This window comes from Vreelandella stevensii S18214, assembly GCF_000275725.1.
Taxonomy (GTDB): domain Bacteria; phylum Pseudomonadota; class Gammaproteobacteria; order Pseudomonadales; family Halomonadaceae; genus Vreelandella; species Vreelandella stevensii.
Map to the genome: position 1 here is coordinate 1 of NZ_AJTS01000020.1, position 55793 is coordinate 55793.

Genomic DNA, 55793 nt, shown 5'->3' on the forward strand with positions numbered 1-55793 from the left:
CGTTGGAAAAGTGCGTGCCCGATGAAGGAATCGTAACGCTGGACAGCGATACCATGATGAACCCGGAGAGCCTGAAAGCGGCCAGAGTGGCGGCCGGAGCGGTGATCCGTGGTGTCGATCAGGTTTACAAACGGCAGGCAGACAACGTGTTTTGTGCGGTACGCCCCCCTGGGCACCATGCGGAAGCTGCCGACGCCATGGGTTTCTGTTTCTACAACAACGTGGCGGTGGGCGCTGCCCATGCCCGCGCAAAATATGGCGCTCGGCGTATCGCCATACTCGATTTCGATGTCCATCAGTGCAACGGCACCATCGATATTTTCAAGAATGACCCCGATGTGCTGGTCTGTACCAGCTTCCAGTACCCCTTCTATCCATGGCGCTACCTGCGCAGCGAGTGGCAGAACGTGGTCAACACCCCGCTGGAGGCCGGTACCGACAGCGCGGCGTTTCGCACTGCCATCGAACGCCAGTGGCTACCAGCGCTGCATGCGTTCAAACCGGACCTGGTGATGCTATCGGCGGGGTTCGATGCTCACCGCGAGGATCCCATGGGCGACCTATGCCTGGAAGACGAGGACTTTTACTGGGTGACGCACCTGGCCATGGAGATAGCCGCCCTGTATGCCGACAACCGCGTGGTCTCCGTGCTGGAAGGCGGCTATAACCTGACCTCGCTGGCCAGCAGCAGTGAAGCGCATCTCAAGGCCTTGTTGGGGTTGCCTTTCACCGATACGCCCTAGGGCGCCACCGCGCCCCTTTCGCCTGTGGTACCATGCGGCTCTCGTTGACGTTCTCACTCATTGACGCTCTCACTACGTGACCTTTATGACCGCGACCTCCGAAGAGCATGCCGCGCTGCGCATTGCCTCAGGGCGAAAACCTTTTGTCGAGCCGCTGCGCCTGGGTGAGCGGCTGAAGCAGATCCGTCTGGCCAACCAATGGACGCTGGAAGACGTGAGCCAACGTACCGGCATTGCTCGTTCGACGCTGTCCAAGATCGAAAATGATCAGGTCTCGCCAACTTTTAGCGTGGTCCAGAAGCTGATCAGCGGTTTGAATATCGATCTGCCGCAGCTGTTTACGCCGCCCAAGCGTGAGCGCTACACCATGGGCCGTCGTGATCTTACCCGCAAAGGCAAAGGGCAGCTGCACCCCACCCCCACCTACGAACACGAGCTACTGGGGCATCAGTTGGCGCAAAAGCGCATGATCCCGTTCAAGACCATCGTGCGCGCCCGTAGCTTTGACGAATATCATCAGTGGGTGCGTCACGACGGCGAAGAGTTTTTGATGGTATTGCACGGCGATATCATGCTGTACACCGAGTTCTATGCCCCGTTGGTACTGGCAGAGGGTGACAGCATCTATTTCGATAGCGACATGGGCCACGCGCTGGTGTCGACCAGCCAGGACGATGCCGTGGTGCTCTCGGTCTGTACGCGTGGAGACCTGGTATAGCGCCTGCCATGGTCAGCAGGCGCATGCTCATAGGCAGTTGGTGGGCTTGGGCAAGCCGGCAATCCGCGCAATACGTTTCGGCGGGCTGCCAGGAAAGAGCGTCATCAGATAGATCGAGCGCCCTTTTTCTGCTCCCAGCGCCTGCGTGGTGGCCTTGACCAACGGGCGCATGGCAGGTGCCATCTCGTAACGGGCATAGAAGTCTCGTACCACATGGATGATTTCCCAGTGTTCCGCCGTCAACGACATGCCTTCGTCGTTCGCCAACCACTCTGCTACTTCTTCTGACCACTGGCTTTGTTCTACCAAAAAGCCTTCAGGGTCGAGTTGGATTGTTTTAGCCGAATCAAGATAACGGTATAAATCTTCATTGCTCATATCAATACCACGTCAAGATCTGCGGGTGCTGTTCGGTCAAGCTGACAAACATTGGCATATCCGCCAACGGCTTGTCAGATGCATATCCACTCAATCCACGGGCTACCACATCGTCATGCAGCGCCAGCACCTCCACGCTTTCCATGCGCCAGCCCTGCCAGGCATCGTGCAGCACGGCCTGAACGGCGTCTTCGATGAGCAGCACCGTGTCACCCGGGGAAACGACTGCCAGCATCTGGTGTGCGGCGCTGTGCTCAGGTGGTTTGTTGACTATATGCAGCATCGTATGTCGCCCATTAAAAGGTGAGTACCTGTTCATGACGTGCCAACAGCGCAGGCAGCTCCGCTGCTGGCAAGCACTTGACCCCTTCCAGCAGCTTATCGGGGGTCAGGCTCAGCTCGTCCAGCGCTTCTTGGGTCACCCACAGGTCGTTGATGTCGTACATTTCCAGCATGTTCATCGTCGGCAGCGTCGCTTTCTGGCCTGGCGCGCCAGCCCCCTGCTCCTTGAGCAGCGCAAACACCCCCTGCCCCATGAACAGCAGACCCACCTCTTCACCAAATGCCGCCGCCACCAGGGCCACATCCAGCCCTTCACGCAAGGCGTTGGACGCATGGGGCCCATGACGAATGATCACCAGACGTTGAGAAGTGCTCATCAATGGCTCCTAGGCAAAGGTGATCAGGCGATCACACTGCTGCTGTAACGTTAAAAGCTGGCCAAGCCCGGTCAGCGAGAACGGAGCCTCCAGGTTGGCCACGCTCTTGCCATGGCGTTTCGCCTCGGACTCATCGAGCAAACCCCGACGCAAGGCCGCTGCCACGCATACATCGAGCATCACGCCGTGGGTCTGGTGAAGGTCTATCCACGCCTCGCGCAGGTTAAGCTCATCCTGAGGCGGCGTCATCAACGACGACGCATTGTGAACCCCATCGCGGTAGAAGAACACACCGGCAACCCGATGCCCACACGCAATGACCTGATGGGCAAAGCGCAGCGCTGAATGAGGAGCGGCACTTGAATACGGAGCGCCCATCACTAACAGGCCATACTGCATGGCTCACCTCTCGTTTTAGCGAAGCCAAAAAAACAGACCCTACTGGGTAGGGTCTGTTGGTACTTACATGATGCTCTCATTCAGTGAGCATCCCTGCTACATCAATCGTTGCTCATGATGCCCAGAATGGACAGCAAGCTGATGAACAGGTTGTAGATCGAGACGTAGAGAGTGACGGTCGCCAGAATGTAGTTGGTTTCGCCCGCCCGGTGAACGATCTCACTGGTTTGGTAAAGGATTGCCGCCGAAGCGAACAGCACAAAGCCCGCGGACACCATCAAGGAAAGCGCCGGAATGTTGAAGATCAGCCCCGCTACCATGGCCAGCACCAGCACGATCGCGCCAGCCAGCAGGAAGTTGCCCAGGAAGCTGAAGTCTTTCTTGGTCGTCAACGCAACGGCCGACAGACCAATAAACGTCAGCCCCGTCATGGCCAGCGCGTTCATGATCAGCGCGCCACCGTTGGGCAGTGTCAGGTAGGCCGAGATGATGGGGCCCAGCGTAAAGCCCATGAAACCGGTGAACGCGAAGGTTGCCAACAGGCCTGCGGCTGAATTGGCAGTCTTGTACACCAGGAACATCAGGCCGTAGGCGCCGATGAAGAACACGAAAATGTTCAGCTGCTGAATGCCCATGGCCACAGACACCCCTGCCATGACGGCAGAGAACAGTAGCGTCATCGCCAGCAGCGCGTAGGTGTTTCGCAGAACCTTGTTGGCACTGGCACCACTGACCGTGGTGGTCTGTGCTCTTGCCAGGTTGGAATCGTTAAAAGACATTATCAGTGCTCCCTATATGGTCATACTCACAACGGACAAGAATGCCGTCCTCAGGTTCCATACGCAAGTTTTTGTCTTTAAACGCAACGAGTGTCTTGCGTTGTCGCCTCGAGTGGCGATTCAACTATGCTGATATTTCCCAACATACATTGGACACGACAATGCGCCACAAGATCCCTGTCATCATCTCTTCCGTAGGTTGTTTCGCCTTGGCGGCCACACGCTATGAGGTCGATGGTGTGGCCTTCAGCGTATTCGGCAGCGACCGCTATCACGAACGCGCCGACCAGCAGTCCTGGGCCACGTTTCAACAGTGGCTGGCAGAGATGCTTTGATCAGCACCCAAAAAAACGACGGCAGCTTTGAAAGCTGCCGTCGTTTTTTATCCAGCCACGGTCAACGAACAACGCTGCCCCTTACACGGACGATTCGCTATCGCCCTCTTCATCCCGATGCGGTGTCACCACGGTAGAAGCAGACTGGCGGGCATCCTGAGCGTTGTAGAGACGCGCATCGATCACGTTCAGTACCGCCAACTGGGCAAACAGTACAGCGAAGCAGATAATCAGACCTTTCAACATGGCGGTATTCCTTAGGAGGCTAACAGCCTGTTAGCATAATTTGGATGTTAGCCAAATGCTGAAAGAATGCAACGGCGCCGAAAAAATAAAGTGCCCCAGGCGCGTCAGAACTCTTCGGTATCGATATCCGCCTGCTGTGCATCGCTGTAACGGCTGCCTGCTACCGTCTCTGGGCGCATCATCTGACGGAGGCTGGCCAATACATCCGCATCGAGGCGAAGGTTCTCTGCCGCCAGGTTCTCACGCATGTGCTGGGTAGAACAGCTGCCCGGTATCGGTACGACGTTCTCCCCCTGTGCACAGACCCAGGCCAGCGCCAACTGGGCAGGCGTCCACCCTTGGCGTGCGGCCAGCGCCTTGACATCAGCCAGAGCTTGTACGTTCTGCACCAGGTTATCGCCCGTGAAGCGTGGCATGTTGGCCCGCATGTCGCCCTGAGGGAATGTCGTATGCGTGTCCATCGTGCCCGTCAGGAAGCCTCTGCCCAGGGGGCTGAAGGCTACCAATGCTACCCCAAGCGCTTCATAGGCCTGCTTGAGAGCAATTTCGGGGTTGCGGGTCCACAGCGAATACTCGGACTGAACGGCCGCAATGGGGTACTCGGCATGAGCCCTGCGTAACGTCGCTGCTGAAATCTCCGATAGCCCCACCGCGCCCAGCTTGCCCTCCTCTACCAGGCGCCCCAGCGCGCCCACGCTCTCTTCGATGGGCACCTGACGGTCAAGGCGATGCAAATAGTAGATATCGAGATGATCGGTTTTCAGACGCGCCAAGCTCTCTTCACACTGTCTGCGCAAGGTAGCGGGACGACCGTCGATCACCCGCTGGCCGCGCTCCATGTCCATGGCCATTCCGCCTTTACTGGCCAGCAGCAGCGCGTGACGTTTGTTGGCCAGGGCGCTCCCCAGCAGCCGCTCGTTGGCCGTGCCGCCATACAGCGTGGCGGTATCGAAATGGCGATACCCCATCTCAAAGGCTTCTTCCAGGGCACGGATGGCCTCAGCGTCCGATACGCGCTGGCCATACCCATGGGACAGGTTCATGCAGCCCAGGCCAATGCGGGGTGACCCGACCTCGTTCAACCGCTTCAGAAATGCAGACATGAATAACCTCGACTTGCCTATTCAGGTGATCAGGACACGGCGGCGTGTACGGCTATTTGTGCAGCGAGCCAGTGTGGCACGCGGTGTTCGAGATAATAGCGTGGCCGCCATGGCGTGCCTTCGATAAATCCCACATGGCCCCCCTGTGCATGCAGCTCCAGCGTGACGCAAGACGCCCACTCACCGCTCGGCGGCACGCTATGAGGATAAACGAAAGGGTCATCCGACGAATGAATCACCAGCGTGGGTCTTGCGATGCTGCCAATGAAGTAAGCACTGCTACAACGGCGATAATACTCGGCCGCACTGGCAAACCCATGCAAAGGTGCCGTCACGCGACCATCGAAGTCCCAGAAGGTGCGCATCCCCTCCAGACTTTGCAAAGCGCTCAAACGTGCCAACTCTTCCTCGCGGCCTTGGGCTTCGAACGCGTGACGCTTGTTCTCCACGTAGCGGCGCAGGTCACGCAGAAAGCGCGCCTGATACACCCTGGACGCCCCTTGGCTGATACGGTCGGCACAGTGGTCGAGCCGAAAGGGAACCGACACCGCCACGGCGGCCTGTAAAGGGCACTGCTCGCCGGTTTCTCCCAGGTACTTCAGCAACACATTGCCACCCAAGGAGTAACCGACGGCGGCCAGCGGTTTCTGCGGCGCCCTGGCCACCAGTTGGGCTACGATATCGCCCAGATCCTCGCTGGCCCCGGAGTGATACCCTCGGGCTCGGTGATTCGGCTCACCTGAGCAGCCACGCCAGTTCACCGCAACGCTTTGCCAGCCCATGGCCGCCAAGGCCTGCTGCTGGCCAACGATATAGTGGGAAGAAGCGCTGCCCGTCAGACCATGCAGCAACACAGCACAAGGCACCTGCGGCCCTTCAGGCCCATACCAATCCAGATCGATGAAATCCCCATCCAGCAGGGTCAGGCGTTCACGGTGGCGCGACAGGGCCGCACGGCGACGTAACAGCGGGCTATACACAGTTTGAAGATGGCCATTGACCAGCCAGCGGGACGGCTGAAACACAGGCAGGGCTCCTGTTACACGCTCAAGTAGCCGATAAGCTTAACAAACTTTCGGCAACCGCTGCCGATATGCGCTAGGGTTAACGTACCCATCATGACCAAGGAGAGGATTATGGAACGTTTTGCCGTCTACCGTGCAGTCAAGGAAGGTGCCGAAATCGACGACCAGCCCGAGTGGTGGGTGGTCGACACGAGGGATGAAAACGAACGCGATGGCGAGCTGGTTCGCCACCGAGGCGCCACCAAGCCCGAAGCCGACGATGTGGCCAATACTCTCAACGAGCAAACACACGACGAGCAGCCATAAGGCTACTCATCCACGTCGACCTTGCGCAGGTCTTCCACGGCCACGCCTTCCGGCAAATCGTCGGGCTGAGCAGCCAGCCACACGGGCGACAGGTCGCTATCCTCTCGTCCATCATCATGACGATGCCCCGGTATTCGATAAACCACCCGCTCTCGGCGATGGTCCCAGGCAAACACTTTATCCATGGTGCGCTCCTGCGCAAGTGATACCTCGATCAAAACCCGCCTTGGCGGGTGTTGATGCGTCATGTCAGGCGCTTTCTCAAGGCCTTTCCCACAGCATGTCACCGGTGGGGCCATCCAGGCGCAGAACCTCGATACTCAGCTGCGCATCGTCGCTGATCGACGGATTCCCCCATGCTCCGGTGCTATCCGGGGCCAGGCTCCACTCCAGCGTTTCACCGGGCTCGATGCCCCCGGAAATGGTATAGAAGAAGGTTTCATCCACCCAGGGCGTCGACCGCCCCGGGCTTTGCAGTACGCCTCGAAAATGGGCCTGTGCCACCGGTTCGCCCGTATTGTTGGTAACTCGAAGTTCGATCACCGGCGTGCTGCCAGAACCCCCTTCATCGCTTAACCGATACTCGGCACTTTCCACCACGAACCGGCTCAGCATTTCTTGAGCAATGGGCTCTTCCAGCTCATGGCCTTCCTTGTCTTTCTCGGGCAAGTCCCCTGCCAGGGCCAGCACTTGCGGCCCACTCAACCCGTGCAAACTGCGCCGGGCCTCGGTCGCGAGGGCTTCCAGCTCGTCATCACGCAGTTCACTGAGCTGAACGATGGTCAGCCCCTGCTGGGAACGGCGCATCAGCAACGTATTCACGGCCTCGTCGAAGCGTTCAGCCTCGCTGTCATCCAGTGAAGCACGAATTTCATCGAGGGATCGGTCAAAGTATCGGGGGTTGGAAGCGTCGATGGTCGGGTCTGCAAAAGCAACGCCCACCATGGCCATCGTCATCGCTACCGCTAATATCCGTTTCATAGAGTCACCATCCTGTTGGTCGATTTAACAACATAAGCTATCTGGTGGCGCTTTGGAAATAGCCTTCGAGGGCGGAGAGCGCTCCACCACCGTAATGATCTCGGCGATGAGTCAGGATTGGGAGGATAGCTTCGTTGGGTGGTTTTGGGCTTGGTCTTGTTAGAACCATTGGCCTATAATCGTACGGAGAACCCGTACATCAAGAGGTGGCTATGGATACTATCAGTGTCAACAAATTCAGAGATAATCTGAAAAGCGTCGTAGAGCAAGTGGTGAGCAGGCATGAGCCTCTCAAGGTAACGCGACGAGCCGGAGAAGCCTTTATTGTGATGAGCGCCGACGACTGGGAACAGGAACAGGAAACGCTTCACGTTCTCCAAAGCAAACATCTCATGCAGCAGATTGCCGACTCTCTTGAGACCCACACTCGTGGCAAAGGCTATCAACCGACTGTCGAGCAGATGAATGAGATCACTGGTCTTTGAGGGCAACACCTGGGAAGCGTATGAGGCCATGCGCGAAAAGGACAAACGATTACACAAGGCCTTGTGCAAACTACTCAAGGAGATGCTGCGATCTGAGGATCCGTCTTCCGGCTTTGGCAAGCCTGAACCACTGAAACACAACCTCGCTGGGCTATGGTCTAAGCGCATATCGCAAAAGGATCGTTTGATCTATCGGTTCGACGAACGGTCCATTTATATTTTTGCTATTGGTGGTCACTACGATCAGTTTTGATGCTGGACACAGTGAAAGACCGGTGCATTGTATTGAGGGCTTACCAGGGAGGAGGCGCAGGGCTTAAAACGAAAAAAGCCCCTGACGAATCAGGAGCTTTTTCAAATAAGTGGCGGAGGGACAGGGATTCGAACCCTGGATAGGCTATTAACCTATGCCGGTTTTCAAGACCGGTGCATTCAACCGCTCTGCCATCCCTCCGGCTTATGGGTGCGTATAATAACAGCTTTCCCTTGGAAGTCAACGCCTTTTGAATCAATTAGTAGAGTCTTAAGCCTACCCGGGTAATGTCGCCGCCTTCCATCTCGCTGACCACCCAGTGAATGCCGTGCCAGTCCACGTCGTCCCCCACCACCGGGTGGCCGCCTACCCGCAGGGAGACGAACTCGGCCAGGGTCATCTTCTGCTCGCCGGGGCTCAGGGTCAGGCCGTAGGCCTGGGCAATGTCTTGCATCTGAGCGGTACCGTCCAGGGTAAAGGTACCGAAGAACGCCCGCTCCTGCTTGAGCTTGGCATCGCCATTGAACAAGCGGTTCAGTGCCACCAGGTCTTCACTGCGACCAATCACGCAGATCACATCCCCCAGCTTCAGTCGGGTGCTGCCCTTGGGGTGGAGCATGACGTGGTTGCGGAACAGCGACGAGATCAATGCGCCCGAGGGAAACCGCAGTAGCCGGATAGGAACATCATCCAAGTCCTGGTTTTCCACCGTGTAGACGAACATTTCAAAATCGTTTTCCGGCAGGATGCCCAACGGGCCGCGCCGATTGGGCGTGGTGCCCACGGGCATCTGCACTTTCAACCAGCGGGCCACCAGGTTGAGCGAACCGCCTTGAATCAGTAGCGACATCAGCACCACGGCGAAGGCCACGTTGAAGTAGAGCGAGGCATTTTCGACGCCGCCAATAACCGGGAAAATGGCCAGCACGATGGGCACGGCACCCCGCAAGCCTACCCAGGCAATAAAGAAGGTCTCGCGCCAGCGGAACTTGAAGAACGGCTTGATGGTGATCAGTACCGCCAGCGGCCGCGCGACAAAGATCAGTGCCAATGCCACTAAACTGGCCGGCAGCGCGACTTCCCAGAGCTGGCTGGGTGTCACCAACAGGCCCAGCACCAGGAACAGGCCGATCTGGCTTAACCAGGCCAGCCCGTCATGCACCGGTAGAATGAAGTTGAGGTGCCTGCCTGGCTGATTGCCGATCATCAACCCGGCTAGGTAAATGGCCAGGAAGCCGCTGCCGCCCAGCACGCTGGTAAGGCCAAAGACACTGAACCCCAGGGCAAGCGCTAGCATGGAGTAGAGGCCTGGCGCCAGGTCCAGCCAGCGCAACAACTTGGCGCTACCCCAGCCGCCTGCCACGCCCACCAGCAGGCCGATGCCGAACTGAGAAACGAAGAACATCAACGTCTCGCTAATGCCGCCAATATCCCCCACCAGCATCTCGACCAGCATCAGCGTCAGGAAAATCGCCATCGGGTCGTTGGTGCCTGATTCGATCTCCAGCGTTGCCCCAACCCGCTCGTTCAGGTTCACCCCACGGCCACTGAGCATCGAGAACACGGCCGCCGCGTCGGTGGAGCCGACGATGGCCCCCACTAGCAGCCCCTGAATCAAGGTGAGGTCGAAGACCCACATGGCGATAACGCCCACGATGGCGCTGGTGATGAACACACCAAGCGTTGCCAGCGAAAGGGCTGGACGAAACCCCACGCGAAACGTCTTGAGTCGTGTACGTAACCCACCATCCAGCAGAATCATGGCCAGCGCCAGATGGCCGATGGTAAAGGCCATGGAGTAGTCATCGAACTCGAGACCCAATAAGCCCTCCTCTCCGGCCAGCATGCCCAGCCCCAGGAAGATCAGCAGCAGCGGCACGCCCATCATGGAGGACAAGCGGCTCGCCAGAATGCTGAGCGCCATGAGGGAACCGCCTACCAGAAAGAAGGTATAAATTGCGTCCATGAGTCTCCGTCTCTACATCAATGCCGTTCTATTATTGCATGCCCAAGCGGATTTTACTGGGCGAGTTGGCCAGATGGCCCCAGGGCTAGCCAGAGACTTCCCCAGACAGCTAAACTCCGCCGTCGTACCCTCTGGAGTTCAGGTTATGTTGAACGCATTATTGCGTGCCCGTTCCATCGTCACCCTGGTGCTAACGGTTTTTTTATTATTTTCAATTTCAGCCACTTACGCAAATGATACAGAAACACCCGACACTCGCCCCGCCCCCTTGCAGCTTGAAAGTGATCTGGTGCTGCCTGAAGGGCTGTGGCCAAGCACTCCACCCCCCGAGGTAGAAGCGGCGCCCATCGGAAGCAACGAGCCTGACACAGCTGCCCCGGAACAAGCGTCCAGTGAAGACGATGCGCCTAGCATGGCACTGGTGCCTCCCCCGCCTCTGGACCCACCGCCCATGAAGCACCTGAGCCTGATGCTCGATTGGTACTTGAGCCCCCAGCATGCCCCCCTGATCGTTGCCAAGGAGCGCGGGCTGTTTGCGCTGCAAGGGCTGGAGGTGGAACTACAGACGCCCGCCGACCCGGCTATCGCCATCAAGCTGCTGGCGGCCGGCGAGGTAGACCTGGCGCTCTCACGCCAGCCGCTGCTGCACCTGAATGTGCATGATGGCGCGCCCATCGTACGGATTGCCACGCTGGTCGAAACCCCGTTGAATGCCGTGATCGTGGCAGGCACCGCCACCTCGCCCGACCCACTTCAGGGATTGGGCAGAGTTCACTATGGCTTCTCGACCCGCGAAGGACGCGACCTGCTGGCGGAACCGCTGGTGCCCCTGTCGCTGCGGCAAATCGATGAGTTCTTGCCCGCCGAAAACGTCCACTTCGATGCGGCCGGCGCCCTACGCGAAGGGCGCGTCGACGCCATTGCCGACGGCTTTTATCTGACCCTGCCGGAAGAGCTGGCCTCAGACGGTATCGTCACCCACACGGTGCGTTATCAAGCGCTCGACATTCCCCGCCATGATGGCCTGATCCTGCTGGCCAACAGCGATTCTGTCGCGCGGCGGGCAGCCACCTGGTCGCGTCTGGTGACCGCACTGGAAGAGGCCAGCAACTGGATCGTCGACCACCCCGACGAGGCCTGGCAACTAGTGATCAACACTCAGCCAGTGCTCGACAACCCGGTCAACCAGGGCGCTTGGGCAAATATCGTGCGCCGCCTGGCGCTGAGCCCGGCCGCCCTGGATGAGCGTCGTTACAGCGCCTTCGAACGTTACCTGCTGGTCTCCGGCACGATAGAGGCCACGCTGCCTGCCTCGCGGCTGGCCATTAATCCGCATACCCTGGCCGAGCCATAAGCACGCCCAGGCGGGAGCCGCATGAACGATACGCCACTGATTTTCATCGACATAGAAACCACCGGCACACGCGCTACCCGTGACCGCATCACGGAAATTGCCGCCTTGAAAATGGTGGGCGGTCACGTCGTGGAGCGCTGGGTAAGCCTGATTCAGCCCACAACGGGAGTACCTGCCCATATCAGCCGACTGACAGGGATCGACGATGCAATGCTCAAGGATGCGCCCACCTTTGCTTGCATTGCCGAGGAGCTCAACGGATGGCTGGGGCGTGACACGCTGGTGGCGCACAACGCCCGCTTCGATGCAGGCTTCCTGCGCAACGAGTTCAAACGCGCCGGGATTGCTTACCGCCCCAGGGTAATCTGCACTCTACGCCTTGCCCGGCGACTGGCACCGCAGATGCCTAGGCACAATCTGACGGCATTGCTGGCCCATTACGACGTTCCCAGAACCAACGCCCACCGAGCCGAAGAGGATGCGCAAGCCCTGTGGGGCCTTTGGCAAACCTGGCAACAGCGGTTCGATACGCCCACCTGGCAGGCGGCGCTGGCTGACGAACAGCGTCACCGCAGCCTGCCCGCACACCTTCCCAGCGAGCAGCTGGCGGGGCTGCCGGAAGCACCGGGTGTCTACCTGTTTTATGGGCACAACCGCCTGCCACTCTATGTGGGAAAGAGCGTCAACCTGCGCTTGCGGGTGCTCGGCCACTTCCAGCGTGATCATCAGGATGACAAGGAGATGCGCCTGGCCCAGCAGATCCAGCACGTGGAATGGCAGGAAACGGCCGGTGACCTGAGCGCCCAACTGCGTGAAGCGCAGCTGGTCAAGCAGTTGATGCCCATCATGAACCGCCAGCTACGCCGCCAAGGCAAGCTACACACCTGGTACTGGCCAGACGATGCGGCGCAGCCCACGTTGGCCAATGGCAAGCTGCTAGGGCAACCGCAGCCGGGCAAGCTGTTTGGCCTGTTCCGCAGCGCCAGGGAAGCCAAGGAGGCACTGCGCCATTTGGCCGAAGCGCATCAGCTCTGCCCGCAGGTATTGGGGCTGGAAAAGGGCAAGGGCCGCTGTTTTGCCCACCAGTTGGGGCGATGCCGGGGGGCGTGTTGCGGCGAGGAAACACGCGTGGCGCACACGCTGCGTGCCCAGCAGGCGCTGGCGGGCCTGCAGATCAGCGCCTGGCCGTGGTCTGGCCGTATCATTCTGCGCGAACAGAGCCGCCCAACGGGTCCGGCGGCCTATCACTTGGTCGATCACTGGTGCTATCTGGGCAGCGCCCCATCGCGGCAGGCGGCGCTGGCGTTGAACACACCTGCCGGGCAGTTCGACATGGATACCTACCGCATTCTCAACCGCTTCATCCGCGATGCCGACCAACACGGGCTGTCGATAGAGCCGCTGGGTTGAGTGGCTGGATTGGTGGCTGGATGGAGTGGGCTAGCGTCAGGAGTGCGCCGCAATAAAAGCGTCGATCCCCTGTTGAAACGCTTCTGGCTGGTCAGCATGCAGCCAATGCCCAGCATTCTTCAGCGTCACCAGGCGGGCCCGTGGCAGCACTTCACGTAGCCTGGGCAGCATTTCATCCGTCACGTAGTGAGAGTTGGCCCCACGCAGCACCAGCGCTGGCCCCTCATAGGCAGCCTCTCCTTCCGGCTCACCGATGATGTGCTCATAGCCACGCTGAATCTCGTCCAGCCCCACGCGAATGCTCATCCCCCCCTGCTCGTCTCGTACCAGGTTAGTGGCCAGGAACAGTCGCGTGGGCCGCTCGCTGACATGCTCCGCCAATAGCGCATCGGCTTCTCGGCGGTTGGCAGGCTTGGCGTCTCTGACGCGATTCAGCGCCGCGAACACATCGTCATGACCATGCTGGTAGGCCACCGGGGCGATATCGGCCACCATCAGCGACAGGCAGCGCTCGGGGGCTTGCCGAGCTAGCGTCATGGCCACTTTTCCGCCCATGGAGTGGCCAAGAACATGCGCGTCCTCGATGGAGAGCTTGTCCATCACGGCCAGCACGTCATCACTCATGGCGGTGTAGCGCATGCCTTCGGCATGGGGCGAGCGGCCATGATTGCGCAGATCCACCGCCACCACCCGGCGCTTGCGCTGCCACACCTTGAGATGCGAGCGCCAGTTGTCGGCACTTCCCAACAATCCATGAATGACGATCAGCGGCGCTTGCTCAGGTACTTCCACCTCGGCGGGCAGATCGATCACGTGCAGGTCGACAGTGGCCTGTTCGGTCATGGGGGCTCCTTGATGATTAAGCGGTGCGTGGTTCGGCGTCTGTCTGGCCGGTCCATACCACCAGCCTGCGCGTCAGCCACGCCAGCAATAAGCCGTACAGCGGCAGGAAGAACAGCAGGCTGATCGCCAGTTTGATGACGTAATCCACCGTGGCAATTTCCACCCAGTGGGCGGCCATGAACGGGTCGGGACTGTTGTAAAAGGCGGTCGCAAAAAAGGCAAAGGTATCCGCCAGGTTACCCAGGATGGTGGAGCAGACCGGCGCTACCCACCAGGCCCATTGGCGCAGTCGGTCAAAGACCTGCACATCCAGCAGTTGGCCCAGCACGTAGGCCAGGAAGCTGGCCAGGGCAATCCGCGCCACGAACAGGTTCCACTCGCCCAACGCCTCCAGGCCCGCGAAACTGCCACGGGGAAACACCACTGACACTACATAGGATACCAGCAGCGCGGGAAACATGACCCGTAATACGATGGTGCGTGCCGGTCCTTTACCAAACAGGCGGACGGTCAGGTCGGTGGCCAGAAAGATGAACGGAAAGCTGAAGGCTCCCCAGGTGGTGTGAAAGCCGAACAGCGTAAAGGGAAGCTGCACCAGATAGTTGCTGGCGGCAATGATGGCAATATGGAAAAGGACCATTACCGTCAGGCAACGGCGATGCTGAAGATCGGTGAGCGCAAACATGGAGCGAGACCTTTTTTTGGTGGCAAGAGGGGTTAGGGAACCCTCGTGAACAGCGTAATGACGCTACTGGGGCGCGCATTATACGCCTTCTCGCTGGTAATGAAAGCCGCCCAGGCTATCCGGGCGGCCAACCTGGTTTCAGTCCTGCTGCGGCTTCGCTTGCTCAGCGGCACCGATCTGACGCTGGCACATGGCTTCATGCACGTCATCGAGACTGGTGGGGTCATCGATGGTCGATGGAATACCGTAGGACTTGCCATCGGCGATATTGCGCAGCAGCTTGCGCAATATTTTGCCCGAACGGGTTTTCGGTAGCCGATTGACCACCAGCACCTGCTTGAAGCAGGCAATCGGGCCGATATGTTCACGCACCCGTTCGATGAGTTCGGCTTCCAGCGTCGCTTCGTCGCCCTGGAAGCCATCCTTGGGAATGACCAGCCCTATCGGGAGCTGCCCTTTCAACTCGTCATGAATGCCAATCACCGCGCATTCGGCCACTGCGGGGTGTGCCCCCACCACTTCCTCCATTTCACCGGTAGAGAGGCGATGCCCCGCCACATTGATCACGTCATCGGTGCGTCCCATGATGAACAGGTAGCCCTCCTCATCGAAATAGCCGCCATCCCCGGTCAGGTAAAAACCCGGGAAAGCCGCCATGTAAGCGCTGTGGAAACGCTGCGGATCACGCCATACGCCGATCAGACAGCCTGGCGGCAGCGGCTGCTTGATCACCACGCTGCCCTGCTGCATGGCCTCAGCCTGTTCGCCGTCGCGATCCAGAATGCGTACGTCGAAACCGGGCACGGGATACGTGGCCGAACCGGCCTTGGTGGGCACGGCTTCGATGCCGGGCAAGTTGGCGGCAATCGGCCAGCCGGTTTCGGTTTGCCACCAGTGATCGATCACCGGTACGTCCAGCAGGTCATCCAGCCAATGAAACGTGGGAGGATCGAGCCGCTCCCCCGCCACATATAGATGTTTCAGGCTGCTGATATCATATTGCGAGAGTAGCCTGGCGTCCGGATCCTCTTTCTTGATGGCTCGGAATGCCGTGGGCGCTGTAAAGAAGCTCTTGACGCGGTACTCCTCGATCAGCCGCCAGAACGCCCCGGCATCCGGCGTGCGCACGGGCTTACCTTCGTATACCACCGTGGTGCAGCCACGTAGCAGCGGCGCGTAAACGATATAGGAGTGCCCGACGACCCACCCCACATCCGAAGCCGTGAACATCACGTCGCCCGGCGCCAGGTCGTAAATGGCCTCCATGGAGTAGTGCAGCGCCACGGCGTAGCCACCCGTATCGCGCACCACGCCCTTGGGCTTGCCCGTGGTACCGGAGGTGTAGAGGATATACAGCGGATCGGTCGCCTTGACGGGCACACAGTCGACGGCCTGGGCACTGGCTTCGAGCGTCGCCCAATCGTGATCCTCCGGCTGCAGCTCGGCCCGGTGGGCATCACGCTGGAACACCACGCACGCCTGGGGTTTGAAGCTACTCAGCTCGATGGCGCGCTCCACGATGGGCTTGTAAGGCAGCACCTTGTCGACCTCCACTCCGCAAGAAGCCGCAATGACTACCCTTGGCTCGGCATCTTCGATGCGTACCGCCAGCTCGTGGGGGGCAAAGCCGCCAAAGACCACGGAGTGCACCGCGCCCAGGCGGGCACAGGCGTACATGGCAATCAGCGCCTCCGGCACCATGGGCATGTAAATGATCACCCGGTCACCCTTGGTGACGCCCAGTTGCGCCAGGCCTCCGGCCACCTTGGCGACCCGGTCGCGTAGCTGGCGGTAAGTGAGCGTCTGTTTGCCGCGGGTAACCGGCGAGTCCCAGAAAATGGCCGCCTGTTCGCCGCGGCCCTGCTCTACGTGTACATCGATGGCAGCGTGGCAGATATTGAGCACGCCATCACCAAACCAGCGGGCATGCCGCTGTTCGTCATAGCTGAGGATAGTACTGGGGGGCGTATACCAGGGCAGTTTGCGAGCCTGTGCGGCCCAGAACGCTTCTGGCTGTTCAACCGACTGCTGGTAGATGGAGTGGTAACGGTTCATGGCGGCCTTGTCATTGTTGTGAACTTGATTGTTGACACTCTACAAAGCAAAGCGCGCTTTCACCCTCATACTATGGGCTTAAATTCGACCAAAGCGAATATGGAAAAGAAAGATTGTCGACAAAAAATCGACGCTTACCATTGATAGAACGTTAATCGCGCATTTGGACAAAAAGCGCTAAATTAATGATCATTCAACAACCCAATCCTCGCGACGCGACGATGGCTACATAATCAATAACAACGCTGTCACCACAGTGTAGGCAAGGAGAGTTTCATGTCTGCTTCTACTAGCGCCGCTGCACGCCTTCTGGAACACAATGGGCTCGCCATCGAGGCTGGCACCCAGCTGCTCAAGGCTCTGGCCAATGAAAAACGGCTGCAAATTCTTTGCTTGCTGGCAGAGACGGAGCTCTCTGTCACGCAGATCAATCAACAGCTGTCGCTGAGCCAGTCTGCGCTTTCCCAGCACCTGGCCATTTTGCGCCGAGACAAGCTGGTCGATACGCGCCGTGAATCGCAAACCATCTATTACTCGCTCAACAGTGACAGCGCCAGGGCGATCATCAGTACCCTGGCACAGCACTATGCGGCCTGACGCTGTCAGGTCAACGACGCAACCAACCGGCTGACTCGACCACCCCCAGCGCTTTCACCAGCGCATTCTCGATGCCCGCCGACACCGCAAGGCCAAACCGGCGCCCCATGGTCTTCGGCGGTTCCAGCTTCACCCGGTATACCTGCGCATCGGCCATGCGCTCGACCAGGTAGGCTTCGCTGGTGCCCACGCTGTCTATCAGCTTGTGTTCCAGCGCTTCGCTGCCGTACCAGACCTCTCCCGTCGCCAGCTGCTCGATATCCATGTCGGGTCGGTGACTAGCCACAAAAGACTTGAACAAACGATGGGTATTCTCGAGGTCGTCGATGAACTTCTCGCGCCCTTCCTCGGTGTTTTCTCCCAGTATGGTCAAGGTGCGCTTGTACTTGCCAGCGGTGAGCAGCTCCACGTCGATATCGTTGCGTTTAAGTAAACGGTGGATGTTGGGCACCTGAGCCACGACCCCAATGGAGCCAATGACCGCAAATGGGGCCGCTTTGATGTGGTGAGCGGTACACGCCATCATATAGCCACCGCTGGCCGCGACTTTATCGATACACACCGTGGTGGTCAGCCCCGCTTCCCGCAGCCGGTCCAACTGAGCCGACGCCAGCCCATAGGCGTGCACCAATCCGCCCGCCGACTCCAGACGCACCACCACTTCGTCACTGGCGCTGGCCACATCGATCACCGCCGACACTTCCTGGGCAAAGGTTTCAGCCTGGGAGGCCTTGATATCGCCATGGAAATCCAGCACCCATAGTTTTTGAACAGAATCAGAAGGACTCTTACCCTGCTTGGCCGCCTTTTGCCGCGCTTTCTCTTCCTGGCGGAAGGCCTTGATCAGCTTCTTGCGGGCGCCCTGCTCGGTCGTGTTGACCCGCAGCCGCCGGCCACGGGCTCTACGCTGGTCGTTCAGGGATTCTACCTGTAGCTTCAATCCCGATGACGGGGACTCCTTGCTTCGCATCACCAGCATCAGCAACGCTGCCGCTGCTGCCAGCACCAGCGTGGTTTGCAGCAGGAAGGTGCCCATTTCCACCAACCATTCCGCCATGACTCATCTCCTCAGGTATTTTTAAACGCTGGAAAGTATTAGTGTACGGGCTTTATCCGCAGATTGTGAGGAAGTGTCAACGAGGCTTGATTAAAACAACTGTTTGAAATACTCTCGTGAGATAACGTCAATCCGCATCAACTCGTTACGTGAGCATACCTTATGTCATCCAATACGCTTGAAAAACTGCAGTCCCGCTTCGACCCCGAAGCAGCCAAAGGCATGAACGAAGTTTTCCAGTTTCATTTTTCCGATGCTGGCAGCCACTATCTCTCGGTTCAGGACGGTAGCCTGGGAGTGCATGAAGGCGAACACGACGACCCTTCAGTGAGCTTGAGCCTGAGCACCGATACCCTCAAGGGCATCATGAGTGGCGACATCAACGGCATGACCGCGTTCATGACCGGCAAGCTCAAGGCGACCGGCAACGTCATGCTGGCCACCAAGCTGACCAGCCTGTTTCCGGCCAGGTAAGCCCTCAGCGCCAGCGGGCCAGGTGCGTTTCGATCAGGTCCCGTGAAATAGAGTAAGGCGGCGGCAGCGCAGGCAGCTGCCGCGGCGAAAACCAGGCAGCATCGCTGATTTCGACCCCGTCGATCATGATCCGTTGAGTGGTCGCTTGCGCAAAATAGCCCAGCATCAGCGAATGCGGGAAAGGCCATGCCTGGCTGTGGTGATAGCGCAGTTGATCCACATGCACCCCCACCTCTTCGAACACTTCCCGGTGCACCGCCTCCTCTGCTGATTCACCCGGCTCGATGAACCCTGCCAGGGTAGAGTAGCGCCCGGGCGGAAAGCGCGGGCTGCGGGCCAGCAGCATGGCTTCCCCCCGGGTCACCAGCGTGATGATACAGGGTGAAATTCGCGGGTAGTTGCGATGCCCGCACGCATAGCAGTGCATGGCGAATTCGGCTTCCAGCCTGGAGGCTCGCTCACCGCAGCGGCTGCAAAAACGGTGGTTTTCCAGCCAGGCACCGACCTGCAAGGCCGTGGCCAGCAGGCTAAACCATGAGGCTGGCAGTTCTGATAGCCACTGGCGCCCCTCTATCCAGCCATCCCCCGGCGCACTTTCGACCTGCAAGGCCACGGGCTCATCATGCCAGTAGCACAGGGGCTGCATGTGCTCGTCCCAGGGCTGATGGGGCTGAAGCGGAGACAGCTCACCCACCAGCGGTGCCGGTGCTATATGGCTGCGCGCGACGCGAATCACTCGGCCTTCACGCGCATGGTGCGGAATTTCACGTCTAAGCATCGGCCGTACCACTCTCACCGCTTGCCGACAGCCAGCGCAGCTGATGCGCCTCGCACTTTGCCTGATGGGCAGCCTGCTCTTCTGCACTGGGGCGGATCACCCGGAGCTGGCCTGGCGCCAGCGTCAGCCGCTGCACCGACAGCCCTTCGTTGGCCTGGCGCTCTTTACGCTGGTCATTGCCACTTTCGGCATCCAGGGTCAACGCCGTTTGCCCACCGGTCATCGCCAGGTAGACATCGGCCAGAATTTCCGCATCCAGCAAGGCCCCATGAAGCACCCGGTGGCCATTATCGATGTCATACCGCTTGCAGAGCGCATCCAGATTGTTGCGTTGGCCCGGGTGCATTTCGCGGGCCATGACCAGCGTATCGAGGATACGGCAGTGCTCCCTGACCGGCCCCAATACCGGCGACTTGCGCCGCTTGTTGAGCATGTTCAGCTCGTGGTCGATGAAGCCCACGTCGAACGGTGCGTTATGAATGACCAGCTCGGCCCCTTCGATGAAGGCCCAAAAATCGTCGGCAATCTGAGCAAATACCGGCTCGTTGGCTACTTTGGCATCATCGATGCCGTGGACGGCCACCACCTCGGCATCGATATGACGCTCGGGGTTGATGTATTGGTGGTAGGTGCGCCCGGTGAACCGCCGATTGACCATCTCGACGGCGCCGATTTCTACCAGACGGTGGCCATCCTTGGGGTCGATACCTGTCGTTTCAGTATCCAGAATTACCTGGCGCATGGGGTCTTGCTCCTCTGATGCTCATCGATGGCTTCGTTGGCCAGGGCGTCGGCGCGCTCGTTACCGGGGTGGCCACTATGCCCTTTGACCCAGTGCCACTCGACACGATGGCGCTGGGTCTCTTCGTGCAGTGATTTCCAAAGCTCGGCATTCTTCACTGGCTGTTTGGAAGCGGTTTTCCAGCCGCGTTTCATCCAGTTGTGAATCCACTGGGTAATGCCCTGGCGGACGTACTGTGAATCGGTCCACAACGCCACTTCACAGGGCTTGTTGAGCGTGCGCAGCGCCATGATGGCCGCCATCAACTCCATGCGATTGTTGGTGGTATTCGCCTCGAAGCCTTTCAAGGTCTTCTCATGGGTACCGCTGACCAACAGCACTCCCCATCCGCCGGGGCCAGGATTGCCACGACACGCCCCATCGGTATACACCGTGACACGGGGCAGCTCACTGGCTGCTTGGTTACTCACGCTCACTATCCTTTTCTATACGTCGTTTTCCAGCGGGTAGCCGGGCGGCTGTGCTAGTGCGTGTGACGCCAAGAGACGACGAAACCGGCGTACGCAAACCAAACTTGACGCGCTGGATGGGGGCATGACGCTGCCGACGCTGCGCCTGAATCATGTAACTCTCACCCAGCGGCATGTTGTGGCGTCGGCCCAGCCGCTCCCAGCGTTCGCGGCAAGTGGTGCTCATGGGGCCACGAAAACAGCAGTAGTCTACGCGCTCCACCTCGAAATCGACAAACGCGAGCCAGTCCCGCAGGCGGTTCACCGTGCGCCACTGGCCTTGCCACGGATATTCGGCCTTGCGCCACCGGCGACTGATCCCGTTGAGGCCTACCGGGTTGAAGCCAAACAGCACCAGTACACCGTTGTCTGCGGTCACACGGGCGGCTTCCTGCAGCGTATGGTGCGCATCCGGCAAATATTCGAGCCAGTGATGAATCGCCATGACGTCCAGACAGCGGTCCGGGAGCGCCAGCTGTTCCGGGGGGCAAATCAGGGTGGACTCACCCTCTGCGCTCTCTCTGTTCGGCGCCCAGACCACCTGATGGGCAATACTGGACATGGTCATCAATGGCGGGGCCATCCCCATCTCCAGGCTGTGCCCACCTTTTCGACCTTCTACCACCGGCCCCAGGCAGGCGCGCTGGGCTTCCCACAGCGAACGCCCGGCATCCGTTTGCCAATAGGCGCGGGCCTGAGCCAGAGAGCGGGCAAGTCGTGTGACATCCGGCGAATTTGACATGAACGACTCTTGCCTCCACAGTATTGGGCTTTTGAAGGGCGCGCTGCCACATGATGCGGCGCACGGCAATTTTCGAGCAGGTCTGACAAACTCCGAGGGATCTCGCCCATGATGAGCGTGACACCGATACCCGCCTTAAGCGACAACTATATTTGGCTGATAAGACAAGATAACAGTCAAGGCGTTTGCGTGGTGGACCCCGGTGAAGCGCCCCCCGTGATCGATTTCCTCGAGCGAGAATCCCTGACCCTCGATTCGATTTTGATCACGCATCATCATCATGACCATACCGGCGGGCTGGCGACACTGAAAGAGCGCTACGCCCCCTTGGTGATTGGTCCCCATAACCCGGACATTCAAGGTATCGACCAGCGTGTCGGCGAGGGCGATCAGGTAAGAGTATTGGGTCGCGCCTTCGAAGTGATGGAGACCCCCGGCCATACGCTGGATCATATCAGCTACTTTACACCGGGTATTCCCGCCCTTCTGTTCTGTGGCGACACGCTGTTTCATGCTGGCTGCGGCCGTCTTTTCGAAGGCACGCCGGAGCAAATGCTGAACTCACTGCGTCGTCTTGCGGAACTCCCCCAGGAAACACTGGTCTTTGCAGCGCATGAATATACTCAGGCAAATCTGAGCTTTGCACGTGCTGCGGATCCTGACAACGATGCTGTAACACGCGCACAACAGGAGTGCGAGAAGGCCAGGGCGCTAGGCAGGCCCACCTTACCCAGCACGATAGGACGCGAGCTGACGATCAACCCTTACCTGCGTGTCGGCACCGAAAGCGTGCGCTTGGCCGCTGGCATGCAAGGGGCAAATGACGACGAACTCGCTACGTTCACCACTCTGCGCGAGTGGAAGAACCGTTTTTAAGAACGCTATCGAACAGAAACGAATACACTATGACTTATCGAACGCTTCGCCAGCGCTTGTTATTGAGCGCCGGCAGTACGGTTATTATGGGCCTTTTTTTGGCCGCCGCCGCGAATACTCAAGCCTCTGCCACGGACCCTCAGTGGGGCTCCCACGCCAGCAGCGACGACGCCTCCTCTGCGCTGGATAATGCCGAAGATGCCTTGACGGCCCGACCCTCTGCGTTTCAGCACCACTTCTGGGAAGCCCTCGAACTGCAGCCCCAGGACGCCTGGAGCATCCTGCGCTCGAGTTTTCAGTGGCAGGAGAAGCACCTGCCTGCCGATGCCCAGGCCCGGGTAGACGAGTGGATTCAATTCTACAGCGCCAGCCCCCAGAATATCGCCTCGATCACCGAGCGTGCCACGCCCTGGCTTGCCTGGATTGCCCAGCAGGTATCCGAACGAGGCCTGCCCGGTGAAATTGCCCTGATCCCCTTCGTCGAAAGCTCCTTCGACCCCAGCGCCCGCAGCCATATGGGCGCCGCCGGGTTATGGCAGTTCATGCCCGGCACCGGTGATGCACTGGGCCTGGTACGCAACGGCCAGTACGATGGTCGCCTGGACGTGGTGACGTCCACCGACGCCGCGCTCAATTACCTGGAAATGCAGGCCGACGAGTGGTACGAAGGCGACCTGATGCTCTCTCTGGCGGCTTACAACGCAGGCGCAGGCACGGTCAATCGCGCACGCCAGCAGGCCCAGAACCAGGGCCTGGCAGGCCACTACTGGGATCTGGCGCTGCCCAACGAAACCATGCAGTACGTTCCCAAACTGAAGGCCATTGCCACTATCATCGACAACCCCGAACGCTATGGTGTCAGCTTGCCTGACATTCACGCGGAACCGGCCTTTGCCAAGGTACAGCTGGAACAGCCCGTCAGCCTGGCACAGGCCTCTCGCATGCTGGATGTCAGCCAGTCGGCGCTAGCCGAGCTGAACCCGGGCCTGTTGAACGGCAGCATCGACCCCAACAGCGCACAAACGCTGCTGGTACCCGAGGAAGTGGACACCCAGGTGCTGGCACAGCTATCACAATCCAGCGGCAGCTACGTGGCAGCAGACTCCCCTTCGGTACACCGCGTTGAACGGGGCGACAATCTTTCCACAATTGCCGCACGCTATAAGCTTGATCAGCAAGATTTAATCAGGTGGAATGGGCTGGATCGCCCGGAAGCCCTACAGCCCGGTCAGCTGCTCTCATTATCGGGTGGCTAGGGCGGCCTGAACCCCGTGACCACCCCGGTTTTGCCACTACAGGACGTTACCAATGCCACGCGGTGAGTTGTTGTCGAAAGCAGTTCTACTGGTCGGTGGCCTATTGCTGAGTGCCACGTTATGGGCCTCACCGCCAGACGAGGGCAGTGCCCCCGTCCCCACGGTGCATGGGCTATCGCTTTATGATAGCCCTGAGCTGCCCGAAGACTTTGCCTACTTCCCCCACGTCAACCCCCAGGCACCCAAGGGCGGTTCCATCACCCATACCGCCGTGGGCGGCAGTTTCGACTCCACCAACCCTTTCATCATTCGCGGCACTCCCGCCACCGGCATCTCACAAATTTACGACACGCTGATGGAGAGCAACCCCAACGAGCCGTTCAGCCTGTATGGCCTGCTGGCCCGTGGCGTGCGCCTGGACCCTGAGCGTGAGTGGATCGAGTTCGATCTGCACGAGCAGGCACGCTTTCAGGATGGGGAGCCGGTCACCGCTTACGACGTAGTCTTCACCTTTGACCTGCTGCGCGAACAGGGCAACCCTTTTTACGCCAGCTACTATGCCGGGGTAGAAAAGGTCACGGCGCTCAGCGAACATCAGGTACGTTTTGAATTCAACGACACTCAGTCCCGCGAGCTGCCGTTGATCGTCGCGCAGATGCCGATCCTGCCGCGCCACTATTGGGAACCCCGTGACTTTACCGCCCCCACCCTGGCGGCCCATCCGGGCTCTGGCCCCTATCGCATCAGCGAGGTCGACCCTGGCCGCCGTATCGTCTACCAGCGCGACGATAATTACTGGGGCAAGGATCTCCCCGTCAATGTCGGGCGCTATAACATCGACCGCATCACCTACGAGTACTATCGGGATCGTGATATCGCTTGGGAGGCTTTCAAGGCGGGCCTGACCGATTTTCGTATCGATGCCCGCGCCGCCACCTGGGCGATTGGCTACGACTTTCCGGCCTATCGCCAGGGGCAGGTCAAACGGATTACCGTGCCCGACGTCAATCCCTCGATGATGCAGGCCTTCGTGTTCAACCTGCGGCGCGAGAAATTCCAGGACCCACGGGTACGCGAAGCGCTGAGCCTCACCTTCGATTTCCCGTGGCTAAACACCAATATCTTTTACGATACGTACTACCGCACCGAGAGCTTCTTTCAAAACTCCGAAATGGAAGCCGTCGGCCTGCCTACCGAAGAAGAGCTGGCGCTGCTGGAGCCCTTCCGTGACGAGCTGCTGGCGTCGCACCGATCCGAGCGGCTGTTTACCGACCCGCTGCCCATCGAGCACCCCACCGAGCTGCGCGAACGGCTCCGGCGTGCACTGACGCTGTTGGAAGACGCCGGATACGTGGTGGAAGATGGCGTGTTGGTCAACGAGCAGACGGGGCGTCCGCTTAGCCTGGAAGTATTGATGTACGACTCCGGCATGGAACGGGTGGTACAGCCCATGCTGCGTAACATGGCGCGCCTGGGTATCCAGACCTCCATGCGCATCGTCGATATCAACCAGTACCTGAACCGCGTGCGCAGCTACGATTACGACATGGTCATCAGCCACTTCCCCCAGTCCAACAACCCCGGCAACGAGCAGCGCGACTACTGGACCAGCGCGGCCGCCGAGTCGCCACAGAGCCGTAACCGCATGGCTCTGGCGCATCCGGCCGTGGACTCGCTGGTGGAACAGCTGATTCGCGCCGAGGATCGAGCAACCCTCGATACCATTACCCACGCGCTGGACCGTGTGCTGCGCTGGGGGTTCTATGTGATTCCCCACTACCACTCGGGAGAAACCCGGATTGCCGTGTGGGACAAGTTTGGCTACCCCGATCCGGCACCGGCCTACGCCATGGACCTGGATGCCTGGTGGGTCGACAGTGAGCGTGAAGCGGCGCTGGAGCGGCGCAACCGACGCCGTTAATCGCTGAACGCAGAACAAGACAATGGCTCAACTCTCATTTCATGGGGTGCACCGTGGCACGCTACACACTTCGCCGACTGCTACTGATGATCCCGACACTGTTCGGCATCATGCTGCTGAACTTCGTGATCGTTCAGGCAGCGCCGGGAGGGCCTATCGACCAGATGCTGGCCCGTTTCGAAGGGGCCGACGCCATGGCCAGTACGCGCCTGGACATGGGCGGTGCCGACATTCAGGTCAGTGACGACTCCCGTGGCGCCCGCGGTATCGACCCACGCTTCATCGAACAGTTGGAGCAGCAGTTCGGGTTCGACAAACCCGCCCATGAGCGCTTCATCGGCATGATGGTGGACTATCTGACCTTCGATTTTGGCACCAGCTTCTTTCGCGACCGCCCGGTGATCGAGCTGATGATCGAGCGCTTGCCGGTCTCCATCTCGCTGGGCCTGTGGACCACCCTGCTGGTCTACCTGATTTCGATTCCGCTGGGCATTCGCAAGGCGCTGCACCACGGTTCTCGATTCGACGTGTGGAGCTCAGGGCTGGTCATCGTCGGCTACGCCATCCCCGGCTTTCTGTTCGCCATCCTGCTGATCGTGCTGTTTGCAGGGGGCTCGTATCTGGACTGGTTCCCACTGAGAGGCCTCACTTCCCCCGATTTTGCCGACCTCTCCACCTGGGGCAAGATCAAGGACTACTTCTGGCATATCACGCTACCGGTACTGGCCGCCGCCATCGGCAGTTTCGCCACGCTCACCATGCTGACCAAGAACAGCTTCCTGGATGAAATCCACAAGCAGTATGTGTTGACAGCGCGCGCCAAGGGCGCCGACGAGCAGCGTATCCTGTATGGCCACGTGTTCCGTAACGCCATGCTGATCATCATTGCCGGCTTACCCTCGGCGATGATCGGCATATTCTTTACCGGTGCGCTGCTCATCGAGGTGATTTTCTCGCTGGATGGCTTGGGGCTGCTGGGTTTCGAGGCCGTCATGCAACGCGACTACCCGGTCATCTTCGGCACCCTGTTCCTGTATACCGTCATCGGGCTGGTGCTCAAGCTGATCTCCGACCTGACCTACGTGTGGGTCGACCCACGTATCGATTTCGCCTCCAGGGAGTCCTGATATGCGCGCCATCTCCTCCCGCCTTTCCCCAATTACCCGGCGACGCTGGGCGGCGTTCAAGGCCAACCGGCGGGCACGCGTCTCGCTGTGGCTGTTTGGCGTACTGTTCATCATCAGCCTGTTCGCGGAGCTGATCGCCAACGACAAACCCATCGTGATGCAGTTCGACGGCCAGTGGTACGTTCCCTTGCTGATCGACTATCCGGAAACCGAGTTCGGCGGCTTTTTGCCCACCCGAACCGACTATCTCGATCCGTTCATCCAACAGCAGATCAATGACCATGGCTGGGCGCTCTGGCCCATCATCCCCTTTTCGTATCAAACCCTCGATATGCAGATGAGCCGTCCTTCCCCGGCCCCACCCGATGGGCGCCACTGGCTGGGCACCGATGATCAAGGGCGCGATGTCATGGCCCGGGTGATTTACGGCTTTCGTCTCTCGGTGGCCTTCGCGCTGGTGTTGACCGCAGGCTCGCTGGTCATCGGGGTCATTGCCGGTGGCCTGCAGGGCTATTTCGGCGGCAAGGTGGATCTCATCGGCCAGCGTTTCACGGAAATATGGTCCGGGCTGCCGGTGCTGTTCCTACTGATCATTCTGGCCAGCTTCGTGCAGCCGGGCTTCTGGTGGCTACTGGGCATCATGCTGCTGTTTTCCTGGCTGGGCCTGGTGGATATCGTGCGCGCCGAATTCCTGCGCGCCCGCAACCTGGAGTACGTGCGGGCTGCCAAGGCCATGGGGCTTCCTTCCCGACTCATCATGTGGCGCCATGTCCTGCCCAACGCCATGGTGGCCACGCTTACATTCATTCCGTTCATCTTTACCGGCGCCATCGGCACCTTGACGGCACTCGACTTTCTGGGCTTCGGCTTGCCCCCAGGCGCCCCCTCGTTGGGTGAACTGGCGGCACAGGGCAAGAACAACCTGCATGCGCCCTGGCTCGGTATCACGGCCTTCATGACGCTGGCCATCATGTTGTCACTGCTGGTATTCATCGGTGAAGGCCTGCGGGATGCCTTCGACCCTCGCCACGTCAAGCAAGGCGCCAATGCTGCCGGGGAAGCCGCCCATGTCTGAACTTAGCTCTGCCCCTCTGCTGCACCTGAACGACTTCAGCGTGGCGTTCGATGGCCAGGTGGTGGTCGACAAACTGTCGCTGTCGCTGAATGCGGGGGAAACCCTGGCCATCGTCGGAGAGTCTGGCTCGGGCAAGTCGGTCTCCGCGCTGGGCGCCATTGGCTTGCTGCCCAGCAATGCCCAGGTCGTTGGCCAACGCCTGCTGGAAGGCCGTGACCTGAGCCAGCTGCGTGAGCGGGACTGGAACACGCTGCGGGGCAACCGCGTCGGGTTTATTTTTCAGGAGCCGATGACATCGCTCAACCCGCTGCATCGCATTGGCAAGCAAATAGGGGAAACCCTGCGCCTGCATCAGGGGTTGAGCGGACAAGCCGCCAGGCAGCGGGCGCGTACGCTGCTGGAGCAGGTCCAAATGCCCCGCCCCGACGAGCTGCTGGACGCCTGGCCTCACCAGCTCTCGGGAGGCCAGCGCCAGCGCGTCATGATCGCCATGGCCATCGCCAACAACCCCGCACTGTTGATTGCCGACGAACCCACCACAGCGCTGGACGTCACGGTACAGCAGGAAATTCTGGCGCTACTCAAGGAGCTACGCGATCACCACGGCATGGGGCTGCTGCTGATCAGCCACGACCTCAACCTGGTGCGTCGCCATGCCGATCGTGTCTGCGTGATGTATCGCGGCAAGGTAGAAGAAACCGGGCCCGTCGCACAGGTCTTCGCCAACCCGCAAAGCGACTACACCCGAGCACTTATCGCCGCCGAGCCGGAGGGCCGACCTGCAGCGCCGCTCAGCAGCGCTGCCCTGCTAAGCGCCCGCCAGCTGCGCGTCAGCTTCAAACGACCCAAGACGCGGCTGTTCCAGCGCCAGCCCCCGGCTTTCGAAGCGCTGAAAACCACCGACCTGCACATAGCGCCCGGTGAAACCCTGGGCATCGTGGGCGAGTCCGGGTCGGGCAAGACCACGCTGGCCTCGGCCATCATGCGGCTGGTGGCCAGCGAGGGAGATGTCAGCCTGGGCGATGCACGGCTGAGCGAGCTGACGGGAGACGCCCTGCGGCGCCAGCGCCATCGGCTGCAGATGGTGTTTCAGGACCCCTACGGCGCGCTTTCTCCGCGCATGCCCGTGTTCGACATCGTCAGCGAAGGGTTGCGCTTTCACTTTCCGCGCCTGAGCGACCACGAGGTCCGCGAACGCGTCCGCCAGACCCTGAAGGAAGTCGGCCTGCCCGAAAGCTGTGCCGACCGCTACCCCCACGAGTTTTCAGGTGGCCAACGCCAGCGTATTGCCGTGGCTCGAGCCATCATACTGGAGCCCGAGCTGCTGGTCCTCGACGAACCCACCTCTGCCCTGGACCGCACCGTGCAAAAGCAGCTGGTCACGCTGCTGCGAGAACTGCAGGCCAGACGGCAGCTCAGCTATCTGTTCATCAGCCACGACTTGGCCGTCGTCCGTGCCATGGCACACCGCATCATGGTGTTGAAAGATGGCGAGGTGGTCGAACAGGGGGATTGTCTTGACGTGCTGGCCAACCCTCGTCACCCGTATACCCAAGCGCTTTTGAGTGCCGCTCACCTTTCGTGAGCAGGCTGAAAAGCTGATCACCAAGGGCATTTCAGGCAAAAGCCATCGCTGGCGGATAGCGCTCGACCCGAGCCTCTCCGCCAGCGCCTGAAAACATCCAAAGCCGGGTGCACATTTTCAGATTAAACAAGATAACGGTATAAATCTGATTCGTTTAAAAGCTGTCGATCTCTTCCTGAGTCAGCGCCCGCCACTCGCCCGGTGCCAAATCATCGGGCAGCGCGAGGCTACCGATCGAGTGCCGATGGAGCGTTTCGACGTGGTTGCCCAAGGCAGCAAACATCCGCTTTACCTGATGGTAGCGGCCTTCGGTAATGGTCAGCTCCGCCTGCTGCGGGGTAATGAAACGCAGCGTGGCTGGCTGGGTGGGAGTCTCTTCACCTTCCAGCAGCAGGCCTTCGGCCACGCGCTCGACCGCTTGCTGAGCCGCTTCACCTTCCATGGGCTCGGCCAGCTCGGCGAGATACACCTTGGCACAGCGGTGGCGCGGCGAGGTCACCCGGTGCGACCACTGCCCGTCATCGGTCAATAGCAGCAGTCCGGTGGTGTCCACATCCAGGCGCCCTACCGGCTGAAGGCGTTCTACCTTGGGCTCATCGATGATATCGATGACCCGCGGATACAGCCCCCGGCGTGCGGTGCACTCCACGTCCCTGGGCTTGTGCAGCATGATATAGCGCAGCCCCACCAGCTCGAGACGCTCGCCATTCAGACGCACTTCGTCCTGGGCCGTGTCGATATGGGTAGCGGCTTGCTTGATGGGCTCTCCATTCAGCGTCACTTCGCCATTTTTCAAGGCGCGCTTGGCGAGGCTGCGGGTCAGCGCAGAGGTTTCACTCAAAAAACGATCAAGGCGCATTATTGGCCCACTCCTGGCAGCAGCGAAAAGCGATCGGCATCTTGCCAGGCAGGAAATTTGTCACGAAAGGCATCCAGTTCCGTCTTGTCGAGCGTTCCGGTGTCGATGAACGCGGTATGGGCAGGATGGTCGATGAGCGGTTCGCCCTTGAAATCGACCAGCATGGAGTCGCCGCTATAGGCCAGCCCCTTGGCGTCTTCGCCCACGCGATTGACGCCTATCACGTAGGCGAGGTTTTCCACCGCGCGAGCTTGCAGCAGCGTGCGCCACGGATGGCGACGCGGGGCGGGCCAGTTAGCCACGCACAGCACGGCATCATACTCGAAATGCTCGCCTTCTGCTGGCTGCTGGCGCATCCACACCGGAAACCGCAGGTCGTAGCAAACGCTGAGCTGCAGCTTGAATCCCTTGAGTTCGACGATCTGCCGCGCCGCCCCCATGCCGTATCGCTCATGCTCTCCCGCCATGCGGAACAGGTGGCGCTTATCGTAGTAGCGCAGTTCGCCGTCGGGCGTCGCCCACACCATGCGATTGTAGTAGTGGCCATCCTCCACGATGGCCACGCTGCCGGTCATCACACAGCCCCTGGCCTGCGCCTGCGCTTGCAGCCAGGCCACGCTCTGGCTCTCGGCCATGGGCTGGGCCATCTCGCGAGAGTTCATGGTAAAGCCGGTGGCGAACATTTCGGGCAGCACGATCAAGTCCGTGTCCCGGCTATCCAGATCGCCCAGCAGTTTGGCCAAATGCGTGTGGTTGGCGTGGGGGTCTTCCCAGCGCAAGTCGCACTGCACCAGGCTGGTTTTCAGTTGGCTCATGCCATGCCTCCTTTGCATCAATGTCTTGGTCGATTGTGTGCTAGATTAGCATTTTTAGTTAATGAGGCTGCTATGCTTCCCTCTGCACCCAGAGACCCTGAAGCGGTCAAGGGCGTCATGTTCGGTTTGACCGCCTATACCATGTGGGGTTGTTTTCCGCTGTTCTTTGCGCTGTTCGATGGAATACCCGCGTTTGAAATTCTGATCCACCGCATTTTGTGGTCATGCCTGTTCCTGGTCGGGCTGATCAGCGTCCTGCGCCGCTGGCCTCCGGTGGTGGCCGCGCTGGTCGAGCCCAGGCGCCTGGGTAGGGTGCTCGCCTGCGCACTGCTGATCGCGTTCAACTGGGGCATCTACATCTATGCCGTGGAGAGCAAGCAGGTGCTGCAGGCCAGCCTGGGCTACTTTCTCACCCCGCTGGTCAACGTCGCGTTGGGCATGCTGGTGCTCAGAGAAGTCATGGCCCGGCTACAGCTGGTGGCGCTTGGTCTCGCCAGCCTGGCGATTGCCGTGCAATTCGTCATGCTGGGGGAGTTGCCGTGGATCAGCCTGCTGCTGGCGCTGAGTTTCGGCAGTTATGGACTCTTTCGCAAGCAGGTGCCGCTGGATGGGCTGTCCGGCCTGTTCGTGGAAACACTGCTGCTCTTCCCGCTGGCACTGATGGCGCTGAGCTGGATGAGCTGGCAAGGCACGTCGCATTTTCTGCATGACGTGCCCATGTCGGCGTTACTGGTGGTCAGCGGTATTCTTACGGCCCTGCCGCTGATGGCGTTTGCCGGGGCCGCACGCCGCTTGCGGCTGGCCACCCTGGGGTTCTTGATGTACATCAACCCCAGCATTCAGTTTTTGATTGCACTGACCGTGTTTGGAGAGCCGCTGGGCCTGATTCAGCTAGCCACCTTCCTGATGATCTGGACGGGGCTGGCGCTCTATTCATGGTCGTCCTGGCAATCACGCCCGCGCCAGGCGGCCGCTTGAGGGCAGCGTGGCAGGTGCCTGCTCAACGGCTTGAAGCTGTGCGGCTTGCTCAGGCTGATAGCCCACACGGAAGCCACCCCAGTGCTTGCCGTGCACATGAATGGGAACCGACAGGTCGTGCATGATCTCGCCCGTGTCGCGCTTGTAGGTTTGCAGTAGCAGCGGCTGCTCATGGGCACCACAGCGGCGACCGGTAGGGTCATCGAAAATGCGCTTGCTGCGGCAATATTTCAGGTCGTGTTGCGGGTCGCCGGTGGGTTCACGGCTCACCGCCGCGTTATGGGTGGGCACATAGCCATTGCGGTCGCAGGCAATCGCGTAGCTCAGGCCGTGACCTGCCAACAGCGGCTCCTGCAGGGCGGGCAGTTGCTGGTCGGTGAAGGCATCGAAGCCGGTATGATAAAGCGGCGGCTGGGTCCCAGGGATCACCGCATAATCCGGATGGAACAGCGCGGCCTCCGATAGCTCGCCTCGGCTCAAGGCCTTTTCGAACAGCTTGCCAATCTGATCGGCGGTTTGTCGAGCCACCTTGAATACCTGCTGATGGCGCCCTTCCAGCCGCTGCTGGGCCAACTCTGCGTCCACGCTCTCGGCCGCGTCCATCAGGGCATGGGCTTGCTGGGCAAGGGCATGCATGTGGCGATTGCCTTCATCTACATCGTGTTCCAGCTGGTCGAGGCTGTCCGCCACGGTCTGGCTGTGGGCCCGCGTACTGTCCATGGCACCCGCCACGCTGGTGATTTCCTGCTGCACCTGGTCGAACTCCTGGGTAATGGTGGCCAGGCTGCTCCCTACCTGCTGCATCTCCTCAGCCCGTTCACGCACCCGGGTCATCAGCCCGCCCATGGTACTGACGACACTCTGACCGCTTTGGTGCATATCCTTGACCAGCCCATCGATACTCTGGGTGGCCGTAGACGTTTTCAGCGCCAGGTCGCGCACCTCCCCCGCCACCACCGCAAAGCCTCGGCCATGCTCACCGGCCCTGGCAGCCTCGATAGACGCATTCAGCGACAACAAGTGGGTCTGTTCGGCCACCCCCTCGATCATCGAGGTCACGCTGCGCACCCGTTCGATCTTGTCATTCAGCTCGGTGAGCATATCCAACGCCTGGCCGGAGCGCTCGGCCACATCGCTCATGTCCTGAATGATATCGGCCAGCGCATCATGATTGTCATGACTCGCCCGCTGGGCACTTTCGGCCAGGGTCGCCACCTGTGTCGCGCTGGCGCTGACCTGCATGATGGCTGTATTGATGGCGCTCATGCTGGAAGAGGCTTCACTGGCCATGCTCTCTTGTTTGGCGAGACGTTGGGCCATCAGATCGGCGTAGTGGGACACCTCTGCCGAGGCAATCGCGGTACTGCTGGCACGATGCATCAGGCGATACGCCATGCCGCGTAGCGCACCATAGTCCTGAACCGGCCTGATACTGCGGGGCACCGATACCAAACGCTCATGGTCGGCACGGTACACGTCGTACAGGGCGGCGGCCACCAGCGCGCCCCCCGCGACAAGGGCGCTGGCGAGCCCAGCATACGCCCAGAAACCTCCTCGCCAGGTCATCCCGACGGCAGCACTGATCAATAGCAGCGGTAACAGCCAGCGAAGCAGTCGCATAATGAGTACTCTTTTATTGTTGAGATCGTCGAGTCATGGCGCAATACAGACCGCGTTTACCACTCAGTCAGCTTAACCAGTTCCACAGGTGAAATAAGTAGCACTTTGGGGGGATAGCAAAAGGTAATATTTGGCCCTTGGGCGAGTGAACATGACATTTTTATAACTAAACAGGCTAAACTATGTTCCGTTTTGCAGGTCCCGTTTTTCCTGATATGGCCAACGCTGCGAGAGCTCATGTTGAAGCGCTATTTGCCCATTCTTGCCTGGCTACCCCACTATCATCGACGCCTGCTGGGGGCCGACCTCATGGCGGGCCTGATCGTGACGGTCATGGTGATTCCCCAGTCGCTGGCATACGCTCTGCTGGCCGGGCTGCCTGCCGTGGTAGGGCTTTACGCCAGTCTACTGCCCCAACTGCTCTACACCCTGCTGGGCACTAGCCGAACCCTGGCGGTAGGCCCTGTGGCCATCATCGCGCTGATGACGGGGGCGGCACTCTCGTCGGTGGCCGCTCCCGGTAGCGCCGAATACCTGCAAGCCGCACTGGTGCTGTCGCTGCTCTCGGGCATGATTCTGCTGGTCATGGGCAGCCTGAAAATGGGGTTTTTCAGCAACTTCCTGAGCCACCCGGTCATCTCTGGCTTCCTGACGGCTTCCGGCATTCTGATTGCGGTCAGCCAGCTGGGCGGCCTATTGGGAATTGCCAGCAGCGGCTTTACGCTCGTCGAACGGCTCATGACGCTGCTGCCTAACCTGCCTGACATCAATCCCTACACAGCAACCATTGGCGTGGGGACGCTGCTGTTTCTGGCGGCGCTGCGCCGCTACGGCAAACGCTCGTTGATCTGGCTAGGCGTGCCTGCATCCCTGGCTGACCTGCTGACCAAGGCAGGTCCGGTATTTGCCGTGCTGATCACGACGCTGGTCACCTGGCACTGGCAGCTGGCCTATCAGGGTGTGGCGGTGGTGGGTACGATTCCCAGCGGCTTGCCCGCGTTCAGCCTGCCCTGGGGGGATGCCTCGCTCTGGCGGGCGCTGTTGATTCCTGCCCTGCTGATCAGTCTGGTGGGGTTTGTGGAGTCGGTCTCCATGGGCCAGATGCTGGCTGCCAAACGCCGCCAGCGTATTTCGCCCAATCAGGAGTTGATCGGCCTGGGTGCCGCCAATCTGGCGGCAGGCTTTACCAGCGGCATGCCGGTCACCGGCGGGCTCTCGCGCACCGTGATCAACTACGATGCCGGGGCACAGACCCCGGCCGCAGGGGCCTTTGCCGCCCTGGGCATTGGGCTGGTGACGCTGGCGTTCACCGGCTGGCTCTATTACCTGCCCATCGCCACCTTGGCGGCCACCATCACGGTCTCCATCCTGACGCTGGTGGACATTCCCATGCTGCGCCAGACCTGGCGCTACTCCCGCAGTGACTTTGCCGCCATGGCGGTCACGATTCTGCTGACCCTGGTCGAAGGCATCGAGGCCGGTATCATTGGCGGCGTCACGCTCTCCATCGCGCTTTTTCTCTATCGCACCAGCCGCCCCCACAGCGCGCTGGTAGGTCGGGTGCCCGACACCGAGCATTTTCGCAATATCGAGCGCCATGATGTCGAAACCGCTCCAAATGCAGCGCTGCTGCGCATCGATGAGAGCCTCTATTTCGCCAACGCCCGCTACCTCGAAGATACCGTCTACAACCTGGTGGCCAGCCGACCCGAGCTGGAACACGTGGTACTGATCTGTTCGGCCGTCAATTTGATCGACGCCTCTGCCCTGGAAAGTCTGGATGCCATCAACGCACGGCTGAAGGATTCCGATGTGAAGCTGCACCTTGCCGAGGTCAAGGGGCCGGTGATGGACCAACTGAAAAAGAGCGACTTTCTCGAAGAGCTGTCTGGCCGGGTATTTTTGAGCACCTATGCTGCCTGGCGTGAATTCTCCCAATAGCCCAATCTTTCAAGCCATTGAAAATTAATTGAAAAGCCGAGCCATTGCTCGGCTTTTTGCGTTTAGCAATCGGCTTTTTTAAGCACTTCATCAAACGGCGTTGACAGCCTCTGCTGGCTTACCTACTATCACCTGACCACTTAGCAGAATCAAATACCGCATAGCAAAACACATTGTAGCAAAGCGTAACAACCCGATAGCAACCATCACAACCACAATAAAGGAGCATGAAAATGCATCCATTTGCTCACCGCCTGCTCATCGCCACCCTGCCGCTTTCTCTACTGGGCGCTGCCGTCAGCCACGCCAGTGAAGTAGAGCTGCCGCGCACCATGGCCTGGACGGCCTACGGCACCAACTCCAGCGGCTACGCCCAGGCCGTTGCCATCGGCAACATGCTGCAGAACCATTACGGCTCTTCGGTGCGTATTCTGCCCGGCGACAACGACGTTTCCCGCATGACGCCCCTGAAACAAGGGCGTGTCGACCTGTGCGCCTGCGGCATCGCCAGCTACTACGGCGCCGAAGGGGTCATGATGTTCGCCGACCGCGACTGGGGCCCGCAGCCGCTGCGCGTCATTACCACGTCTACCGCGTCGTTCGGCCTGTCATTGGCCGTGGCCGGCGACCTGGGCGTTGAAACCCCAGCGGACCTGGCCGGCAAGCGCATTGCCTACATTCGTGGTGACGATGCCTTGAATAAAGGCACCGAGGCGTATCTGGCCTTCGGTGGGCTCACCTGGGACGATGTCGAGCGCGTCGATTATCCGGGCTACGGGCGCTCCTTCGACGGCATCATCGCCGGGGATGTGGATGCCTCCTTCACGACGACCGTGACGCCCCCTGCGCAGCAGCTGGCCAGCAGCCCCAGAGGCATCAGCTGGCCGGTACTCGACCCAAACGATGAAGCAGGCTGGGAGCGCATGGCGGCGGTTGCCCCCTACTTTCAGCCCCATGAAGTCACCGCAGGCGCGGGCGGCATCAGCGCCGACAACCCGGTCCCCAGCGCCAGCTACCCTTATCCCATCGTCGTGGCCAATCAGGACCTGGATGACAAGGTCGCCTATGGTTTGATTCGAGCCATGAATGACCATTACGACGATTACAAGGACAATGCGCCGGGAGCGGTGGGCTACGCGCTGGAGTACCAGGATCTACAGTGGGTGGTGCCGTTCCACGATGCGGTGGTGGAGTACTACAAGGAAATCGATGTATGGACCGATGACATGCAGGCTCACCAGGATCAGCTGGTCGAGCGGCAAAATGTCCTGCTGCAAGCCTGGGAGGCGTTCATGGCAGACGCACCCAGCGACTCGGACGCGTTCACTACCGAGTGGATGACGGCCCGCGCCTCGGCATTGACCGACGCCGGATTCGAGCCGATTTTCGAGTAACTCGCCTCGGGGCGGCGCTCGCCGCCCCAGCTGATTGATGGAACGCCCTATGACCACCGATACCGCGCCTGTTAATGCCCCGCAGGTCAAAGAAAAGATCAGCCAAATCCGCGAGCTGCCACCCGCGCTTCGCTGGGTTCCCGCCACCGTCACCGTGCTGCTGATGATGATGACGCTGGATTACCTGTTCAACTGGGGCTGGCTCACCTTCGTGACCGGGCTCGAGACCCAGTTCTATTACGCAGTGGTGGCACTGCTGCTGCCGCTGGTTTTTCTGCTATGGCCCATGCTAAGCCGTCAGCAGGACCAACCCATCCCCTGGTACGACTACCTGCTCAGCGCCGTCACTTTGGTGATTGGCGGCTACTTCGTCTATAACGCGGTGTCCATTCTCGAGCGCGGCTGGGCGTTTTCAGCCCCGGATACTGCCATTTACGCCAGCTACGCTTACTGGATTCTCATCATCGAAGCTGCCCGCCGGGCGGGCGGCCTGCCGATTGCCATCATTGCCGGGCTATTCTCTCTTTACCCCTTGGTGGCGGATATCGTACCGGGCCCGATTCAAGCGTTTCCTTCCAGCCTGTCTGAAACGGCCATGTACCATACCATGAGCACCGAGAGCATCATGGGGGTGCCACTGCAGGCCTTTGCCGGGCTGGTCATCGGTTTTCTGGTGTTTGGCGTCGTGCTGCAAAAAAGCGGCGGCGGCAAGTTTTTCATCAATCTGGCCTTTGCACTGCTGGGCCATGTGCGCGGCGGCCCTGCCAAGGTATCGATTTTCTCCAGCGGGCTGATGGGCTCCATGAGCGGCAGCGTGATCAGTAACGTGCTGACCACCGGGGTGCTGTCGATCCCCGCCATGCGCCGCATCGGCATGGGCCGTTCGTTCGCTGGCGGTGTCGAAGCCTGTGCCTCCACCGGGGGCGTGCTGATGCCGCCGGTCATGGGCGCCACCGCCTTCGTCATGGCCATGTTTCTGGACGTGCCCTACTCCACCATTGCGCTGGCCGCCGTCATACCCTCGATTCTCTACTTTCTGGGGCTTTTCATCCAGATCGACGCTTACGCTGCCCGCCACAATATCAAGGGGTTGCCTGCGGTAGAGCTGCCGTCGGTCTGGCAAACCCTCAAGGAGGGCTGGTACTTCATCTTCGTCTTTGGCCTGCTGGTGTGGATGCTGCTGGTCATGCAGCGCGAAGCGGTGGCACCGTTCTACGCAACCGCCCTGCTGCTGGTACTCAACCAGCTTTCCCGCCAGAACCGCTGGGGATGGAAGGATGTTGCCGACACGCTCTCTTCGGCCGCCAAGCTGTTTGCCGAACTCATCGCCATTCTGGCAGGGGTCGGCATGCTGGTGGGCGCGCTCTCCATGACCGGCCTTTCAGGCACCATTGCCAACGACTTCATCAATATCGCAGGGGGTAGCGTACCGCTGCTGCTGATCATGGGGGCGGTCACCAGCTTCGTGCTGGGCATTGGCATGACCGTGACCGCAGCCTACATCTTCCTGGCCGTGGCGCTGGCCCCGGCGCTGATTCAAGGCGGCGGCCTGGACCCCATGGCAGTGCACATGTTCATTCTCTACTGGGGCATGTTGAGCTTCATCACGCCCCCCGTGGCGCTGGGGGCTTTTGCCGCCGCCACCGTGGCGGGCGCCCGCCCCATGGAGACCGGCCTGCAGGCCATGCGTCTGGGCAGCGTGATCTACTTCATTCCCTTCCTGTTCGTCCTCAATCCGGCGCTGATCATGCAGGGCGAGCCTCTGATGATCGTCGCCGTGTTCATTCAGGCCATCATCGGCATCGTCCTGTTCGCATCGGCCATGCAGGGCTATCTGATGGGCGTCGGGCGGCTGGGATACGGCATGCTGCAAGAGGCGGTCATTCGTGGTCTGGTGCTGATAGCGGGCCTGCTACTGGCGATGCCCGGGGGCGGCATGGTTCCGCTGAGCCAGTGGGAGTTGATTGGCCTGGCCGCGGCAGCACTATTGCCAGGGGTTGCCCTTGCGCGGCTTAGCCAGCGCCACCACCAGCGTTCGCTAACGGCCAACGCTTGATACCCACCACGAGGAGATATCATGAACACAAGAACAACGCTTACCCTCGCCCTCAGTAGCGTCACCGCTGGCCTGCTGGCAGCGGGCAGCGCCAGCGCCATGCCCAGCACCTTGAACTGGACGGCGTATGGCACGGGCACCAGCGGTCACGCCCAGATCATGGCGATCAGTCAGCTGCTTCAGGAGGAGCATGGCACTCAGTCCCGGGTCATTCCCGGTGAAAACGACACCATGCGCATGACGCCGCTCAAAACCGGCCGCGTGGATCTGTGCGCCTGCGGCATTGCCAGCTACTACGGCTCGGAAGGCGTCATGATGTTTGCCGGACCGGACTGGGGTCCACAGCCCATACGGGTCATTTCCACCGCCATGGCCAGCTTCGGTCTGGGCATGGCGGTAGCTGGCGACGTGGAGATCGACTCCATCGCCGACCTCAAGGGCAAACGGCTAGCCTACCTGCGTGGCGACGATGCCCTGAACAAGGCCGCCGAAGCCTATCTGGCGTTTGCCGGGCTGACCTGGGATGATGTGCAGCGTGTCGATTTCCCCGGTTACAACGCCGCCTTCGACGGCATCATCAGCGGCCGTGCCGATGCGGCGATTACCACCACGGTCACTCCGGCGGCCCAGCGCTTGGCGGCCAGCCCACGCGGCTTGCAGTGGCCAGCGCTACCCGCAGACGATGACGCAGGCTGGGCACGCATGCTGGAGGCAGCCCCCTACTTTCAGCCCCACGACGTGACCTCTGGCGCGGGCATCGATGCCGAGCAGCCGCTGGCCAGCGCCAGCTACCCCTACCCGATCATGGTGAGTAACGCCGACCTGGCACCGGAAACCGTCACCGGGCTGATCACCACGCTGGTGGAGTCCTTTGACGACTACAAGGACAACGCCCCCGGCGCCAGCGGCTATGCGCTGGAAAACCAGAACATGACCTGGGTGGTGCCCTTTCACGACGCCGTGGTGACCTACTACCAACAGACCGGCGTGTGGAACGATGCCATGGAGGCCCATCAGAACGCCCTGGTAGCGCGGCAACAGCTGCTGATGGAGACCTGGGAAGCGTATCAAGCCGATGCCCCCGAAGACGAAACGGCGTTCATCGACGGCTGGATGCAGGTGCGTCGTACCGCGCTGGAAGAGGCTGGGTTGAATCCAGTGTTCTAGGCTCTGTCTGAAAAGACGGCGAGCTGCGGTGGGCCACTTTACGCTGACGTGGCGGGTGTCCCATGTGCACCTCATCGCCGGGCCTACCTCAACAAGCCTGCCTCACGCCGCGCTTCATATTTCGCCTCATCTTTTACCCCAGGCCGCCACTGTGCGGCCTTTTATTCAAAGCCATAAATTCCGCAATGCAAAACAACGTTTTGAATTATTGACTCCAGCGGCGTCTTTCGCCATGATCGATGTATATTCCAAATAACAATGCTTAGTTTCATATAGCGAAACACGGGAGCCATCATGAGTGTTCACTACCAGCGGCATGGCGAGGTAGGCGTCATCAGTATCGCCAACCCACCGGTCAACGCCTTGAGCCAGGCCGTGCGGCGCGGTTTGCTCGACGCGCTGCAAGCAGGCATCGCCGACCAGCAGGCCCGGGCGCTGGTGGTCATGGCCGAGGGGCGCACGTTCATCGCCGGGGCAGATATCCGCGAATTTGGCAAACCGCCCCAGGCGCCGCTTCTGCCAGACGTGATTAGCCAACTGGAAGCATGTCCCAAACCGCTGGTGGCATCGCTGCACGGCACGGCGCTGGGGGGAGGCATGGAAGTCGCGCTGGGCTGTCACTATCGCGTGGCGCTGGCAAGCACTCGTGTTGGCTTGCCAGAAGTGAAGCTCGGCCTGCTGCCCGGCGCAGGCGGCACCCAACGCCTACCTCGGCTGACGGGTGTGGCAAATGCGCTGGACATCATCACCAGCGGGCGCTTCGTGGAGGCCACGGAAGCCCATACCATCGGAATCCTCGATGCCATCAGCGACGCCGCAACGCCGCTGGAAGCCGGGCTTAACGCTGCACGAGCAGTGCTGGCGGGAGAGCAGACAACGCGCATTACCGGGCAGCTCCCCGCACCCGACGCCGATTCTCAGGCCATGGCTACCATGCGGGCGCAGCTTGAAAGCAGCGTCCCGGAGCTGTTTTCGCCGTTTCGCATCGTCGAAGCCATCGATGCCTGCACCCAGGCAGCGTCGCTGGAAGAGGGCCTGCGCCAGGAGCGAGCACTGTTTCTGGCCTGTATGGACTCCCCACAACGGGCAGGGCTGATCCACCTCTTTTTTGCTGCCCGAAGCCCTCACCTGGTGCCCGGCGTAGAGAACGCGGCCCCCTTCACCCAGCTAGCCCTGATCGGTGAACACCCGCTGTTCGACACGCTGCAGCAGGCCGCCCAGCGGGCGGGGATAACGCTGACACCCACAGCAGACGCCAACACCGAACTGTGCCTGCTGGCGCCCGGCGCGGATACTAGCACCTGCCCCGGCCAGGCCGTCACGCTAGCGCTGCGGCCACTTACTGCCCCCATCAGCGCAGCCATTGACAAAGACATTGACAAAGACATTGACAAAGACATCGACACAGACCTGCCCTCGGCCTCCTTGAGCCTGGTGCTGGCTGAGCATGGCGCCTTCCATGAACTGGTCAATCACCACGCCAGCGCGCTGGACCAGCAGCGGGCGGCGTTAACCCTCAAGGCATTGCGGGCCAATGTGGTGGTGACGCGCTCCCCTGGCGTGCTGAGTACCCTGCATGACGCCGCCGCACAAGCGCCTGCCCAGGGCACCCAAACGGCGCTGGAGCAAGCCAGCCTGGCCCTGGCCCAGCAGGGAGCCTGCTACCGGGAAAGCGATATCGATCTGCTTTCGGTGGAAGCCATGGGCTACCCCCGGCATTCAGGCGGGGCTCACCGCCAGGCCACGCTGGCCCAGCCCGCCTCCGACACCTCATCGACCACTGCCAGGAATGCACACTCATGAACCTGACGTTTAGCCCCGAAGAGCAGGCGTTCCGCGAGGAAGTCCGCCAATTTCTCAGCGACTCACTGCCCGAGGACATCCGTGAGCGGGTACGCCTGGGGCGCCATTTGCGCGCCGACGACCACCTGCGCTGGCAGAACATTCTCAGTGAACGGGGGTGGCTCGCCGCCAACTGGCCAGTCGAACACGGTGGCCCAGGCTGGGGGCCGGTGCAGCGGCATATCTTCGATGAAGAGTGCGCCGCCGCCCACGCTCCCACGGTCGTCCCCTTTGGTGTCAACATGGTAGCACCGGTGATCATGAAGTTCGGCAGCGTCGCGCAGCAGCAACACTACCTGCCGCGCATTCTCGACAATCAGGATTGGTGGTGCCAGGGCTACTCCGAGCCGGGCGCGGGCTCGGACCTGGCCGGTCTGGCGACCCGTGCGGTGCGTGACGGTGACCACTATGTGGTCAACGGCCAGAAAACCTGGACCACCCTGGGTCAGCACGCCAACATGATGTTCTGCCTGGTACGCACCGACCCCCAGGCCAAAAAGCAGGCAGGCATCAGCTTTTTATTGATCGATATGCAGACCCCCGGCATTACCGTACGCCCGATCATCACCCTAGACGGTGCCCATGAAGTCAACGAGGTATTCCTCGATAACGTGCGCGTGCCGGTGGAGAACCGTGTGGGCGACGAGGGCCAGGGCTGGACCTGTGCCAAGTTCCTGCTCACCCATGAGCGCACCGGCATTGCCGGGCTGGGCCACGCCAAGCAGGCGCTGCGCCATTTGAAGTCGCTGGCCTCCCGTATGCAGCATCGCGGCAAGCCGCTGCTGGCGCTACCCAGCTTTCGCCAACGGGTGGTCAAAGCGGAGCTGGAGCTGATGGCGCTGGAAGTCACCAACCTGCGGGTGATTGCCGCCTCCCGGGAGGGCGGCGTTCCCGGGGCGGAAAGCTCCCTGCTGAAAGTACGCGGCTCGGAGCTGCGCCAGGAGCTCAGCGAACTGACCCGCCGTGCGCTGGGGCCTGCCGCGCTGCCGTTCTTTCCCGAGTTTCTCCACGGTGATGACACGCTGGAAGACACCGCCGCCCAGAGCGCTGCCGCCAGCGCTCAGTACTTCAATCGTCGCAAGCTGTCGATTTATGGCGGGGCCAACGAGATTCAAAAGAGCATCGTCGCTAAAACCATTCTAGGCATGTAAGGGGTCATCATGGATTTCGCACTCACCGACGAGCAGCGCATGCTCGAAGAGACACTGACACGCCTGGTGGCCGACCAGGTATCCCCTGAACAACGCCGCGCCCTGCTGGAAGCGCCGTCACACGCCGCCAGCCCCCTGTGGCGCACCTTTGCCGAACTGGGGCTGCTGCATATGCCGTTCAGCGAAGACGTGGGAGGGCTGGGCGGCGACGGCACCGACCTGATGATCATCATGCAGGCACTGGGGCGCGGCCTGGTCCCGGAAGCCTACCTGTTTGGGCTGGTCATGCCGGGGCAACTGCTGGCGCTATGCGGCAGTCCAGCACAGCAGGCGCGCTGGCTGGCGCCGCTGCTGGAAGGCGAGCACCAGCTTGCCCTGGCCTGGCAAGAGCACGCCGCCCGCTATGACGCGTTCGATATATCGACCCACGCGCGCCAGCACAACGGCCAGTGGCTGCTCAATGGCCGCAAGGACGTGGTCATGAACCTGGCCAATGCCGCCGCCACGCTGGTCACCGCCCAACTGCCCAATGGCCAGTTAGGCGTGTTCATCGTGCCTGCCGATGCCCAGGGCGTTTCGCAGCGCACCTATCGCACCATGGATGACCAGCCTGCCGGTGACCTGATGCTGGACGACGTGGCCCTGCCGCTGGAGCACTGCCTGAGCGAAGACGCCGGTGAGGCACTGGCAGAGGTATTGGCCCTGGGCCGGGCAGCGCTGTGCGCCGACGCCATCGGCGCCATGGAAACCGCCTGCGACCAGACGCTAGCGTACCTGAAAGAGCGCAAGCAATTTGGCCTGCCGCTGGCCACGTTTCAGGCGCTGCAGCACCGCATGGTGGACATGCACCTGCACCTGGAGCAGTCGCGCTCCATGGCGATTCTTGCCGCCACCAGCCTCTCGCTGCCCGCCCAGGAACGGGATGCAAAGCTGGCCGCGGCCAAGGCGTACTGCGGTGAATCAGCGCGTTTCATTGCCGAACAGGCCATTCAGCTGCACGGCGGCATGGGCATGACCGAAGAGTGCTACGTGGCCCACTATGCCAAGCACCTGGTCATGTTCGATCACTACCTGGGCGATAGCGACTTCCACCTCGAAACGCTGAGCGAACAGCTGGACGCCGCCTGAGGAGCCGAATATGAGTCAGCAAGCCACGCCGCTGGTACGGGTCCACCCAACGGCAGACGGTATTGCCCACATCACCATTGCGCGCCCAGCGGTGCGCAATGCCCTCAACGAGCCCACGGCCCTGGCACTCAACGAAGCCCTTGCCAGGGCGGCGGCAGACTCACAGGTGCGCTGTGTGATTCTCAGCGGCGAAGGCAGCGCCTTCTGCGCCGGTGCCGAGCTGGCAGAGTTCGAGAAAGCCTCCACACAGCCCGCCAGCGAGCGGCTGGCGACGCTCTTTCTTCCTGCGCTGCGCACCATGATGACCATGGAGAAACCGGTGATCGCAGCGGTCAGCGGTGCCGCTGCGGGGATTGGCGTCTCCTATGTGCTGGCCAGCGACATGGTGGTCATGGGCCGCTCGGCGTACCTGAAGCTGGCTTTCATCAATATTGGCCTGATTCCTGATGGCGGCGCATGCTGGCATTTGGTGCGCAAGCTGGGTCATGCCCAGGCCTTTGAAATGGCGGCGCTGGCCACCCCCATCGACGCCGAGCGCTGCGTGGCGCTGGGTCTGGCCAATCGAGTGGTGGAGGATGATCAGGTGCTAGCGGAAGCCCGAGGGCTGGCGCAGGCGCTGGTGGCGCAACCTCCCCAGGCGCTGGGAACCACCAAACGCGCCTTGCGACAGGCAGCCAACCTGTCGCTCGACGACACCTTGACGCTGGAAGGCTCGCTGCAGGATGCCTGTAAAGCCACGGAGGATTTTCAAGCGCGCGTGGCCGCCTTTCGTCAGCGCCGTCGCAGCTGATCCCGTGCTTGTTGGTAATCCACTCGCAGGGTGGCCACTTCATCGGCCACGCTGTTGAGCGTCGTGATACCGCCCACCCCCTGCCCTGCGCCCCAAATATCCCGCCATGCCTTGGCTTTGCTGCTGCCACCTGATCCATAGCGCATGGCGCTCTTGTCGCCCTCGGGCAGCGCATTCGGGTCCAGCCCGGCCAGCTCGATGCTCTGGCGAAGATAGTTGCCGTGCACGCCGGTAAACAGGTTGGTGTAGACGATATCCCCGGCAGCAGCCTCCAGCACCATCTGCTTATAAGCAGGCTGGGCATTGGCTTCCCGGGTAGCAATGAAGCGCGTGCCCATGTACACCATGTCCACGCCCAGCGCCTGCGCGGCGGCGATCTGCTCGCCTTTGGTAATCGCACCCGCCAGCACCAGAGGCCCATCGTAGAACTGCCGAACCTCGACCACGAAGGCGAAGGGGTTGAGCCGCCCCGCATGGCCGCCTGCGCCATGGCACACCAGAATCAGCCCATCCACTCCGGCATCGATGGCTTTTTGGGCGTGCCTGATCGTCGTCACATCGTGAAACACCAGACCACCGTAGGCGTGTACCTGCTCGACCACCCGGTTGGGCGCATGCAGGCTGGTGATGATCAGCGGCACCTTGAACTCTGCGCACAGCGCTACATCGTGGTCCAGGCGGTCATTGGTGGGGTGCACGATCTGATTCACCGCAAACGGTGCCGCGGGCTGCTGTGGGTGCTGAGCGTTATAGGCGTCCAGCGTCGCGATAATCTGCTGCAGCCACTCCCGAAGCACTTCCGCAGGCCTGGCGTTCAGCGCCGGAAACGCGCCAATAATCCCCGCCTGACACTGGGCAATGACCAGCTCAGGGCCGGAAACGATGAACATGGGAGAGCCGATGACCGGCAGCGTCATTGAGGCAGTCAGTTGGGTCAGCATAAGCTACTCGCTAATTGTTATTAAAAGCTGGAAGCGAAAAAAGCCCCTTTCGGGGCTTTTTAGAGGAGGTTTACAGCTTGCTCTCCAGCTCCGGCAGGATCTCGAACAGATCCCCCACCAGGCCGTAGTCGGCTACCTGGAAGATCGGGGCCTCTTCGTCCTTGTTGATCGCCACGATCACTTTGGAATCTTTCATCCCCGCCAGGTGCTGAATCGCGCCGCTGATGCCCACGGCAATGTAAAGCTCGGGGGCGACGATCTTGCCGGTCTGGCCCACCTGCATGTCGTTGGGCACGAAGCCCGCGTCTACCGCCGCACGAGACGCGCCAATGGCGGCGCCCAGCTTGTCGGCAATGCCGTCCAGCAGTTTGAAGTTTTCGCCGTTGCCCATGCCACGGCCGCCGGAGATGACGACCCTGGCACCGCCGAGCTCCGGGCGGTCGCTCTGGGCCAGCTCCTGCTTCACGAAACGGGACTGGGCGTTGTCGACGACCACGTCCACGGCGTCCACGCTGGCGCTACCGCCGCTGCCTACCGCATCGAAGGCGGTGGTACGCACGGTGATAACTTTCAGCGGGTCGTCGCTTTTCACCGTGGCGATGGCGTTACCGGCGTAGATCGGGCGCAGGAAGGTGTCGGCGCTCTCGACGCCAATCACTTCCGACAGTTGGCTGACGTCTTTCAGCGCGGCCAGCCGGGGCAGCACGTTCTTGCCGGTGGTGGAGGCGCTGGTCAGCACGTGGGTGTAGTCGTCGGCCAGGGCGACCAGCAGCGCGCCCATGGGCTCGGCTAGCTGATGGGCGTAGACGGCGTTGTCTGCCACGCGCACCTTGCTCACGCCGTCGAGTGTCGCGGCGGCTTCGGCGGCGGCCTGGACGCCTTCACCGGCGACCAGCACGTCGATATCGCCACCGATCGCCTGGGCGGCTGCCACGACGTGGGCGGTGGCGCTGGCCAGTTGGCCGTCATGCAGGTCGGCAAGTACCAGAATGCTCATGAGATCAGTTCCTTTCAAAGCGCGTTATCTAAGCACGTTGTCAAAGCACCTTGGCTTCGTTTTTCAGTTTGTCGATCAGCTCGTCCACCGAGGCGACCTTGATACCGCCCTTGCGCTCGGCGGGTGACTCGACCTTGAGCAGCGTGACGTTCGACGCGACCTCGACCCCATAGTCGGCGGGGGTCTTGACGTCCAGCGGCTTTTTCTTGGCCTTCATGATGTCCGGCAGCTTGGCGTAGCGCGGCTCATTGAGGCGCAGGTCGGTGGTGGACGATGGCGGGCAGCGTGAGGGCGACGGTTTGCAGGCCGCCGTCGATTTCACGGGTCACGTTGACCTTGTCGCCGTCTACCGCCACTTCCGAAGCAAACGTGCCTTGCGGCAGGTTAGTGAGGGCTGCCAGCATCTGGCCGGTCTGGTTGTTGTCGGTGTCGATGGCCTGTTTGCCGAGGATCACCAGACCAGGCTGCTCTTCATCCACCACCTTGGCCAGCAGTTTGGCCACCGCCAGCGATTCGACACGCTCGTCGGTCTCGATGTGGATGGCGCGATCAGCACCCAGCGCCAGCGCGGTGCGCAGCTGCTCCTGGGCAGCCTTGGGGCCTACCGTCACGGCCACGACCTCGGTGGCTACGCCCTTCTCTTTCAGGCGCACGGCTTCTTCTACGGCAATTTCGCAGAAGGGGTTCATGGCCATCTTGACGTTGGTCAGATCCACATCGGAGTGATCCGCCTTGACGCGGATCTTGACGTTGTAGTCGATGACGCGTTTTACCGCGACGAGGATTTTCATAAGGCATGCTCCCACGATTGAATCATCAGCTTTTTAGCTCTTCAGCTTTTAGGCTTAATTCCGCATAGTAAAATAATATTTCACTTTATAAAAAGAACAATAAAAAAACGCCTGCCAAAGGTCAAGCGTTTCAGACAACGAGCGCCTGCTAAAACGGCGACCAGCCAAACCAGAGCGCCAGTAGCGGAATCGACGCCACCAAAAAACGCCCATTCCAGCGATAGCCAATGCGGGTCGCGGGCACGCCGGTAAAGCGCGACAGAATCAGCATCGACGCCGTCATGGGCGACGACATCAGCGCCAGTGCCCAACCCACCATCAACGACGCCCCGATCAGCGCTGGTGTCAGCCCAGGGATGTCCAGAGTGGGCAGCAGGCCCACCAGCAGCGTCACGGTGACGATAGGGTTGACGCCTATTTGCGCCAGCCCCACGACCATCAGCATCGCCAGGACTGCGTTGAAGGTGCCCAGCGGGCCGAGCACCGCCAGCAGCGGCCCAAGCTGTTGGGTATCCACCAGGCCCACACACAGATGCCCCAGATAGCCCGCCGCCCCCAGCACCACGATCTCGTTGGCGCTGGGCGACAGCAGCCAGGGGAGCTGGCGATGAACCGCCGTTAGCGCCGCAGGCAGCCCGGCGTAACCCAGCCGACGCCGCTGCCAGGCAAGCCATAGCAGCGCCCCGCTGGGGGCTCCCAGCAGTGCGGCAATCGGCAGGCGCACGTCGAGCAGCCAGGCCAGCGAAAACACCAGTGCCACGATGCCGATCAGCAGCACACTGAACTGGGCCAGAGGGCGTAGCGAGGGGGAAACGGAGGACTTGTTGGCGGGCGGATGCGGACCCGTCAGGTAATCCACCGCCCAGCCCGCCATGAAAATCAGCCCAGCCGCTCCCAGAATGTAAGGGGCTAGCTGTAGCCAGGTGACCTGGGGAAGACTGGAAAGCACCACGGCCACCCCAATGCCCATGGGCGAAATCAGCGGGGCCAGCGAAAAGCCGCGCAATAACGCCAGCATCATACGACGCTGGCGCGCCTGCTGCACCCAGGTACGGCCTTGGGCGGCGCTCAAGGTATTGCTCTTTTCGATCATGGCGGCAAACAGGTTGAGCACGCCAATGTTCAGAATGATCCCAAACAGCGCCGACCCCAGCGAGAGAATCGGGTAGCGGCGGCCCGGGGGCTGAAGCAGCATGCTCTGGCCACAGCGGCGCACCAGACGGGAACGATAGGCGGGCAACCTGAGCATACTGAGCGCCACCACGAAAGTGGCAAAGAACGCAAAGCGTCCACTTGCCTCGAACAGCAGTTGGCCGGGGGTTGGCGAGCGCCACAGCGCCAGCAAACTCAGAAGGCCCGCTGCACACAGCAGCCCCTTGGCCATACGCGTCAACTGGCCCCGCAGGGTCGCCAGGTAGAGCAGCAGCGCGATAATGCCCACGGCCTGCCACAGCACGCTGCCCCCTACCAGATGGATCAGGGTGGCCAGTGTTACCAGCAGCAGACAGGAGACCCGCACACGGGCTGGGCTCACTCGTTTGGCTCCTCCGCCTGTGGGTCCGGCATGCCGTGAGCCGACTCGCTGCCGCTGCGGCGGCGAAACGACCCCTCACCCATGGCCACGAGGCGGCCCTGGTCATCGACGATGTCACCGCTGGTCATGTAGGTCTTTTGGCCGCCCCCGCGCAGAGTGCCCGTGGCGCGCAATACGCCCTGCCGGGCGGGCCCCACGAAGGTGGTGGTCAGAGAAAGCGTCATGCCACGACGAATGTTGCCCGGCACATCGCAGTGCAGGCCCGCCAGGCTCAGCGCACTATCCAGCATCGAGGCCAGCACGCCGCCGTGGACGTTGCCGCTGCGGTTCAGGTGCTTGGGCTCGATGGTGAGTTCCACCACCGCGCGCCCCTCTTGCCACTCGACTACGTGCATCCCCAGCAATTCGTGATAGCCCATCAGCGCCTGGGGTGTGGTCGTGTCTGTTTCGCTCATGAGGCGCTCTCCTGCTGGGCCAGATCCCGCAGCCGCCCTTTCAAAATTTTCCCGCTGGCAGTGGAAGGCAGTGATTCCATCAAGACAATTTGAGTCGGCCGCTTGTAGGGCGCCAGCCGTTCGGCAATGAAAGCTTTGAGTTCGGCCATATCGACCTCGATACCCGGCTCGCACTGCACGAACGCCACCACTTCCTCATTGCCCGCCACCTGCCGCCCCACCACGGCGGTCAGGGTGACTGCCGGGTGCTCGTTGATCACCGCTTCAACGTCCGGCGGGTAGATATTGAAGCCCGAACGGATGATCAGCTCTTTGCTGCGGCCGACGATATAGAGCCGATCGTCGTGATCCAGCCTGGCGATGTCACCGGTATTGAGCCAGCCATCTTCCGTCAGGGTGGCGCGGGTCGCCTCCGGCTGGCGGAAATAGCCTTTCATGACGTTGGGGCCACGCACCCAGAGCTCGCCCACTTCTTCTCCTGCGTTCTCGGTGGTGCCGTGACTGCCCAAGGGCTCCAACCGATACTCCAGCAGCGGCAGCACCCGGCCCACGGTGCTGTTCTGGTGGCGGTCGTCGATACGCGTCTGGCTGATGGTCGGGCTGGCTTCGGTGAGGCCATAGCCATTGTGCAGGGTCAGACCAAACGCGGCTTCGACCCGGGTCTTGGTATCGCTGTCCAAGGGTGAACCGCCTGCCGAGATATAAATGAGCGCCGGTGCTTCCAACGCCCGCTGCTCGCGCTTCAGGTACTCCAGCGCCCGAGCGTACATGGCGGGCACCCCCTGCAGTACGGTAATGCGCTCATCCTTCAAAGTGGCCAGCAGGTGCGGCGCCTCGAAGCGCGGTACGGTATACAGGCAAGCCCCGTTGTACAGCGAGCCCATGCACACCGACGAAAGGCCAAACACATGGGACATGGGCAGCACGCCATACACCCGCTGCCCTTCGTTGAGATGGCGCATGCCGCCGGAAATCGAGGCGATATACAGAATGCCACGATGGGTGAGCATCACGCCTTTTGGCGTGCCAGTGGTGCCCGAGGTGTAGATCATCGCCGCCACCTGTTCGGCACCGCTGGCTTCTACGGGCTCGGGCTCACTATCGCAGAGTGGCGAAATGGCCAGGCTACCCAGTTGAGGGTGCTGGTAACGGTCGGCTGCGTGGCGCTGGGCGTGTTGAACCGCCTCGGCAGAGGCTTCGCAGGTATAGAAGATACGTCGAGGCTGGCAATTCCCGCGAATCGCGTCCACCTCTTGCGCCGACAAGCGCGAGTTGACGATGGCTACCCAGACGTCCAGTTCACTGGCGGCCAACAGCAACACCACCAGTGCCCGACAGTTTTCACTGACCGTCATGATCCGGTCGCCGGGGCGCACGCCCAAGGCGCCCAGCCACTCGCAGGCGGCCCGAATCTCCTGGCCCAGCTCGGCGTAGCTCCAGCGGACGCTGCCATCCACCAGCGCGGGGTGATCCGCCAGGCGCCGAGCGTTTTCCAGCACGCGGGTGCTCAAGCGCTCGGGTAGCTCCGCCAGCAGTTCGCTCGCTAAGCGACCAAAGATCGTCTCGTCTGGCGCTTGGTAAGGGACCGACAGAGCCATCAGGACGCCTCCCGCACCATGTTGCGCGCGATCACCAGCTGCTGGATCTGCGTCGTTCCTTCATAGATGCGGAACAGACGCACATCGCGATAAAAGCGCTCTACGGCGTATTCCGACATGTAACCTGCTCCGCCATGAACCTGCACGGCCCGGTCGGCCACGCGGCCGACCATTTCGGCACAGAACAGTTTGCAGCAGGAGGCCAGGGTGGAGACGTTCTCGCCATCGTCCTTGCGTCTGGCGGCGTCCATCACCATGGTTTTGCCCGCATAGGCCTCGGTCTTGCTATCCGCCAGCATTGCCTGCACCAGCTGGTGCTCTGCCAGCGGCGCGCCAAACTGCTTGCGCTCCATGGTGTAGCGCAGCGACTCTTCCACTAGCCGTTCGGCCACGCCCACGCACACCGCAGAGATATGCAGCCGCCCACGGTCGAGCACCTTCATGGCAGTCTTGAAGCCCTGGCCCTCTTGACCGCCAATGATGTTCTCAGCGGGCACCCGGCAGTTGTCGAAAATGATATCGCAGGTATGCGCGCCCTTCTGGCCCATCTTGTTATCTGCCGGGCCACGAATCAGGCCTGGCGTATCGCCCTCAACGATAAACGCCGAGATACCGCCTGCGCTTTTGTTGTCCGGGTCGGTACGCGCCATCACGGTGAACAGGTCGGCTTCCGGGCCGTTGGTGATATAGCGCTTGGTGCCGTTCAAGAGGTAGTGGTCGCCATCGCGAACGGCGGTGGTGCGCAGGCTGGCAGCATCCGACCCAGAGTCGGGCTCGGTGAGGCAGAACGAGCTGAGAATCTCGCCGGTGGCCAGCCGCGGCACGTACTTGGCTTTCTGGGCATCGGTGCCATCGATCAAGATCCCCTGGGCGCCGATGCCGTTGTTGGTACCAAACACCGAACGAAACGCCGGGGAGGTCTTGCCGATCTCCATGGCTACCAAAGCTTCCTCTTCCATGGTGAGCCCGAGGCCGCCGTACTCTTCGGGAATCGACAGGCCGAACAGCCCCATCTCCTTCATCTCGGCCAGGATCTCGGGCGGCACTGCATCCTCTTCGGCCAGCCTGGCTTCATTGGGAATCAAACGCTCCCGGACGAAACGGGCAATGGTATCAACCAACTGATTCAGCAGTTCGGGATCACGGATCATGACGGCTCCTGGGGCAACGATATTTTTATGGTTGGCGTTTCCGGGGCAGTGATGCCTGCCAATGCGCTTTATCGGTGATCGACACCTCTGCCCGGCACACTGCCTCGCCTGGTTGTTTTGCATGGCGAAACCAGCGCTCACTCTCTTGTCAGGCACTTTTGCATAGCCTAGGATGGCAGTCAATAAACGAAATACTATTTTGCAATGCAGAACAAAAACGCTCGTAGCGAGGATGTTGATCCATGTCCAATGACCCAATCGCCCATTCGTTCACCACCCTCGGCATTGTCGGCACGGGGGCCATGGGGAGAGGCATAGCCCAGCTCGCCGCGCAGGCGGGTCTGAAGGTCATGCTATTTGATGTCAAGGAAGGCGCGGTGGCGGAAGCGAAAGCCTTTATTCAAGGATTATGGCAGCGCAGCGCCGACAAGCAGCGAATGACCCAGGTTCAGGCCGAGCAGTATGGCGAGCGACTGGTCGAGGCCCGCGACCTCGCCGCCCTGGCCCCTTGCGACATCGTCGTCGAAGCCATTGTCGAGAAGCTGGACGCCAAACAGGGGTTGTTTGGCGATTTGGAGAGCATCGTTCGCCAGGATGCCGTGCTGGCCACCAACACCTCTTCGCTGTCGGTGACCGCGATTGCGGCCGCCTGCCAGCACCCGGAACGGGTGATTGGCTTTCACTTCTTCAACCCGGTACCGCTGATGAAAATCGTCGAGGTGATTCCAGGGCTGAGAACGGATCACAGCGTTACCCAGCGGGTCGATGCGCTGGGGTCTGCCATGGGCCACTTCACCGCCCAGGCCACCGACACCCCCGGTTTTCTGGTCAATCATGCCGGGCGCGCCTTTGGCACCGAAGCGCTGCGTATTCTGAGCGAGAGCGTGGCCGACCCCGCCACCATTGACCGCATCATGGTCGACCAGGGCGGCTTTCGCATGGGGCCGTTCACGCTGCTGGACCTGACCGGTCTCGACGTTTCCCATGCGGTGATGGAATCGGTGTACCACCAATATTATGAAGAGCCGCGCTTTCGGCCCTCACCCCTGACCCGCCAGCGGCTTTCGGCGGGGCTGCTGGGGCGCAAGACCGGCGAAGGCTTCTACCGCTACGTGGAGGGCCAGCAGCAGATGCCAGAAGAGCGCCCCCGCCAAGCGACGCCTGCTTGCCCGGTATGGATCAGCCAGGAGGACCCGGACAGCGCCGCTCAGCTTGCCGAGCTGGTCGAAGCTGCAGGCTGGCCGCTGGAGAGCGGGCAGCAGCCTTCCCCCGAGGCGCTGTGCCTGTTGACGCCGCTGGGTGAAGACACCACCCAGTGCGCCCTGCGCCAGGGCCTGAACGCCGAGCAGTGCGTGGCGGTGGACATGCTGGCAGGGCTTGAAAAACGCCGCAGTCTGATGGCGTCGCCCGTGACCCGCGCCAGCCTCATTGAGGCCGCAGCCAGCCTGCTCAATGCCGATGGCACGCCGGTCAGCACACTTCAGGACAGCAATGGCTTCGTGCTGCAGCGGGTGGTGGCCTGCATCGTCAATGTCGGGGCAGATATCGCTCAGCAAGGGGTCGCAGCGCCTGCCACCATCGACCGAGCGGTAGAACTCGGTTTGGGCTATCCGTTCGGTCCGCTACGCATGGGCGACCACTACGGCGCCTCGCGCATCCTGACCATTTTGCACAACCTGCTGGACGCCACCGGCGACCCCCGCTACCGCCCCAGCCCGTGGCTGCGCCGCCGCGCTGCGCTAGGCATGTCCCTGACGAACGGGCCAACGGGCTGACACCCCCCAGTTACCAATACGGCTCACCCAAACAAGGAGAACAACCATGCAAGACGCCTATATCTACGACGGATTACGCACCCCTTTTGGCCGCCATGGCGGCAGCCTGGCGGCCATTCGCCCGGATGAGTTACTGGGATTGACATTAAAAGCGCTGGTGGCGCGCAATCCGTTTGCCCCTGAAAGCTACGAAGAAGTGCTGGCGGGCTGCACCAACCAGGCGGGTGAAGACTCTCGCAACGTGGCCCGCCACGGGGCGCTGCTGGCGGGCCTGCCCATCGACGTCGCGGGACAGACGGTCAACCGGCTGTGCGGCAGCGGCCTGGCCGCCATGATGGACGCCGCCCGGGCGGCGCGTCTGGGCGAAGGCGAGCTGTTCCTGGCGGGCGGAGTCGAGTCCATGTCGCGTGCGCCCTACGTGCTGGGCAAAGCCGACTCTCCCTACGCGCGCAATCAGCCCATGTTCGATACCGTGATTGGCTCGCGCTTCCCCAACCCGTGGCTTGCCAAAGAGTACGGCAGCCACAGCATGCCGGAAACCGCCGATAACATCGCCCACGACCTGAACATTGGCCGCGACGCCAGCGACGCTTTTGCCGCCCGCTCCCAGGCTCGCTACGCCCAGGCTTTGGCCAACGGTTTTTATGACGGCGAGATGTTCGGCGTCGAAGTGCCCCAGGGGCGCAAACAGCCGCCACTGATGGTGGACAAGGACGAGCACCCCAGGCCGGAAAGCACCGAAGAGAAACTGGCCAGGCTGGGTGCGCTGTTCGACAACGGCGTCGTGACCGCAGGCAACGCTTCCGGGTTGAACGACGGCGCCGCGGCGCTGATCGTCGGCACCTTGGCTGCGGGCGAGCGTGCCGGAATTGCCCCCCGCGCCCGTATCGTGGCCAGCGCCGTGGCGGGCGTTGCCCCTCGGGTGATGGGCCTGGGGCCGGTGCCCGCGTCGCAAAAAGCGCTGGCCCGGGCAGGCCTTGAGCTGGCACAGATGGACGTCATCGAAATCAATGAGGCCTTTGCGGTGCAGGTGCTGGGCTGCGTTCAGCAGCTCGGGCTTTCCGCCGATGACCCACGCCTGAACGCCAACGGCGGCGCCATTGCCATCGGCCATCCGCTGGGTGCCTCGGGCGCGCGCTTGGCCCTCACGGCCCTGCGCCAGCTGGAAGCCACCGGCGGGCGCTATGCGCTGGTGACCATGTGTATCGGCGTGGGTCAGGGCATTGCCACCATCATCGAGCGCCTGGAGCGCTGACGCAGGCCAAGCGTTGATGGCACTTTGTCATCACGCTTTGCATCGCCCCAGCGCAGGTATGCGATACTTGCTACTCAATGAACGATTAGCCGA

The 55793-nt window shown here is 61.1% G+C and carries 54 protein-coding genes, 1 tRNA gene and 2 pseudogenes; 27 read left to right on the plus strand and 30 right to left on the minus strand.

The genetic code is table 11. The features are described from left to right. Window positions 1-743, plus strand: a 743-nt coding sequence (locus HSS18214_RS0103185) for a histone deacetylase family protein (protein ID WP_016913859.1), incomplete at its 5' end; no start/stop codon positions are given. Window positions 744-828: 85 nt separating this feature from the next. Then, a complete protein-coding gene (locus tag HSS18214_RS0103190; protein ID WP_016913860.1) occupies window positions 829-1461 on the plus strand; it encodes a helix-turn-helix domain-containing protein in 633 nt (210 codons plus the stop codon). Window positions 1462-1488: 27 nt separating this feature from the next. Here HSS18214_RS0103190 and HSS18214_RS0103195 read toward each other — a convergent pair whose 3' ends face one another. From HSS18214_RS0103195 to HSS18214_RS0103215, 5 genes are all read right to left on the minus strand, one after another. Then, window positions 1489-1839: a TusE/DsrC/DsvC family sulfur relay protein gene (locus HSS18214_RS0103195; RefSeq protein ID WP_016913861.1), complete on the minus strand. Its 351-nt coding sequence runs from the start codon at window positions 1837-1839 to the stop codon at window positions 1489-1491. Window position 1840: 1 nt separating this feature from the next. After that, window positions 1841-2122, minus strand: coding sequence for a sulfurtransferase complex subunit TusB (gene tusB / locus HSS18214_RS0103200; protein ID WP_016913862.1), 282 nt, complete (start codon window positions 2120-2122; stop codon window positions 1841-1843). Between the two features lie 13 nt (window positions 2123-2135). After that, window positions 2136-2498, minus strand: coding sequence for a sulfurtransferase complex subunit TusC (gene tusC, locus HSS18214_RS0103205; protein ID WP_016913863.1), 363 nt, complete (start codon window positions 2496-2498; stop codon window positions 2136-2138). A 9-nt stretch (window positions 2499-2507) separates the two neighbouring features. Then, window positions 2508-2897, minus strand: coding sequence for a sulfurtransferase complex subunit TusD (gene tusD / locus HSS18214_RS0103210; RefSeq protein ID WP_016913864.1), 390 nt, complete (start codon window positions 2895-2897; stop codon window positions 2508-2510). 101 nt (window positions 2898-2998) lie between these two features. Then, window positions 2999-3676 (minus strand): Bax inhibitor-1/YccA family protein, encoded by a 678-nt coding sequence (locus HSS18214_RS0103215; RefSeq protein WP_016913865.1) that lies wholly within the window; start codon window positions 3674-3676, stop codon window positions 2999-3001. Window positions 3677-3837: 161 nt separating this feature from the next. Here HSS18214_RS0103215 and HSS18214_RS19450 point away from each other — a divergent pair, with 161 nt between their 5' ends. Continuing rightward, a complete protein-coding gene (locus HSS18214_RS19450; RefSeq protein ID WP_016913866.1) occupies window positions 3838-4011 on the plus strand; it encodes a hypothetical protein in 174 nt (57 codons plus the stop codon). 81 nt (window positions 4012-4092) lie between these two features. On the opposite strand, the gene HSS18214_RS19230 is transcribed toward HSS18214_RS19450, so the two are convergent. From HSS18214_RS19230 to HSS18214_RS0103235, 3 genes are all read right to left on the minus strand, one after another. Then, a complete protein-coding gene (locus HSS18214_RS19230) occupies window positions 4093-4257 on the minus strand; it encodes a hypothetical protein (RefSeq protein ID WP_016913867.1) in 165 nt (54 codons plus the stop codon). A gap of 104 nt (window positions 4258-4361) precedes the next feature. After that, window positions 4362-5360 (minus strand): aldo/keto reductase, encoded by a 999-nt coding sequence (locus HSS18214_RS0103230; protein ID WP_016913868.1) that lies wholly within the window; start codon window positions 5358-5360, stop codon window positions 4362-4364. A gap of 29 nt (window positions 5361-5389) precedes the next feature. Beyond that, on the minus strand, window positions 5390-6385 hold the full coding sequence (locus HSS18214_RS0103235) for a hydrolase (protein WP_016913869.1): 996 nt from the start codon (window positions 6383-6385) through the stop codon (window positions 5390-5392). Window positions 6386-6496: 111 nt separating this feature from the next. Here HSS18214_RS0103235 and HSS18214_RS0103240 point away from each other — a divergent pair, with 111 nt between their 5' ends. Beyond that, on the plus strand, window positions 6497-6691 hold the full coding sequence (locus HSS18214_RS0103240; protein ID WP_016913870.1) for a hypothetical protein: 195 nt from the start codon (window positions 6497-6499) through the stop codon (window positions 6689-6691). 2 nt (window positions 6692-6693) lie between these two features. Here the strand turns inward: HSS18214_RS0103240 and HSS18214_RS0103245 are convergent, their stop codons facing one another. Together HSS18214_RS0103245 and HSS18214_RS18465 are read right to left on the minus strand one after the other, a co-directional pair. Continuing rightward, window positions 6694-6876: a hypothetical protein gene (locus HSS18214_RS0103245; RefSeq protein ID WP_016913871.1), complete on the minus strand. Its 183-nt coding sequence runs from the start codon at window positions 6874-6876 to the stop codon at window positions 6694-6696. 76 nt (window positions 6877-6952) lie between these two features. Beyond that, the gene (locus tag HSS18214_RS18465) at window positions 6953-7672 is read right to left on the minus strand and encodes a DUF6694 family lipoprotein (RefSeq protein ID WP_156808467.1); all 720 of its coding nucleotides are present in this window, start codon (window positions 7670-7672) and stop codon (window positions 6953-6955) included. Between the two features lie 212 nt (window positions 7673-7884). Between HSS18214_RS18465 and HSS18214_RS0103255 the strand changes: the two genes are divergently transcribed. Both HSS18214_RS0103255 and HSS18214_RS0103260 read left to right on the plus strand, forming a co-directional pair. Then, window positions 7885-8157 carry a type II toxin-antitoxin system Phd/YefM family antitoxin gene (locus tag HSS18214_RS0103255; protein ID WP_016913873.1) on the plus strand — a complete coding sequence of 91 codons (273 nt, stop codon included), beginning with the start codon at window positions 7885-7887 and terminating at the stop codon, window positions 8155-8157. Then, on the plus strand, window positions 8138-8410 hold the full coding sequence (locus HSS18214_RS0103260; protein WP_016913874.1) for a Txe/YoeB family addiction module toxin: 273 nt from the start codon (window positions 8138-8140) through the stop codon (window positions 8408-8410). Before HSS18214_RS0103255 ends, HSS18214_RS0103260 begins: the two co-directional genes overlap by 20 nt. A gap of 110 nt (window positions 8411-8520) precedes the next feature. Here HSS18214_RS0103260 and HSS18214_RS0103265 read toward each other — a convergent pair. Both HSS18214_RS0103265 and HSS18214_RS0103270 read right to left on the minus strand, forming a co-directional pair. After that, window positions 8521-8611 (minus strand) — tRNA-Ser (locus HSS18214_RS0103265). A gap of 58 nt (window positions 8612-8669) precedes the next feature. Next, window positions 8670-10376: a potassium/proton antiporter gene (locus HSS18214_RS0103270; protein WP_016913875.1), complete on the minus strand. Its 1707-nt coding sequence runs from the start codon at window positions 10374-10376 to the stop codon at window positions 8670-8672. A 145-nt stretch (window positions 10377-10521) separates the two neighbouring features. Here HSS18214_RS0103270 and HSS18214_RS0103275 point away from each other — a divergent pair, with 145 nt between their 5' ends. Together HSS18214_RS0103275 and HSS18214_RS0103280 are read left to right on the plus strand one after the other, a co-directional pair. Then, window positions 10522-11730, plus strand: a complete 1209-nt coding sequence (locus HSS18214_RS0103275) for an ABC transporter substrate-binding protein (RefSeq protein ID WP_016913876.1) — start codon at window positions 10522-10524, stop codon at window positions 11728-11730. 21 nt (window positions 11731-11751) lie between these two features. Further along, complete coding sequence (locus tag HSS18214_RS0103280; protein ID WP_016913877.1) at window positions 11752-13140, plus strand: exonuclease domain-containing protein; 1389 nt, start codon at window positions 11752-11754, stop codon at window positions 13138-13140. Window positions 13141-13176: 36 nt separating this feature from the next. Here the strand turns inward: HSS18214_RS0103280 and HSS18214_RS0103285 are convergent, their stop codons facing one another. The 3 genes and pseudogenes from HSS18214_RS0103285 to HSS18214_RS0103295 all read right to left on the minus strand — a co-directional run. After that, window positions 13177-13983, minus strand: a complete 807-nt coding sequence (locus HSS18214_RS0103285) for an alpha/beta fold hydrolase (RefSeq protein ID WP_016913878.1) — start codon at window positions 13981-13983, stop codon at window positions 13177-13179. A 16-nt stretch (window positions 13984-13999) separates the two neighbouring features. Beyond that, entirely contained in the window at window positions 14000-14668 is a 669-nt protein-coding gene (locus tag HSS18214_RS0103290; RefSeq protein WP_016913879.1) for a 7-cyano-7-deazaguanine/7-aminomethyl-7-deazaguanine transporter, read from the minus strand. A gap of 138 nt (window positions 14669-14806) precedes the next feature. Next, window positions 14807-16744, minus strand: a pseudogene (locus tag HSS18214_RS0103295) (propionyl-CoA synthetase); the annotation flags it as partial. A 255-nt stretch (window positions 16745-16999) separates the two neighbouring features. Here HSS18214_RS0103295 and HSS18214_RS0103300 point away from each other — a divergent pair. After that, window positions 17000-17320, plus strand: coding sequence for an ArsR/SmtB family transcription factor (locus HSS18214_RS0103300; RefSeq protein ID WP_016913881.1), 321 nt, complete (start codon window positions 17000-17002; stop codon window positions 17318-17320). A 10-nt stretch (window positions 17321-17330) separates the two neighbouring features. On the opposite strand, the gene sohB is transcribed toward HSS18214_RS0103300, so the two are convergent. Then, window positions 17331-18377, minus strand: coding sequence for a protease SohB (gene sohB, locus HSS18214_RS0103305; RefSeq protein WP_016913882.1), 1047 nt, complete (start codon window positions 18375-18377; stop codon window positions 17331-17333). 162 nt (window positions 18378-18539) lie between these two features. Between sohB and HSS18214_RS0103310 the strand changes: the two genes are divergently transcribed. Further along, window positions 18540-18851 (plus strand): SCP2 sterol-binding domain-containing protein, encoded by a 312-nt coding sequence (locus HSS18214_RS0103310; RefSeq protein ID WP_016913883.1) that lies wholly within the window; start codon window positions 18540-18542, stop codon window positions 18849-18851. Between the two features lie 4 nt (window positions 18852-18855). Here HSS18214_RS0103310 and nudC read toward each other — a convergent pair whose 3' ends face one another. Genes nudC through HSS18214_RS0103330 form a run of 4 tightly spaced genes read right to left on the minus strand, consistent with a single transcriptional unit; the run spans window position 18856 to window position 21622 of the window. Further along, window positions 18856-19629, minus strand: coding sequence for an NAD(+) diphosphatase (nudC, locus tag HSS18214_RS0103315; RefSeq protein WP_016913884.1), 774 nt, complete (start codon window positions 19627-19629; stop codon window positions 18856-18858). Next, entirely contained in the window at window positions 19622-20371 is a 750-nt protein-coding gene (gene dnaQ / locus HSS18214_RS0103320) for a DNA polymerase III subunit epsilon (RefSeq protein WP_016913885.1), read from the minus strand. Before dnaQ ends, nudC begins: the two co-directional genes overlap by 8 nt. Continuing rightward, window positions 20359-20841 carry a ribonuclease HI gene (gene rnhA, locus HSS18214_RS0103325; RefSeq protein WP_016913886.1) on the minus strand — a complete coding sequence of 161 codons (483 nt, stop codon included), beginning with the start codon at window positions 20839-20841 and terminating at the stop codon, window positions 20359-20361. The genes dnaQ and rnhA overlap by 13 nt, the downstream gene beginning before the upstream one ends. Beyond that, entirely contained in the window at window positions 20834-21622 is a 789-nt protein-coding gene (locus tag HSS18214_RS0103330; RefSeq protein ID WP_016913887.1) for a class I SAM-dependent methyltransferase, read from the minus strand. Before HSS18214_RS0103330 ends, rnhA begins: the two co-directional genes overlap by 8 nt. 108 nt (window positions 21623-21730) lie before the next feature. Here HSS18214_RS0103330 and gloB point away from each other — a divergent pair, with 108 nt between their 5' ends. Genes gloB through HSS18214_RS0103360 form a run of 6 tightly spaced genes read left to right on the plus strand, consistent with a single transcriptional unit; the run spans window position 21731 to window position 29462 of the window. Continuing rightward, on the plus strand, window positions 21731-22498 hold the full coding sequence (gene gloB / locus HSS18214_RS0103335) for a hydroxyacylglutathione hydrolase (RefSeq protein ID WP_026001689.1): 768 nt from the start codon (window positions 21731-21733) through the stop codon (window positions 22496-22498). 29 nt (window positions 22499-22527) lie between these two features. After that, complete coding sequence (locus HSS18214_RS0103340; protein ID WP_016913889.1) at window positions 22528-23754, plus strand: transglycosylase SLT domain-containing protein; 1227 nt, start codon at window positions 22528-22530, stop codon at window positions 23752-23754. A 52-nt stretch (window positions 23755-23806) separates the two neighbouring features. Further along, a complete protein-coding gene (locus HSS18214_RS0103345) occupies window positions 23807-25675 on the plus strand; it encodes an extracellular solute-binding protein (RefSeq protein WP_016913890.1) in 1869 nt (622 codons plus the stop codon). A 53-nt stretch (window positions 25676-25728) separates the two neighbouring features. Next, window positions 25729-26802: a microcin C ABC transporter permease YejB gene (locus HSS18214_RS0103350; RefSeq protein WP_026001690.1), complete on the plus strand. Its 1074-nt coding sequence runs from the start codon at window positions 25729-25731 to the stop codon at window positions 26800-26802. Window position 26803: 1 nt separating this feature from the next. Continuing rightward, on the plus strand, window positions 26804-27877 hold the full coding sequence (locus HSS18214_RS0103355) for an ABC transporter permease (RefSeq protein ID WP_016913892.1): 1074 nt from the start codon (window positions 26804-26806) through the stop codon (window positions 27875-27877). Next, window positions 27870-29462 carry an ABC transporter ATP-binding protein gene (locus tag HSS18214_RS0103360; RefSeq protein ID WP_026001691.1) on the plus strand — a complete coding sequence of 531 codons (1593 nt, stop codon included), beginning with the start codon at window positions 27870-27872 and terminating at the stop codon, window positions 29460-29462. Before HSS18214_RS0103355 ends, HSS18214_RS0103360 begins: the two co-directional genes overlap by 8 nt. Window positions 29463-29616: 154 nt before the next feature. On the opposite strand, the gene HSS18214_RS0103370 is transcribed toward HSS18214_RS0103360, so the two are convergent. Together HSS18214_RS0103370 and HSS18214_RS0103375 are read right to left on the minus strand one after the other, a co-directional pair. After that, window positions 29617-30321 (minus strand): pseudouridine synthase, encoded by a 705-nt coding sequence (locus tag HSS18214_RS0103370; protein WP_016913894.1) that lies wholly within the window; start codon window positions 30319-30321, stop codon window positions 29617-29619. Next, window positions 30321-31136, minus strand: a complete 816-nt coding sequence (locus HSS18214_RS0103375; protein ID WP_016913895.1) for an amidohydrolase — start codon at window positions 31134-31136, stop codon at window positions 30321-30323. The genes HSS18214_RS0103370 and HSS18214_RS0103375 overlap by 1 nt, the downstream gene beginning before the upstream one ends. A gap of 72 nt (window positions 31137-31208) precedes the next feature. Between HSS18214_RS0103375 and rarD the strand changes: the two genes are divergently transcribed. Next, a complete protein-coding gene (gene rarD, locus HSS18214_RS0103380; RefSeq protein ID WP_016913896.1) occupies window positions 31209-32114 on the plus strand; it encodes an EamA family transporter RarD in 906 nt (301 codons plus the stop codon). On the opposite strand, the gene HSS18214_RS0103385 is transcribed toward rarD, so the two are convergent. After that, window positions 32088-33734 carry a methyl-accepting chemotaxis protein gene (locus tag HSS18214_RS0103385; protein ID WP_016913897.1) on the minus strand — a complete coding sequence of 549 codons (1647 nt, stop codon included), beginning with the start codon at window positions 33732-33734 and terminating at the stop codon, window positions 32088-32090. The genes rarD and HSS18214_RS0103385 overlap by 27 nt on opposite strands. A 237-nt stretch (window positions 33735-33971) precedes the next feature. Between HSS18214_RS0103385 and HSS18214_RS0103390 the strand changes: the two genes are divergently transcribed. From HSS18214_RS0103390 to HSS18214_RS0103425, 8 genes are all read left to right on the plus strand, one after another. Continuing rightward, window positions 33972-35675 carry a SulP family inorganic anion transporter gene (locus HSS18214_RS0103390; RefSeq protein ID WP_016913898.1) on the plus strand — a complete coding sequence of 568 codons (1704 nt, stop codon included), beginning with the start codon at window positions 33972-33974 and terminating at the stop codon, window positions 35673-35675. A gap of 233 nt (window positions 35676-35908) precedes the next feature. After that, window positions 35909-37069: a TAXI family TRAP transporter solute-binding subunit gene (locus HSS18214_RS0103395; protein WP_016913899.1), complete on the plus strand. Its 1161-nt coding sequence runs from the start codon at window positions 35909-35911 to the stop codon at window positions 37067-37069. A 49-nt stretch (window positions 37070-37118) separates the two neighbouring features. After that, complete coding sequence (locus HSS18214_RS0103400) at window positions 37119-39125, plus strand: TRAP transporter permease (RefSeq protein ID WP_016913900.1); 2007 nt, start codon at window positions 37119-37121, stop codon at window positions 39123-39125. Between the two features lie 21 nt (window positions 39126-39146). Further along, on the plus strand, window positions 39147-40292 hold the full coding sequence (locus HSS18214_RS0103405; RefSeq protein ID WP_016913901.1) for a TAXI family TRAP transporter solute-binding subunit: 1146 nt from the start codon (window positions 39147-39149) through the stop codon (window positions 40290-40292). 294 nt (window positions 40293-40586) lie between these two features. Then, the gene (locus HSS18214_RS17805; protein WP_016913902.1) at window positions 40587-42095 is read left to right on the plus strand and encodes an enoyl-CoA hydratase/isomerase family protein; all 1509 of its coding nucleotides are present in this window, start codon (window positions 40587-40589) and stop codon (window positions 42093-42095) included. Next, window positions 42092-43285: an acyl-CoA dehydrogenase family protein gene (locus tag HSS18214_RS0103415; RefSeq protein ID WP_016913903.1), complete on the plus strand. Its 1194-nt coding sequence runs from the start codon at window positions 42092-42094 to the stop codon at window positions 43283-43285. Before HSS18214_RS17805 ends, HSS18214_RS0103415 begins: the two co-directional genes overlap by 4 nt. Window positions 43286-43294: 9 nt before the next feature. Further along, on the plus strand, window positions 43295-44413 hold the full coding sequence (locus tag HSS18214_RS0103420; protein WP_016913904.1) for an acyl-CoA dehydrogenase family protein: 1119 nt from the start codon (window positions 43295-43297) through the stop codon (window positions 44411-44413). Window positions 44414-44423: 10 nt separating this feature from the next. Beyond that, a complete protein-coding gene (locus HSS18214_RS0103425) occupies window positions 44424-45203 on the plus strand; it encodes an enoyl-CoA hydratase/isomerase family protein (RefSeq protein WP_016913905.1) in 780 nt (259 codons plus the stop codon). Here HSS18214_RS0103425 and HSS18214_RS0103430 read toward each other — a convergent pair. From HSS18214_RS0103430 to HSS18214_RS0103460, 7 genes and pseudogenes are all read right to left on the minus strand, one after another. Then, window positions 45185-46144 carry an NAD(P)H-dependent flavin oxidoreductase gene (locus tag HSS18214_RS0103430; protein ID WP_016913906.1) on the minus strand — a complete coding sequence of 320 codons (960 nt, stop codon included), beginning with the start codon at window positions 46142-46144 and terminating at the stop codon, window positions 45185-45187. The genes HSS18214_RS0103425 and HSS18214_RS0103430 overlap by 19 nt on opposite strands. A gap of 70 nt (window positions 46145-46214) precedes the next feature. Beyond that, window positions 46215-47141, minus strand: coding sequence for an electron transfer flavoprotein subunit alpha/FixB family protein (locus tag HSS18214_RS0103435; RefSeq protein ID WP_016913907.1), 927 nt, complete (start codon window positions 47139-47141; stop codon window positions 46215-46217). A 40-nt stretch (window positions 47142-47181) separates the two neighbouring features. Further along, window positions 47182-47932 (minus strand): annotated as a pseudogene (locus tag HSS18214_RS17810) (electron transfer flavoprotein subunit beta/FixA family protein). 148 nt (window positions 47933-48080) lie between these two features. Further along, window positions 48081-49466 (minus strand): hypothetical protein, encoded by a 1386-nt coding sequence (locus tag HSS18214_RS0103445; RefSeq protein WP_016913908.1) that lies wholly within the window; start codon window positions 49464-49466, stop codon window positions 48081-48083. Further along, entirely contained in the window at window positions 49463-49921 is a 459-nt protein-coding gene (locus tag HSS18214_RS0103450; protein WP_016913909.1) for a PaaI family thioesterase, read from the minus strand. The genes HSS18214_RS0103445 and HSS18214_RS0103450 overlap by 4 nt, the downstream gene beginning before the upstream one ends. After that, window positions 49918-51519: a class I adenylate-forming enzyme family protein gene (locus HSS18214_RS0103455; RefSeq protein WP_016913910.1), complete on the minus strand. Its 1602-nt coding sequence runs from the start codon at window positions 51517-51519 to the stop codon at window positions 49918-49920. Before HSS18214_RS0103455 ends, HSS18214_RS0103450 begins: the two co-directional genes overlap by 4 nt. Then, window positions 51519-52670: an acyl-CoA dehydrogenase family protein gene (locus HSS18214_RS0103460; RefSeq protein ID WP_016913911.1), complete on the minus strand. Its 1152-nt coding sequence runs from the start codon at window positions 52668-52670 to the stop codon at window positions 51519-51521. The genes HSS18214_RS0103455 and HSS18214_RS0103460 overlap by 1 nt, the downstream gene beginning before the upstream one ends. Window positions 52671-52912: 242 nt before the next feature. On the opposite strand from HSS18214_RS0103460, the gene HSS18214_RS0103465 reads away from it, so the two are divergent. Together HSS18214_RS0103465 and HSS18214_RS0103470 are read left to right on the plus strand one after the other, a co-directional pair. Continuing rightward, window positions 52913-54445 (plus strand): 3-hydroxyacyl-CoA dehydrogenase, encoded by a 1533-nt coding sequence (locus tag HSS18214_RS0103465; RefSeq protein WP_016913912.1) that lies wholly within the window; start codon window positions 52913-52915, stop codon window positions 54443-54445. 46 nt (window positions 54446-54491) lie between these two features. Then, window positions 54492-55700: a 3-oxoadipyl-CoA thiolase gene (locus HSS18214_RS0103470; RefSeq protein WP_016913913.1), complete on the plus strand. Its 1209-nt coding sequence runs from the start codon at window positions 54492-54494 to the stop codon at window positions 55698-55700. Window positions 55701-55793: the final 93 nt, after the last annotated feature.

What these genes read in the sequence shown, in the direction of transcription:
- HSS18214_RS0103190 (WP_016913860.1), top strand. Translation starts at nt 829, where the DNA reads ATGACCGCGACCTCCGAAGAGCATGCCGCGCTGCGCATTGCCTCAGGG.
- HSS18214_RS0103195 (WP_016913861.1), bottom strand. Translation starts at nt 1,839, where the DNA reads ATGAGCAATGAAGATTTATACCGTTATCTTGATTCGGCTAAAACAATC.
- tusB (WP_016913862.1), bottom strand. Translation starts at nt 2,122, where the DNA reads ATGCTGCATATAGTCAACAAACCACCTGAGCACAGCGCCGCACACCAG.
- tusC (WP_016913863.1), bottom strand. Translation starts at nt 2,498, where the DNA reads ATGAGCACTTCTCAACGTCTGGTGATCATTCGTCATGGGCCCCATGCG.
- tusD (WP_016913864.1), bottom strand. Translation starts at nt 2,897, where the DNA reads ATGCAGTATGGCCTGTTAGTGATGGGCGCTCCGTATTCAAGTGCCGCT.
- HSS18214_RS0103215 (WP_016913865.1), bottom strand. Translation starts at nt 3,676, where the DNA reads ATGTCTTTTAACGATTCCAACCTGGCAAGAGCACAGACCACCACGGTC.
- HSS18214_RS19450 (WP_016913866.1), top strand. Translation starts at nt 3,838, where the DNA reads ATGCGCCACAAGATCCCTGTCATCATCTCTTCCGTAGGTTGTTTCGCC.
- HSS18214_RS19230 (WP_016913867.1), bottom strand. Translation starts at nt 4,257, where the DNA reads ATGTTGAAAGGTCTGATTATCTGCTTCGCTGTACTGTTTGCCCAGTTG.
- HSS18214_RS0103230 (WP_016913868.1), bottom strand. Translation starts at nt 5,360, where the DNA reads ATGTCTGCATTTCTGAAGCGGTTGAACGAGGTCGGGTCACCCCGCATT.
- HSS18214_RS0103240 (WP_016913870.1), top strand. Translation starts at nt 6,497, where the DNA reads ATGGAACGTTTTGCCGTCTACCGTGCAGTCAAGGAAGGTGCCGAAATC.
- HSS18214_RS0103245 (WP_016913871.1), bottom strand. Translation starts at nt 6,876, where the DNA reads ATGGATAAAGTGTTTGCCTGGGACCATCGCCGAGAGCGGGTGGTTTAT.
- HSS18214_RS18465 (WP_156808467.1), bottom strand. Translation starts at nt 7,672, where the DNA reads ATGAAACGGATATTAGCGGTAGCGATGACGATGGCCATGGTGGGCGTT.
- HSS18214_RS0103255 (WP_016913873.1), top strand. Translation starts at nt 7,885, where the DNA reads ATGGATACTATCAGTGTCAACAAATTCAGAGATAATCTGAAAAGCGTC.
- HSS18214_RS0103260 (WP_016913874.1), top strand. Translation starts at nt 8,138, where the DNA reads ATGAGATCACTGGTCTTTGAGGGCAACACCTGGGAAGCGTATGAGGCC.
- HSS18214_RS0103270 (WP_016913875.1), bottom strand. Translation starts at nt 10,376, where the DNA reads ATGGACGCAATTTATACCTTCTTTCTGGTAGGCGGTTCCCTCATGGCG.
- HSS18214_RS0103275 (WP_016913876.1), top strand. Translation starts at nt 10,522, where the DNA reads ATGTTGAACGCATTATTGCGTGCCCGTTCCATCGTCACCCTGGTGCTA.
- HSS18214_RS0103280 (WP_016913877.1), top strand. Translation starts at nt 11,752, where the DNA reads ATGAACGATACGCCACTGATTTTCATCGACATAGAAACCACCGGCACA.
- HSS18214_RS0103285 (WP_016913878.1), bottom strand. Translation starts at nt 13,983, where the DNA reads ATGACCGAACAGGCCACTGTCGACCTGCACGTGATCGATCTGCCCGCC.
- HSS18214_RS0103290 (WP_016913879.1), bottom strand. Translation starts at nt 14,668, where the DNA reads ATGTTTGCGCTCACCGATCTTCAGCATCGCCGTTGCCTGACGGTAATG.
- HSS18214_RS0103300 (WP_016913881.1), top strand. Translation starts at nt 17,000, where the DNA reads ATGTCTGCTTCTACTAGCGCCGCTGCACGCCTTCTGGAACACAATGGG.
- sohB (WP_016913882.1), bottom strand. Translation starts at nt 18,377, where the DNA reads ATGGCGGAATGGTTGGTGGAAATGGGCACCTTCCTGCTGCAAACCACG.
- HSS18214_RS0103310 (WP_016913883.1), top strand. Translation starts at nt 18,540, where the DNA reads ATGTCATCCAATACGCTTGAAAAACTGCAGTCCCGCTTCGACCCCGAA.
- nudC (WP_016913884.1), bottom strand. Translation starts at nt 19,629, where the DNA reads ATGCTTAGACGTGAAATTCCGCACCATGCGCGTGAAGGCCGAGTGATT.
- dnaQ (WP_016913885.1), bottom strand. Translation starts at nt 20,371, where the DNA reads ATGCGCCAGGTAATTCTGGATACTGAAACGACAGGTATCGACCCCAAG.
- HSS18214_RS0103330 (WP_016913887.1), bottom strand. Translation starts at nt 21,622, where the DNA reads ATGTCAAATTCGCCGGATGTCACACGACTTGCCCGCTCTCTGGCTCAG.
- gloB (WP_026001689.1), top strand. Translation starts at nt 21,731, where the DNA reads ATGATGAGCGTGACACCGATACCCGCCTTAAGCGACAACTATATTTGG.
- HSS18214_RS0103340 (WP_016913889.1), top strand. Translation starts at nt 22,528, where the DNA reads ATGACTTATCGAACGCTTCGCCAGCGCTTGTTATTGAGCGCCGGCAGT.
- HSS18214_RS0103345 (WP_016913890.1), top strand. Translation starts at nt 23,807, where the DNA reads ATGCCACGCGGTGAGTTGTTGTCGAAAGCAGTTCTACTGGTCGGTGGC.
- HSS18214_RS0103355 (WP_016913892.1), top strand. Translation starts at nt 26,804, where the DNA reads ATGCGCGCCATCTCCTCCCGCCTTTCCCCAATTACCCGGCGACGCTGG.
- HSS18214_RS0103360 (WP_026001691.1), top strand. Translation starts at nt 27,870, where the DNA reads ATGTCTGAACTTAGCTCTGCCCCTCTGCTGCACCTGAACGACTTCAGC.
- HSS18214_RS0103370 (WP_016913894.1), bottom strand. Translation starts at nt 30,321, where the DNA reads ATGCGCCTTGATCGTTTTTTGAGTGAAACCTCTGCGCTGACCCGCAGC.
- HSS18214_RS0103375 (WP_016913895.1), bottom strand. Translation starts at nt 31,136, where the DNA reads ATGAGCCAACTGAAAACCAGCCTGGTGCAGTGCGACTTGCGCTGGGAA.
- rarD (WP_016913896.1), top strand. Translation starts at nt 31,209, where the DNA reads ATGCTTCCCTCTGCACCCAGAGACCCTGAAGCGGTCAAGGGCGTCATG.
- HSS18214_RS0103385 (WP_016913897.1), bottom strand. Translation starts at nt 33,734, where the DNA reads ATGCGACTGCTTCGCTGGCTGTTACCGCTGCTATTGATCAGTGCTGCC.
- HSS18214_RS0103390 (WP_016913898.1), top strand. Translation starts at nt 33,972, where the DNA reads ATGTTGAAGCGCTATTTGCCCATTCTTGCCTGGCTACCCCACTATCAT.
- HSS18214_RS0103395 (WP_016913899.1), top strand. Translation starts at nt 35,909, where the DNA reads ATGCATCCATTTGCTCACCGCCTGCTCATCGCCACCCTGCCGCTTTCT.
- HSS18214_RS0103400 (WP_016913900.1), top strand. Translation starts at nt 37,119, where the DNA reads ATGACCACCGATACCGCGCCTGTTAATGCCCCGCAGGTCAAAGAAAAG.
- HSS18214_RS0103405 (WP_016913901.1), top strand. Translation starts at nt 39,147, where the DNA reads ATGAACACAAGAACAACGCTTACCCTCGCCCTCAGTAGCGTCACCGCT.
- HSS18214_RS17805 (WP_016913902.1), top strand. Translation starts at nt 40,587, where the DNA reads ATGAGTGTTCACTACCAGCGGCATGGCGAGGTAGGCGTCATCAGTATC.
- HSS18214_RS0103415 (WP_016913903.1), top strand. Translation starts at nt 42,092, where the DNA reads ATGAACCTGACGTTTAGCCCCGAAGAGCAGGCGTTCCGCGAGGAAGTC.
- HSS18214_RS0103420 (WP_016913904.1), top strand. Translation starts at nt 43,295, where the DNA reads ATGGATTTCGCACTCACCGACGAGCAGCGCATGCTCGAAGAGACACTG.
- HSS18214_RS0103425 (WP_016913905.1), top strand. Translation starts at nt 44,424, where the DNA reads ATGAGTCAGCAAGCCACGCCGCTGGTACGGGTCCACCCAACGGCAGAC.
- HSS18214_RS0103430 (WP_016913906.1), bottom strand. Translation starts at nt 46,144, where the DNA reads ATGCTGACCCAACTGACTGCCTCAATGACGCTGCCGGTCATCGGCTCT.
- HSS18214_RS0103435 (WP_016913907.1), bottom strand. Translation starts at nt 47,141, where the DNA reads ATGAGCATTCTGGTACTTGCCGACCTGCATGACGGCCAACTGGCCAGC.
- HSS18214_RS0103450 (WP_016913909.1), bottom strand. Translation starts at nt 49,921, where the DNA reads ATGAGCGAAACAGACACGACCACACCCCAGGCGCTGATGGGCTATCAC.
- HSS18214_RS0103455 (WP_016913910.1), bottom strand. Translation starts at nt 51,519, where the DNA reads ATGGCTCTGTCGGTCCCTTACCAAGCGCCAGACGAGACGATCTTTGGT.
- HSS18214_RS0103460 (WP_016913911.1), bottom strand. Translation starts at nt 52,670, where the DNA reads ATGATCCGTGATCCCGAACTGCTGAATCAGTTGGTTGATACCATTGCC.
- HSS18214_RS0103465 (WP_016913912.1), top strand. Translation starts at nt 52,913, where the DNA reads ATGTCCAATGACCCAATCGCCCATTCGTTCACCACCCTCGGCATTGTC.
- HSS18214_RS0103470 (WP_016913913.1), top strand. Translation starts at nt 54,492, where the DNA reads ATGCAAGACGCCTATATCTACGACGGATTACGCACCCCTTTTGGCCGC.